The organism is Halopseudomonas pelagia CL-AP6 (assembly GCF_000410875.1).
GTDB classification, from domain to species: domain Bacteria; phylum Pseudomonadota; class Gammaproteobacteria; order Pseudomonadales; family Pseudomonadaceae; genus Halopseudomonas; species Halopseudomonas pelagia.
Window position 1 is genome coordinate 230,687 of record NZ_AROI01000006.1, and the last position, 57,671, is coordinate 288,357.

The window sequence follows — 57,671 nt, forward strand, 5'->3', positions numbered from 1 at the left end:
CCATACGCAGGCCGCCGCGGGCTTTTTCCATCAGGTAGGGTGCATTGGACATGCTTTCCATGCCGCCAGCCACCATGATCTGGTTGGTACCGGCCTTGAGCAGATCATGGGCCAGCATCACGGCCTTCATCCCTGAGCCGCAGAGCTTGTTAATGGTAGTGCAGCCAGTGGAAGCGGGCAGGCCGGCGTTCAGACTGGCCTGGCGCGCCGGGCCCTGCTTCAGGCCGGCAGGCAGTACACAGCCCATGATCACTTCCTGCACATCTTCTGCGGCAATGCCGGCGCGCTTGACCGCTTCGGCAATTGCCAGGGCGCCCAGCTCAACAGCGGGAACGCTGGATAGGCTGCCTTGAAATCCGCCCATGGGGGTGCGAGCTCCGCTAACGATAACAATGCTGTTGTCGGGCATGTTCTACTCCTGAAAGTGACTGATGCTGGGTTGATGGTCATATAGCGACATTTTTTATGATTATACGCTTAAAAAGCCGCTGCATCCCGAGCGTGATCCAGTTCATACTTTGGAGTGATAGGTCGCCCGTCCTCTGCTTGGCTATAGTACTGCGCAGCGACAGGCCTTGATGCCTGCGACCAAGACCATACAAGCCCAACAAACAGGTCATACTTATGCTCAATACCCGCGTGATCAAACCGACTGCAGGTGCTCATTCGACGCCGCTGCTGATCAAAAATATCCTACTGTCTGGCCAGCGCTACGAGCGCAGTCAGGAAATTGTCTACCGCGACATCAGCCGCTATGACTATGCCACTTTCAATCAGCGCATCTGCCGTCTGGCCAATGCCCTGACCGCCGCTGGCGTCAAGGCCGGTGATACCGTGGCGGTGATGGACTGGGACAGCCACCGCTATCTGGAATGCATGTTTGCCATTCCGATGCTGGGTGCTGTGTTGCACACCATCAATATCCGCCTGGCCCCCGATCAAATCCTCTACACCATGAACCACGCCGAAGATATTTTCGTGCTGGTGAATGCCGAGTTCTTACCGATCTACAAGGCGATTGAGGGCGATCTGACCACGGTCACCAACACCATCCTGTTGACCGACGGCACAGAAAAAACCGCTGATCTGCCTGGCCTGGTTGGTGAATACGAAGATTTGCTCGCCGCAGCAGAGCCCACCTATGAGTTCGCCGATTTCGACGAGAACTCGGTGGCTACCACCTTCTACACTACTGGTACCACCGGTAACCCCAAGGGCGTGTATTTCAGCCACCGCCAACTGGTGCTGCACACTATGACCCAGGCCGCGCTGATGGGTGGGCTGGACAGCATCCGCCTGTTTGGCAACCGCGACGTGTATATGCCGATCACGCCGATGTTTCACGTACATGCTTGGGGTATTCCTTATACGGCGACGCTGCTCGGCGCCAAGCAGGTTTACCCGGGCCGTTATGAGCCGGAAATGCTCTGCAAGTTGATCAAGGATGAGAAAGTCACCTTCTCCCATTGTGTGCCGACCATCCTGCAAATGGTGCTCAACGCCGAGGGCGCGCAGAACCATGACTTCGGCGGCATGAAGATCATCATTGGCGGCAGCGCACTGAATCGCAGTCTGTACGACGCAGCCAAGGCCAAGGGCATGAAGTTGTCTGCGGCGTACGGCATGTCCGAGACCTGCCCACTGATTTCCAGTGGTTACATCAATCTGGAGGTGGCGCAGGGCAGTGAAGACGAACAGGCCACCTACAGCATCAAGGCCGGTGTACCGGTGCCGTTGGCCGAAGCGCGCTTGATGGATACTGAAGGCAACTTCCTTGATCATGACGGCAAGACCCAGGGCGAGCTGGTATTGCGCTCACCCTGGCTGACTCAAGGTTATTACAAGGAACCGGAGAAGAGCGATGAATTGTGGGCTCATGGCTGGATGCACACCGGTGACGTGGCTTCGATCGACGAAATGGGCTTTATCGATATTCGAGATCGGATCAAGGACGTGATCAAGACGGGTGGCGAGTGGATTTCGTCGCTGGAACTGGAAGATCTGATCAGCAAATGTGCTGCGGTGAAGGAAGTAGCCGTAGTCGGGGTGCCTGATCCGCAGTGGGACGAGCGCCCGTTTGCGCTGATCGTGCCGCACGCTGGCAAAGAGATGGATGCGCGCATTTTGCGTGATCACCTCAAGCCATTTGCCGATGAAGGGCACATTAACAAGTGGGCTATCCCCACTCAGATCGCTTGTGTTACCGAAATACCCAAAACCAGTGTCGGCAAGCTGGACAAGAAGCTTATTCGCGGTGAGATTGCTCAATGGCAAGAGGCTGAAGCGCCCTTTCTATCTACGTTGTAAGCCTGTTTAAACGGATAATTGGCGCGCTAGAGCGTAGCGCCAATCTATTGCTGGTAACAGCAGTCAGATGGCCTGAATGGCCATCTGGCTGATTGTCCGCCTCAGCTTCCTTCTCTGTTTTTGCCATTCAATAGCCAATCCCGCCGAGACAAAATCATACTTTGGACGGATCACCTGCAGAGGGTGCTTGGCTATAGTGCGCTGCAGTCGTTCCGCGTGCCCGCTGTTTACGCATATTGGGAATGGCCACCCTTCACTGAGCCGGCGTTCGACTATCCGGCTCCAGCAAGTAGAGCAGGATTATGAAACTGAACTTTGTATCTTCCGCCTTAATGGTTTCGGCCATGGCTTTCAGCGTATCTGCCATGTCTGCCACCGCAGAACAGGTCGCTGAGCTGGGCAAGAGCTTGACCCCGATCGGTGCCGAAAAAGCCGGTAATGCCGCGGGCACTATTCCCGAGTGGACAGGTGGCCTGGCCACCGACGCTGCCGCTGTTGACGGCAAAGGCTTCAGCGCCGATCCCTATGCTGATGACAAGCCATTGTTTGTTATCACTGCAGCCAATTACGAAGAGCATCAGGACAATCTGGCCCCCGGTCAGATCGCTATGTTCAAGCGGTACCCCGAGACGTTCCGCATGCCGGTATACGAGAGCCGCCGCAGCGTCGGAATGCCGGACGCCATTTACGATGCGGTCAAGCGTAATGCCAGCAACTCCAAACTGGTGCAGGGCGGTAACGGTGTAACAGGCTATGACATGTCCATTGCCTTCCCGATCCCGACCAATGGCCTGGAAGTGATTTGGAACCATATCACCCGTTATCGCGGTGACGCCATGCAGCGCATCGTGACCCAGGCCACGCCGCAAACCAACGGTAACTTCACCATCGTTCGTTTCGTTGAAGAATATGTGCTGCCCCAGGGGCTGACTGATTACAACGCCGACAGCATGGGTAACATTCTTTATTACTTCAAACAGCAAGTCACCGATCCAGGCCGTTTGGCCGGTAACGTACTGCTGGTGCACGAGACCGTTGATCAGGTTGCCACTCCGCGTATGGCCTGGGTTTATAACGCCGGTCAGCGCCGCGTGCGTCGTGCTCCGCAGGTGTCCTATGACGGCCCAGGCACAGCTGCTGATGGTATGCGTACGTCGGACAATCTGGATATGTACAACGGTGCGCCCGACCGCTACGACTGGGAACTGGTTGGCAAGAAAGAGCAGTACATTGCCTACAACAGCTATCGCATGGGCTCGCCCGATGTGAAATACGCCGACATGATCCAGGCCGGCCACCTCAATCCCGATCTGGCTCGCTATGAGCTGCATCGCACCTGGGAAGTGATCGCCACTGTGAAAGAAGGCGAGCGCCACATCTACGCCAAGCGTCACTTATTTATCGATGAAGACTCCTGGCAGGCTGGCCACATCGACCATTACGATGGTCGTGGCGAGCTCTGGCGGGTAGCTGAAGCGCATGCACTGCATCGCTTCAAGGCGCAGGTTCCAGGCTTTGCTGCCGAGACTCTGTATGACCTGATGGCTGGCCGCTATCTGGCTATGGGTATGAACAACGAGGAGTCGAGCGACTATAACTACGAGCACAAAGCCAGCTCCACGGATTTCACCCCAGCAGCCCTGCGTCAGTCTGGCGTTCGCTAGGACTGCAGTTGGGCTAAGGCCGATTAACTCCCTCCAGCCCCGTGCTGGAGGGGGGTTTGTTACAAATCGACAAGACACCCTGAGAGCATGCCGATACACTTGTCGGCATGGTCACCTGCATCGCTCCCTTCCCCGGCAAGCTCTTTCGTCCGCCGCTACCGTCGGACCATCTGTCGCGCCCTGCACTTGTAGCCCTTCTGCAGCAATCCGCCCAACGCAGGCTGATTCTCGTGTGTGCACCCGCTGGTTTTGGCAAAACGACCCTGGCTATTGAGTATTGCGAACAACTGGCCGCGCCTTGGCGCTCCATCTGGTTGTCATTGGATGCTCAGGATGGCGAGCAGGGACAGTTGCTACGCGGTTTGATCCAGGGATTGCGCACGCTCTATCCACTGTTGGGGGCCAGGGAGCTTCAGTTGCTGAGTCAGCAGCAGAGCCATCAACCTTTAGGCATCGAACAGCTGGCAACCTCGCTTCTGGAAGATCTACGCCGTGTGCATGACAGTGCAGCGCCAGTGTTACTGGTGCTGGATGATTATCATCTGATATGTGGGCCGCAGAGTGATAGGTTGTGCGCGCTGCTGCTTGAGCAACTGCCGCAGGGTTTCCAGTTATTGATCACCGGCAGACGTCGGCCGGATTGGCATCTGGCGCGGCTGCGGCTGGGCAATCAACTGCTGGAGATCGGCGAAAAGCACTTGCGCCTGAGCCGCGAGGCAGCCTCAGCGTTTCTCGAAAATGCGGGTTTGGCACAGGCAGAACCACAATGGTTGCGGCATATTCTGCAGCGCAACGAGGGTTGGATTGCCGGCTTGCGGTTACTGGCGATGACCGCCCAACAGGGTGCTGGCGCGCAGGCACGCCTGGATCACCCGCGCGATGGGGCGGATATACAGCCAGAGCAACTGATCGGTGAATATCTGCTGGAAGAAGTCATTCTTCATCAACCGCCAGCAGTGCAGCAGTTTTTGCACCAGATAGCCTGGTTTGACCGCTTTACTGTCGAGCTATGCGACCACGTGCGTCAAGCGCAGGATAGCCAGCAGATCATCCAGTATCTGGCGCAACATCAAGTGTTCCTGGTGCCGTTGGACCGCGAGGGCAAGTGGTACCGCTTCCATCATCTGTTTTCCGATGTACTACGCGAGCACGGTGCTAGCGAGCCTGCGCGTGAGCGTTTGCACATGCATCTGCGTGCCTGTGACTGGTTCCGCCAGCAGGGCCGGATTGCTGATGCAGTAGAGCAGGCGCTGGCTGCCGAGCGTCCGGATGAAGCGGCTAGCCTGGTACAGCATCTGTCACTGGATCGGCTGTTGGCCGAACAGCATGTGGGTACCTTGCTACGCTGGAAGGCCGAGCTGCCGGGGGTATTGCAGGGCAGTTCCGCGCGGCTAGTCATGGTGCACGCCTGGACCCTGGCATTGGCCTGCCAATTGGACGAGGCTCAGGCGATGCTGCAACGTTTGCAGTACTTCCTGCCCCAGCCGGACTCCTACCAGCAGCGCTGTCTGATCGGCCAGGCGCTGGCACTCAAGGCCTATCTGGCGCGTGCTGCGGGACGCTTGGAAGAAGCCATGCTGTGTGGTCACCAGGCCTTGGCGTGTCTGGATGACCGCGAAGCCGGCAGCCGGGTGATGGCTATGCTGACGCTGGCCGATTGCGAGTTGTGCGGGCAGCGGATTGAAGTTGCTAGGCAATGGGCGCGTTCGGCGCTTGAGTTGGCGCAGCGAGTCGCGGACCCGTTGCTGGAAGCGCAGGCGGTATTGATGCGTGCGCGCCTGATGCAGGCCCGAGGTCAAGTGGCCAGAGCACTGCAAGCGGTCGCCGGCCAACGGCGCCTGTTGGCGGGCATGGTGTATCCCCAGGGCCTGCCGGTGCGCGCGAGGCTGACCATTTATCACGGTTATCTGCTCGGCCAACTGGGCGAAAATGACGACGCCATGGAGCTACTGCGCCAGGGCATCGAGGAAGCACGTGACTGCCGCGATGTACACGTGCTGCCTGGCTATTGCTTGCTGGCCGGGATGCAGGCGCAGCGTCGCGGCGGTGATGGGTTCGCGTTTGAGACATTGACCGAAGCCGAGCGGCTGATGCATCAGTGGGACATCCCGCCGGTGTACTACCTGGGTTGGGGCACTGCCTTGAAGAGTGATTTATGGATCACCTCAGGCAGGCACGACCTCGCCGAGCATTGGCTGCCGCGCCTGCGCCAGACCTATTGCCTGGAGAATCGCGCGGCACCGCCAGTGTTTTTCCATGCGCTGCCTGCCTTGATCGAGCGCGTATATGCCCGGCTGCTCTGGTCGCGTGGCGAACACGTGGCTGCCGAAAGCATATTGCGTGCGCTGTTAAGCCAGTTGCAACATGGTGGGCAGCATTTGCAGGCATTGTCGGTCATGACGCTGTTGGTGCGCATGTTGTACCGCCTGCAACGGCCAATGGAGGCGGAAAAGGTTCTGTTGGCGGCGCTCGCGTTGGCGGTGCAAGACGATATTGCCGGCCCGTTCCAGCCGCTGCTGCATCAGGCGCCTCCTGCTCTGGTGGAGTCGTTGGCGCGAGCACCGGCATCGCGTCTGCGTGACCGCTTGCTCGGCATGCTGCCTACCATCGGCCGGCCGGATGGCCAAACCATTGCCGCCACGCTTCAGGATCCATTGAGTACCCGCGAACTCGATGTTCTGCGCTGTATCGCCCAGGGTTACTCCAATCAGCAGATCAGCGAGGCGCTGTTCATCTCGCTGCACACGGTCAAAAGCCACGCGCGGCGCATCAACAACAAGCTGGGGGTGGCGCGCCGTACCCAGGCCGTGGCTCAGGCCAAGGTGCTGGGCCTGCTTCAGTAGCGTCCAGCCATGATTGCGCAACAGCGCCGCAAGCGTTATAAAGCAGCGCCTGATTGTGATTGAAGGCGTCAAGACTAGTCATGCTGGCCACTTATACCACTTCCGAATCCGTTACTCCCCGTCCCGCTAGTCGCCGCGAGTGGTGGGGCCTGGCGGTGCTGATTCTACCGACCCTGTTGCTGGCGCTGGACATGACCGTGCTGCATCTTGCCGCACCGCACCTGAGCGCCGATCTGCAGCCGACCAGCTCACAGCTGTTATGGATTCTGGATATCTACGGCTTCATGATCGCTGGCTTTCTGATCACCATGGGTACGCTGGGCGACCGTATTGGCCGGCGCAAGCTGTTGCTGCTGGGAGCGGCGGCGTTCGGCGTGGCTTCAGTGCTGGCGGCCTTTTCCACCTCGGCCAATATGCTGATTGTTACCCGCGCACTACTGGGTATCTCCGGCGCAACACTGATGCCCTCGACCCTGTCATTGATCCGCGAGCTATTCGAAGTGCCGTCGGAACGCACCTTCGCCATTACCCTGTGGATGACCGGCTTTCTGGTCGGCAGTGCCATTGGGCCGCTGGTGGGTGGCGCTTTGCTGGAGTTCTTCTGGTGGGGGTCGGTGTTTCTGCTCGGCGTACCGGTGATGCTGCTGTTGCTGATCGCCGGCCCGTTGTTGTTGCCCGAATGCAAGGATAGAAAGGCAGGACGCCTGGATATCACCAGTGCAGTGCTCTGTGTGGCGACCTTTCTGTCTCTGGTGTATGGCATCAAGGAGCTGGCGCGCGGCGGCATTAGCCTGGTGGTCTGCGTAGCTGTTGGCGCGGGGGTGTTGATTGGCTGGCTGTTTATCCGCCGCCAGCGTGCGCTGGCCCAGCCCATGTTCGATCTGAAACTATTTACCAATCGCGGTTTCAGTATCTCTGTGGTGGCGATGATGCTGACCATTCTAGCGCTGTCCGGCTCCTGGTTGATGGTGTTCCAGTACCTGCAGGGCGTGTTGGGCTTGTCAGCGTTGTGGGCAGGTGTGCTGATGGTACCTTCAGCCGCTATCCAGGTAATCGTCTCTTTACTGGTGCCGCGAATGGCGCGGCGGATCAGACCATCGCATCTGGTTAGCGGTGGGTTGCTGCTCGCCGTATGTGGATTTGTATGCTTGATGCTGGTTAACGGCATGGGCACTGTCTGGCTGTTGGTAACCGGCACCGTAGTAATGGGCGTAGGCATCATGCCGATGATGATCCTTGGCACTGATCTGGTGGTCAGCTCGGCCCCCGCCGAGAAAGCGGGCGCCGCTTCTGCGACTTCCGAAACGGCAGTTGAGTTGGGGATGGCCATGGGTATTGCGGTTATTGGCAGCATAGGTACCGCCGTGTACCGGCGGCAGATGGCCGACAGTATTCCCGCTAACGTGCCGCTGGAACAGGCCGAGATCGCGATCGATACCATCGGTGGTGCATTGGGTGTAATTGCCCGGCTGCCGGCTGGTCCCGCAGCGGATCTGTTGCTCGCTGTACAGCAAGCTTTCAGCGCTGCCCTGCACACCAATGCCATCATCGGCGCCTTGATCATGCTGGCGACCGCACTGCTGACGGCGCGTTTTCTCCGTCATCTGCCGGTGCTGAGCGCTCGGCATTAAGCCGAGCGCAGCAATTGAGGTATTCTTGAAAATCCTTTGAACTGATTAGTGCGCCAGACCTGCGGAGACCGAGCCTATGCCCAGCCTGAATCGTCAGATACTGATTGCCGCCTGCCTGGGCGTGCTGATGGGCTGGGGCCTGGGTCTGTTGCCCGCCGAGCAAGGCCTGCGCAGCGGCGTGCTCTACGCCAGTACGCTGGTCGGCAGTATCTTTATCGGCATGTTGAAGATGATTCTGGTGCCATTGATCTTCACCTCCATCGTGGTTGGTGTGGCCAATCTGCAGGCGCACCATCAGATCAACCGGGTGTGGATCACCACACTGGTGTATTTCGTCATTACCCTGTCGCTGGCGATGCTGGTCGCACTGCTGGCGGCAAATATCTTCAAGCCTGGCGCCGACCTGCCCATTGCGCTATTCGCCGATGCCATGGCTTCATTTGAAGCCCGGCAACTGAGCATGCCGGAATTCTTCCTGCATTTTTTCGCCAACCTGTTTCAGAACCCCTTTGCTGCCTTCGCCAACGGCAGCATTCTCGCCATCGTCGTGTTCGCGTTGTTTATCGGCATTGCGCTGGTGGCCGGGGGCGAACGCTATCAGGGCATACTGCGCTTGATGCAGGAGTTTCTCGAGCTGCTATTGCAGGTGATCAGTTGGATCATGCGCCTGGCGCCGCTGGGGATTCTAGCGCTGCTGATCCGCCTGGTGGCCGAACAGGATGTTTCGCTGCTGGTGACTATGCTCGGTTTTATCGTGTTGGTATTCGCGACCACGCTGTTCCACGGCATTGTCATCCTCCCGGGTATTCTGTTTCTGGTTACCGGCAAGTCGCCGCTGTGGTTTTGGCGCGGCTCGCGCGAAGCGCTGATCACGGCTTTCGCCACCAGCTCCAGTGCCGCCACGCTACCTATTACCCTGCGCTGCGCCGAGCACAATCTGAAAGTACGCCGCAGCATTGCCGGCTTTGTGTTACCGCTGGGCGCGACCATGAATATGGACGGCACCGCGCTCTATGAAGCCGCGGCAGCACTGTTTGTCGCCAACCTGGTCGGCATCGAGCTGAGCTTCGCCCAGCAGATGGTGGTGTTCTTTACCGCCATGATTGCCTCCACCGGTGCTCCCGGCATCCCCAGCGCCGGCATGGTCACCATGGTCATGGTGCTGCAGGCCGTCGGCCTGCCCGCCGAAGCTATAGCCATACTATTGCCTATCGACCGGCTGCTGGATACCGTGCGCACTGCGGTCAACGTTGAAGGGGATATGGTCGGCAGTCTGGTGGTAGACAAGCTGGTGCATCGTGGTGAAGACAGCTGAAAACAGGAGCTTAACGAATATGAACAATGCCACCACGTTGGTCCGCGAAACCTTCCCTGTCGGCCCGCTACAGTGCAACTGCACCATCATCGGCGACCCGCTGAGCAAGAAAGCGTTGGTGATTGATCCGGGCGGGGATCACCAGTTTATTCTTCAGCGTCTGGACGCGTTGGGGTTGAAAGTGGTCAGTATCATCCATACCCACGCGCATCTTGATCATTTTCTGGCCTCGGGCGAGATGAAAAAGGCGACCGGGGCGACGCTGCACCTGCATAAGCAAGACCAATTCCTCTGGGACAACCTGGAGATGCAGTGCAAATTATTCCGCGTGCCCTATGTGCCGGTACCGGCGCCGGATCATTGGCTCAGCGATGATGAGGAATTGGCCTGCGGTTGTGGGGTGGCATTGCATACGCCGGGGCATACACCGGGCTCGATGAGCTTCTGGTTTCCCAAGGACAAGCTACTGATTGCCGGCGATACATTGTTTCGTGGTGGCATCGGGCGTACTGATCTGTGGGGCGGGGATTATCGACAAATCGAGAAATCCATCCGGGAGCGGCTTTACCGCCTGGACGAGGAAGCACTGGTGGTGACCGGGCACGGCGCTAATACGCTGCTGGGTGATGAAATGCGCAGCAACCCGTTCATCCGCGCTTGAGGGCGGAAATAAATGCTCGCTTTGTGGTCTGTATATCTGCGGGCCATATGATTGGCGTGCTAATCTCTGGACACGAGTAATTAAAAAACAAAGGATTCATTCATGAAATTCAACGCCACAAAAACCCATGGTTTGATTGTTGCCGGCTTCTGTTCTGCTTTGCTGGTCGGGTGTACCACCAATCCTTATACCGGTGAGCGTGAAACAGGCAAGTCAGCCATTTATGGTCTAGGCGGCGCTGCGGCGGGTGCCGTTGTCGGTGCCGCGACGTCCAGCAAAAGTGATCGGACCAAAGGCGCGCTGATTGGTGCCACCGTTGGCGGCGCTGCAGGTGCGGGCTATGGCTATTACGTTGATCAACAGGAAGCACGCTTGCGTCAGGAGCTCTCCGGCACTGGCGTCCAGGTGATCCGTAACGGTGATAACCTGCAATTGGTCATGCCGGGCAATATTACCTTCGCCAGCAACTCTTCCGATGTGTCCAGCAGCTTCTATCCGACGCTGAATTCGTTGGTCAAGGTATTCAAGGAGTATGACAAGAACGGTATCGATATCATCGGCCATACCGACAGCACTGGCGGTATGGATCTGAACATGCGTCTGTCACAGGAGCGGGCCGGTAGTGTGGCTTCGTACCTGACGGGCCAAGGTGTCGCAGGATCGCGTATCAGCAGCCGTGGCGCTGGTCCGAACCAGCCTATCGCCAGCAATGATACCCAGGCCGGTCGTGCTCAGAACCGCCGCGTGGAAATCAACCTGCGTCCGCTGTAAGCAAGCTATAAGTAATAGGGTTTACCGCAGGGCTCCCTGCGGTAAACCGGCTTGCCGACTAGTGCCCCGGCGGATAGTCGTGGTGCAGTTGGTCCAGCAGCAGATCCTTTTCTTTCCACAGAGTGTTCACCCAACGCTGAAAGTCGGCGCGAAATACTGCGTCCTGATGATAGTCGCCACTCAGTAGTTCGATAGGTATCGGCTTTATCTGGCAACGCACCACGACCTTTCTGATGCGCCCACTGAGCAGATCCCAAAACGTCGGGCTGCCATCCGGGTAATGGATGGTGATGTCGACCAGGGAGCGTAACTGCTCGCCCATGGCATCGAGAACGAAAGCAATGCCGCCGGATTTGGGTTTGAGCAGGTGGCGGTAGGGCGACTGCTGTTCAGCGTGCTTGGTCGGGGTCAGCCGAGTGCCTTCGAGAAAATTAAATACCGCAACCGGTGTGGTCTTGAATTTCTCGCAGGCTTTGCGTGTGGTTTCAACATCCTGCCCGGCTTTCTCCGGGTGACGAGCCAGGTAGGCTTTGCTGTAGCGCTTCATAAAAGGAAAATCCAGCGCCCACCAGCAAATGCCGATGATGGGAACCCAGATCAGTTCCTGTTTCAGGAAGAACTTGAGCATCGGCATGCGCCGGTTGAGGTTGTGCTGCAGCACCAGAATATCAACCCAGGTCTGGTGGTTACTGGTGACCAGGTACCAGCCATCGTAATCCAGGCGTTCGCGGCCCTGGATATCCCACTCAATGTTGCCCGTCAGGGCCATCCAGCCGCTGTTGCAGGCCATCCAGAACTCGGCAATGCGGATGATCTGCCGAGTGCAAAACACCTGCAAGCCTTTGAGGGGCAGCAGTTTAATCAGCGATAGAGGGAAGAGCACACTGAAACACAGCAGCGTGTTGAGGATCAGCAGCAGTGCCGCGAGGGCACCGCGCAGGCTATGGGGCAGAAAACTCAGCATTCGAATAGCTCATTTAAAGGGCCAGTCTTAACCGGCCAGATTAGGGTGCTGGCTCGGGTCTAGTCATTCATGTCGGCCTGAATGGCCGTCAGCGCGATGGTGTAGACGATGTCATCCACCAGGGCGCCGCGTGACAGGTCATTCACCGGTTTGCGCAAGCCCTGCAACATGGGCCCGACACTGACCACATTGGCGCTGCGCTGCACCGCCTTGTAGGTCGTGTTGCCAGTATTGAGGTCGGGGAACACGAATACAGTGGCCTTGCCGGCCACCGGGCTGTCTGGCGCTTTTTGCGCGCCGACGCTGGCGATGGCGGCAGCATCATACTGAAGGGGGCCGTCAATCAACAATGCTGGCTCGCGCTTTTTGGCTATCTGCGTTGCTTCGCGGACCTTTTCCACATCCAGGCCGGTACCGGATTCGCCAGTTGAGTAACTGATCATCGCTACTCGCGCGGGTATGCCGAACGCTTCGGCGGACCGCGCGCTCTGGATGGCAATTTCGGCCAGTTCTTCGGCGTTCGGATCGGGATTGACCGCGCAGTCCCCGTACACAAGAACCTGATCTGGCAGCAGCATAAAGAAGATCGATGAGACCAGGCTGTAGCCGGGCGCGGTCTTGATCAACTGGAAGGCCGGGCGAATGGTGTTGGCGGTGGTATGAATTGCGCCTGACACCAGGCCATCGACCTCATCCAGCGCCAGCATCATGGTGCCCAGTACTACATTGTCTTCCAGTTGTTGCAGCGCCATAGGCGCATTCAGGCCCTTGCCTTTGCGCTGTTCGATCATTGGCTGTACGTACTGCTCGCGGACGCTATCCGGGTCAATGATCTGCAAGCCTTCAGGTAATGTGATGTGCTGGGCGCGGGCGACGGCTTCCACTGATTCGCGTTTGGCCAGCAGAATGCACTGGGCAATACCGCGGCGTTGGCAGATCGCCGCAGCCTGTACGGTGCGCGGCTCGTCTCCTTCCGGTAGCACGATACGTTTGGCGGCTTGCTGGGCACGACGCATCAGCTGATAGCGGAAGGCGGGCGGCGACATGCGTACCTCGCGCGGCGTGCCGCAGCGGCGCTGCAGCCAGGCATGATCAATATGCGACGCGGCGTACTCGGTGACCAATTCTGCGCGCTCGTGATCGTCTACCGGGATTTCGCGGTTCATCCGGTCCAGGCGGGTGGCGGTATCGAAGGTATTGGTATGGGTACCCAGCAGTGGTAGCCCGCCATCCAATGCCGGTTGGCACAGCTGCACCACCCGGGGGTCGGGGTCGAAGTCGCTGGTCAGCAGTAGCCCGGCCAAGGGCGTGCCGGCAAGTGCCGCTAGGCTGGCGGCGATGATCACGTCATCACGATCACCGGGGGTGACGATTAGCGTGCCAGGTTTAAGACGGTCAACAATGTTGGGTACGGTGCGCGCGCAGAGAGCGATGTCGAGCACGCGGCGGTGCTGCATGTCGCCTGGGTGTAATATTCGGGCATCCAGCAACGCTGCAACATCTGCGGTGCGTGGCGCATTTAGTTCCGCCTGCCAGGGGATGCAGCCAATCAGGCGAAAGTCTTCAGTGTTGAGAACCGCCGATTCCTGCTTCAAGGCTAGGGCGTATTCCTTCAGGGTGCGTTTGAGTGCATCACGATCGGCCGGAGGGTCTTCGCGCATCTCTAGATTGCGCACCTTGTTGACAATCACGCCCAGCACCTTAGGGTGTCTTGGGCCACCGAAGCCCTGCGCGTGAATCTCGATACGATCGGCCAGACTGGCCATATCTTGATTGTCCGGAGCGGTGACCAGAATCACATCGGCATCCAGGCTGCGGGCCAGATGCTGATTGATACGGGCGGCGTAACTGGCTTGCCGGGTCGGGACCATGCCTTCGACAATCACCACGTCAGCGTCCACTGCAGCCTGCTGATATAGGCTGACTATATCCTCTAGCACTTCATCCAGTTGACCATTGGCCAGTCGGTGCTCAACTTCCGGTAACGTCAGCGGCGTCGGCGGTGTCAGGTCCAGCGTGCGGCTGATCAGCTCGCTGGAGCGTTCCGGGCCGGTATCGCCGAGGTGCGGCTGGGCAATCGGCTTGAGAAAGTGTACGCGCAGCCCAGTACGTTGCAGCGCGCGGATCAACCCCAGACTGATGGAGGTCAGACCAACGCCGAATCCGGTTGGGGCGATGAAAAAGGTATGCATGTAAACGTCCTGTCAGGAGGGAGGGTGTCAACGTGGCAGCAAAGCCAGGCTTTCGTCCGCTATTTGGCGCTCTTCATCGGTGGGGATCAGCATGATCGCCGTTGAGTCCGCAGCGTTGATCATACAGGCCTGGCCGCGAGGTGCCGACGTGTTGCGATCAGTGTCGAGTTTGAGCCCAAGTATCGCCATATGTTCCACCGTGAGCGCACGAATCAGGCTCGAATTTTCGCCAATGCCGCCAGTAAAGATAACACCGTCCAAGCGCGGAAGCGCGGCGGCCAGGCCCATTAGCGAACGGGCCAGGCGATAGCAGAACACCGCGATTGCCAATGTGGCACCAGGGTGACCCTCGGCGCGCGCCTGTTCCAATTGGCGCATGTCGTTGGACAGTCCTGAGAGGCCCAGCAGACCGCTTTCCCGGTTGAGCATGGTATCAATGCGGGGTAGATCCCAGTTCAAGGTTCTGGCCAGATGCCCATGCAAGTTGGGATCGACGTCGCCACTGCGCGTACCCATGACCAGGCCTTCAAGTGGCGTCAGCCCCATGCTGGTGTCCTGGCTGCGCCCATCAAGCACCGCGCAGCTCGAACAGCCGTTCCCCAGGTGCGCGCTGAGCCAGGCGCCTTGGCCGGTTTGCAGCCCGGCAAGCTGGCTGGCCTGGTTGGTCACGTACTGGTGGCTGGTGCCATGAAAGCCGTAACGGCGAATGCGCTGCTCGGTGTACAGCGCCTCCGGCAGAGCGTAGCGATAGGCATGGGCGGGCATGCTCTGGTGGAAAGCCGTATCGAAAATGGCCATATGCGGCACCTCTTCGAAGACGCGCATGGCCGCTTCGATACCGGTCAGATTGGCAGGGTTATGCAGGGGGGCGAGCGGGGCGTTGGTACGGATGGCGTCAAGCACTGCCAGATCAATGACCTGGGCCCCGGTAAAATGTTCACCCCCATGTACCACGCGATGACCCACAGCGCTGAGTGGTTGGCCGCTGTAATCGTCGATCAACGGTAACAGGGCGGTCAGCGCAGTGGCATGCTCGCCGTCGGCGAGCGGCACGCAGTGTTGGGTGCCGGCAACTTGCCAGGATAATGTCGCCTGGTCGCTGCCCAGGCGATCAGCCAAACCGCTCAACAGGGCCGTCGCCTGTGACTCGCACCGTAGTGCAAACTTGATTGATGAACTACCGCAGTTGATTACCAGAACCAGTCGGTCCGACATTCTCTATCACCTTGTTCCAGCCGGCTTGGGCGCCTGTTCAGGCACCAGTTGCGCCATCTTCATGGGTGGCCGCGTATCGGTCAACCCGTGCGTTATTAAGTCAACTGGCGTAAACTGGCTCGCTTCACGCAAAAAGACAGGTATCAGATTATGCAGATTGCTGCCAACAAAGCCGTATCGATTGAATACACCTTGACCAATGATGCAGGCGAAGTATTGGACTCTTCCGATGGTGGTGGTCCGTTGGTTTACCTGCACGGCGCGGGTAATATCATCCCCGGTCTCGAGCAAGCGCTCGATGGCAAGCAGGTGGGCGATGAGCTGAAAGTAACGGTAGAGCCAGAACACGCCTACGGTGAATTCAGCGCCGAACTAGTGGCAGTATTGGGCCGCAACATGTTCGAAGGTGTTGAGGAACTGGAAGTGGGTATGCAATTCCACGCTTCCGGCCCGGATGGCGGTATGCAGATTGTCACCATCTCCGCGGTGGAAGGTGACGAAGTCACCGTCGATGGCAACCATCCTCTGGCTGGCCAGCGCCTGACGTTTGAAGTCAAAGTTGCTGACGTACGTGATGCGAGTGAAGACGAGCTGGCTCATGGTCATATCCATGGTGAAGGCGGCGTAGAGCACTAAGGCGTTTCGCTAGCTTCAAGCGTCAAGCAAAAAAAACCGGGATATTCCCGGTTTTTTTATGTCTGATTATCGCTGCGCGCTTCAATTATCCCCCGTTATCAATAAAATCAATAAAACTGAAAAGGTCTATAAATAATATATGACCGGTCGTATAGTCCTGTGTATGAACGCTATTCAAGATAAACGCGCACGCATTCTCGCCGCTGGCACTGAAGTGATGCTGCTCAAGGGCTACAACGGTACTGGGGTGCAGGAGATTACCCAGAGTGCCGGTGTGCCCAAGGGTTCCTTCTATCATTACTTCGAGAGCAAGGAAGATTTTGCTATCCAGGCGCTGCATTACTATTACACGCCACGCCTGGAACGTTTTGCGGCGGCGCTGCAGGCGCAGGACAGCTCCCCCCGCGAGCGATTGCTATGCTTTTATCGTGATTTGGTGGGCTATTTCGCCAATCAGGCCGAGCCAACACACCAGTGTTTTATTGGTAGCCTTTGTCACGAGAAGGCTGGTGATAGCCAGCCAATCGGTTATGCCGCCAGCGCTATCCTCAATCGTTCCAGCCAACTGCTGGCTGAGTGTCTGGCGCAGGCAAGGGACGCCGGTGAGTTGGCTCCAGATCAGGATCCCCAAGCACTGGGTGCCTTTATTGGTGCCGCGTGGGAGGGTGCTTTGCTGCGTATGAAAGTTGATCGTCAGATTGCGCCATTACGGGTGTTTATTGGTCAGCTGGAAAGACTTTTGCGCCCTTGAGTTGAATTGAACAAACGGACTTAGTAAACGAATTTAGTACGCCAAGACGACCGGTCAACCAGGAGGTCGTCGCAACACTTTAATACGGAGTAATCTGATGTCTGCTGATACCAGCCCCCTGTTCGCCTCCTTTGAGCTTGGCCCATTGAGCCTGAATAACCGTATCGTCATGGCGCCCATGACGCGTAACTTTTCGCCCAAGGGTGTACCCACCGAGCAGGTGGTTGAGTATTACCGTCGTCGCGCCGAATCCGGCGTTGGCTTGATCATTACCGAAGGCACCACGGTGGGCCACAAAGCCGCCAACGGCTACCCTGACGTACCTGCTTTCCATGGTGAAGAGGCTCTGGCCGGTTGGAAGAAAGTAGTCGATGCAGTGCATGCGGTCGGTGGCAAAATTGCCCCGCAGCTATGGCACGTAGGTAACGTGCGCCGCTTGGGTACGCCGCCGGATGGCGATGTGCCAGGTTACGGCCCGATGGAAAAGATCAAGAATGGTAAAGAGTTGGTCCATGGCATGACCCACGAAGATATTCAGGATGTGGTCAAGGCCTTTGCCCAAGCGGCCAAGGATGCCAAGGCTATTGGTTTTGACGCCATCGAGCTGCACGGCGCGCATGGCTATCTAATCGATCAGTTCTTCTGGGATGGTACCAATCAGCGCACCGATGAATACGGCGGCAGCATGGATAATCGTGCGCGTTTTGCGGTTGAGATCATCAGCGCGGTACGGGATGCGGTCGGTCCTGACTATCCAGTGATTTTCCGTTTTTCCCAGTGGAAGCAGCAGGATTACAGCGCCCGCTTGGCACCGACCCCCGATCTACTCGAAGCTTTCTTGAAGCCCCTTGCTGACGCAGGCGTGGATATTTTCCATTGCTCACAGCGGCGCTTCTGGGAGCCCGAATTCGACGGTTCACCACTCAACCTGGCAGGTTGGACGCGCAACATTACCGGCAAACCCTGCATTACTGTGGGTAGTGTTGGTCTGGACGGTGAATTTCTGGAGTTTATGGTCAAAACCGACAAGGTTGCCGAAACCGCGAATATCGACGGGCTGCTTGAACGTCTGGGTCAGGGCGAGTTCGATCTGGTTGCTGTAGGCCGCGCGTTGATTGTTGACCCGCAGTGGGCAAACAAGGTGCGCGAAGGCCGTTTCGGTGACATTCTGCCATTCAGCCGTGAAGCGCTGAAAACCTTAGCCTGATTTACCTGACTGGTTTGCCCGGGCTATTTCCTTGTAGCACGGGCAAACCGGTTTTTTGCCCTTCTGCGGCCTTCAGCAAATACCCTTCAAAACGCTGTATCACTGCGTCCCAGCCTAGCTGGCAGGCATGATGCCGTGCATGTAGGCGTATGCTGCGGCGCCCCTCTGCATCACTGATCAACCAGTCCAAATTGTCGATAAACAGGCTTTCATAACCCTCCGTCGCCAGGCACCCGCTGAACCGGTCGCGGATGTGCTGATGCGCAGCGGCCAGATCAAATGCGCAAACCGCCAATCCAGACGCCATGGCTTCAGTCACGACGTTGCCGAAGGTCTCGGTCACGCTGGGAAACAGGAAGATATCTGCGCTGGCATAAGCCTGGGATAAGGCTTGGCCGGTCAATGCACCGGTAAAGGTGGCGTCCGGTAGCTGACGCTGCAGTTCCTGTCGTGAGGGGCCGTCACCGACAATGATCAGGTGCAGCTGTGCCGAGCCGGGCGTGTGGTGTCGCTGCAACTGCTGCCAGGCTTGCACCAGTAGCGACAAATTTTTCTCCGCCGCCAGCCGCCCTACGTGCAATAGCACCAGGTCGTTTTCGGCGGCGCGCCAGTGTTCGCGCAGAGCTGAGTCGCGGTGTGCTGGATGAAAACGTTCGCAGTCGACCCCGCGGCCCAATTGCGCAAGGTTGCGCATGCCGGCGCGCAGCAGGGCACGCTGCTGCCCAGGGCCGGCAGTCAAAGTGAGCTGGGTGTGATTATGAAACCAGCGCAGGTACGCCATCATTGGTCGGTGGAACAGGCCAAGACCGTAGTGATCGCTGTATTGCTGGAAATTGGTATGGAAGCCGCTGATGACCGGTATACCCATGCGTCGTGCTAGCTTCAAGGCTGACCAGCCCAGTGGGCCCTCGGTAGCCAGGTAGATGGCATCGGGTCTTTCCCTGCGCCACAGGCGGCGCAGGTTATTGGTGGCGGGCAGACCCCACTGCAGCTCGGGGTAGCCGGGGATGGGGATGCCGCGCACCCGCAGCTCGCTAAAGGCCCCCAGCGCCGACGCGCCGATCGCTTCGCCAGGCTGGGCTGGGCGAACCAGCTGCAGCACATGGTGGCGTGCCAGCAAGCCCTCGACGAGCTGCCCTAGCGTATTGGCTACGCCGTTAATCTGAGGTGCAAAGGTTTCGGTAACCAGCGCAAAGCGCCGGGGTGCAGCCATTTGTTTGATCATGTAGCCATTGTCATGGGGCATCAATGATGCCTGTATGACAATAGCATGACGGATTTATGGCAACGCGCGGCGTCGCTCGCGAATCCATAGCAATGTTGAACCTGCTACCGCCGCAGGCATCACCAGCAGATTGATCAGTGGAATGAGCATGCCAACATACACCGGTAGTCCGAAGCCTAGCGATAGTGCGCGCCTGCCACGCATCCAGCGCAGCATATCGAGAAAGCTGACCTGGTCGTTGTCGGCCTGGTAGTCAATGTACTGCACCGCCATCATCCACACGCTAAACAGCAGCAATAGTGGTGAGGCGACCAGGTTGAGCACTGGAATGAGGGTCAGAATCAGCAGGCCTGCGAGGCGGGGCAAGTAATAACTTATTTTACGTAGTTCACGGCCTAGGCTGCGGGGTACGACTAGCAGAATATCCCTATAGCGGGTCGGTGGGCTGACAATGCCGCGCTCCTGTTCGGCAATCTTTTCCGCCAGAAAGCCATAGAAGGGTGAGGCAATCAGATTGGCTACCATGCTGAAACCAAAGAACAGTACCACCAGCACCATCAACGCGAACAGCGGCCACAATAGCCATTCTACAAACCCCAGCCAGTCAGGCAGGCTGCCCATCAACCTAGCCATCAAAATGTTAAACTGGCGCACACCCCAGCTGATCAGCGCGGCAAAAACGCCCAGGTTGAGTATCAGCGGTATGACCAGAAAGCGCCTGAGCCCCGGCTGACGTATTTTTTGCCAGCCCTCTTTTAAGTAGTCAGGGCCGCGCATGGGGGTGAAGGTCTCTGCCATCGATAGCGTCCTTATTAAATAGAATCTCATGTCAATTCGGGCCTGACATTGCCCGCGCGGTATTGACCCTGTAGACGCACTATAGGGGTAAACTATCCGGCTGATACAGTGATTGGGATTTTCAAAGCGCCAGCGCTGCCCTAACATGCAGGCAGTCAAAATCCAGTGCTCGACCAGAGCTCTTGGGCAGGCGGACGCTAGTGATTCTAACGCGGCCGTCTTCAAGGTGGCTCTGACTTCTTACTTTGCGCGGCTGGTTAGCAGTGTCATCTGGCTGGCGGGTCGTTAGTTTAATCGTTTGCACCGCCAGCGCGGTGTTCTGGAGGCAGTATGTCTGAAGTACGTCACACCCGGCTGATCATTCTGGGTTCTGGTCCGGCTGGCTACAGCGCCGCCGTTTACGCTGCGCGTGCCAACCTGAAACCGGTGCTGATCACCGGTATGCAGATGGGCGGTCAGTTGACCACTACGACCGAGGTGGATAACTGGCCCGGCGACGTTGAAGGCCTACAAGGTCCGGCGTTGATGGAGCGTATGCGTCAGCACGCCGAGCGCTTCGAAACGGAAATCATCTTCGACCATATCAACAAGGTCGATCTGACCAAGCGGCCTTTCAGCCTCTGGGGTGATCAGGGTGAATACCAGTGCGATGCGCTGATCATCGCCACCGGCGCTTCGGCGCAATACCTGGGTTTGCCTTCGGAAGAAGCGTTTATGGGTAAAGGCGTGTCGGCGTGCGCGACCTGTGATGGGTTCTTTTACCGCAATCAGGATGTCGCGGTGATCGGTGGCGGCAACACGGCGGTTGAAGAGGCGCTTTATCTGGCCAATATTGCCAAGAAAGTCACCTTGGTGCACCGCCGCGATACCTTCCGGGCAGAAAAGATTCTGATCGACAAGCTGATGGCGCGGGTTGCCGAGGGCAAGATCGAGCTCAAACTGAATGCAACGCTGGATGAAGTGCTTGGCGATGCTACGGGCGTCACGGGTATGCGTATCGCGCTGAATGCCGGAGGTACAGAAGACATTGCCCTGGCAGGTGTGTTTATCGCCATAGGTCACAAACCCAACACCGATCTGTTCACCGGGCAGCTGGACATGAAGGACGGTTACCTGAAAGTCCACAGCGGCACCGAGGGCAATGCTACGGCCACGAATGTGCCGGGTGTGTTCGCCGCAGGCGATGTAGCTGATCACATCTACCGTCAGGCGATTACTTCTGCGGGTGCGGGCTGCATGGCGGCGCTGGACGCCGAGCGTTATCTCGACGAACAGTAAGGCAGTTTGCTATCTACGGGCTACGGCAGGGTTATTTCGCTGCCATCGTTGAAACGGCGATCACTATTGTCTTTACTAAGGTCATCAGCATGGCCGGTTAAGGGCTAAGCTGAGGTGGGGTAGGCCGACAGCGGCTTTGCAAACCAGGTCCTTGAGGCCTGATTATTCTCAAGGAGTTCTTATGAAGATTCGCTCTGTGTTTCTCGTCGCCGGTCTGCTTGGCTTTTCTGCCGTAGCCTCCGCTTCGAGCTTTGTCGGCACCACGAATGCGCTGGGTTCCTCCCTGGCCAACACGGCTCAGGCGCTGGGTGACAGCACTGCGTCCACCTTCGGGTCAGATAAGGTTGTGCTTCAGGCCCGTGAGGATGCTGCCAGTTTCGTTGGTAGCAACGGTGACGTGCGCGGCGTCAATCTTGAAGCGGCCCTGAGCCATATTCGCCAGCAAATGCCAGCGCTGCAAGCCAGTGACATGCAACTGGCCGAGGCTATTCTGGCCTTGTGATAAGGCCAGCAGAGCCTGGGTCTGTTCAGGGCTTCACCTCCATTGTGTCTTGAAGTGCGCCTCGCCCTGCGGCGGGGCGTAATGGTATTGGCTGCCACGTTCAGCGTTGGCGTGCTGCTGTTTGCTCCTTTGGCGCATGCTGCGCTGAGCTTGAATCTGAATGAGCGTGGCCTGAACGCCGAGCAGCGCCAAGCCAGCCAGCAGTTGCTTGATGCAGCGGTCGATGCGCTACCGCCGCTGCTGGTGACCGAGTTGGACCGCAGTATCGGTGTGCGTTGGTCGTCTCGTCTGCCGCATAGCGTGATGGGTCGGGCGCGATTTGACGGCCACATACTGCTCAATCAGCGTTGGCTGGATGCGCTGGTTCAGGGTGATGATCAGGCCCTGCCGGGCGGCCGCCAGCACGGTACCCTGCAGCGGGAATTGCAGGCAACACTGATTCACGAGTTGGCGCATTTTTATGATCGCGGCCAGTTCTGGCCCGATGAAGAGCGTGGGCTAGCGCGCTTTTGTGGCCAGCAGCACAGTAGTCTCGGCCCGGTTGGTTTGCCTGCGGCGTGCCAGGGCCAGTCCCAGCGGCACTTTACCCTCAGTGACGACCCCAGGTTGCTTGAACTCGCCGGCTGGCCCGCACGCATCGGCGGGCGGGGCGTGGCGGAGCCGGAGAATAATCACTACCTGCGCAGTCCAGATGCTTACGAGCTGAGCAATCCGCGCGAATTCGTCGCGGTCAATCTTGAATACTTTCTGCTCGATCCCGAATACCGCTGCCGGCGCCCGGCTCTTCATGATTATTTCGCCACACATTTTGGCTGGGCGCCTACCCATTCGGCCGATTGTGCTCCTGGCTTGTCCTTTGTTAATGGAGGCCTGGACCCGGACCGGCCGGCATTGGGCTGGCTCGACCCCGAGCGTATCTACCAGGTGCATTATCTCCTGGCCGAGCCGGACGGCGCCTTTGTCAGCCGTTGGGGTCACAGCATGCTGCGGGTGGTCATTTGTGCACCGGACCGGCCGCTGGGGCCTGAGTGCCTGATGGATCTGGAGCATCACCTGGTGTTGTCTTTCCGGGCGTTTGTCGATGACGTACAGCTATCCAGTTGGGATGGACTGACCGGTGCTTATCCGTCGCGATTGTTTATGCTGCCGTTGAATCAGGTGGTCGATGAATACACCAAGATTGAGTTAAGGCCGCTGCAATCGCTGCCCCTGCGCTTGACGCGTGAGCAGCAGATCAGCCTGGTTCAGCGTGCCGCGGAGATGCACTGGGGCTACGACGGCACCTACTATTTTGTTAGCAACAATTGTGCGGTCGAGACGCTGAAGCTGTTGCGCAGCGGTACCGACCGTCCGGATATTCGCCGTATGCAAACCGTTACACCTACCGGGCTGCTGGCACTGCTCAGGCATGCCGGTCTGGTGGATCAATCGGTGATGCACGATCAGGCTGAAGCGCTGCGCCAGGGGTATTATTTCGACTCCTATCGTGAACGCTATCAATTGATGTTTCGTAATGCGCGCGAGTATCTTGATCTGCCGCAGCGGCAGGTCGAGGACTGGCTGGCGCTAGCGCCGCAGGAGCGGCAATCCTGGTTCAGCCGTGCGGACTATCGCACTGCCGCGGCCCTACTGCTGCTGGAGCAGGCGGCGTTGAGGCGCCAGGTGTTGTTGATGCAGCACGAGTTGAAGGACCGCTATGTTTCTGGCCGCCGGCCGGATGATACGGCCTTGAATGACACCGGGGATCTAATGAGTCAGCTGTTGCGCGAGAGCGGCTTTCTCAGTCGGCCAGCTGAATTGCTGGAGGGCGGCTACGGACTGCCGCAGCGTCAAGAAAGGCAGCAGTTGCGGCAAGTCAGTAACGAGCGGCAGCAGGGATTGCAGGGGCTGTCGGCGTTGCTGGATGAGCGCGCGCTTGAGCTGGTCAGCGTGACGCAGCGTCGCGCAGTTGAAGATGGCCAGCACAATATCGTTGAGTTGGGCAGACTTTTACGCCAGTTGCACCGGGAGTCTGGCGGGCTGGTATTGCCCTAGATCTGGATTGGCTCGGCGGTCTGATCGTCAAAAAAAGCGCACAAAAAAACCAGCACTCGGCCGGTTCTTGTTTTTTTGCTGTTGTGACCCATCTGCATGCTGCAGATGGTGCCTCGAGGGAGAATCGAACTCCCACTCTGTCACCAGAAACGGATTTTGAATCCGCCGCGTCTACCAATTCCGCCATCGAGGCCTGTGCTTTCCAACAGACGGCGCGGAGTATACGAATCCCAAGGGCGCCTGGTCAATGCCGCTGAGTGAATAAGACTGCTTTCTTTGGCCCAGCGTGTGCATTTCCGCTACTATATGCCACCTTTTTTACCTTCCGGAACCACCACCCGCATGCGTGTCAGTGATTTCCAGTTTGAGTTGCCTGATCGGCTAATCGCCCGTCATCCTCTTGCCGAGCGTCGAGCCAGCCGTCTGTTGTGCCTGGATGGGCAGAGTGGTGAGCTGGAGCATCGGCATTTTGCCGATTTGCTCGACTATCTGCGCCCCGGTGATCTGATGGTGTTTAACAACACCCGGGTCATTCCTGCGCGTTTGTTTGGCCGCAAGGAAACTGGCGGCCAATTGGAAGTCCTGGTTGAGCGGGTGCTGGATAATCGGCGAGTGCTGGCGCATGTGCGCTCGAGCAAATCGCCCAAGCCAGGCAGCCGCATTATGATTGAGGGTGGCGCAGTGGCGGTGATGTTCGCGCGACATGGTGCGCTGTTCGAACTTAGCTTTGACGAAGATGTGTTGCCGTTGCTCGAGCAGGTGGGCCATATGCCGCTGCCGCCCTATATCGATCGCGCGGACGAGGCGGCAGACCGTGAGCGTTATCAGACCGTCTATGCCGCCCGGGCGGGGGCCGTCGCAGCACCCACGGCGGGTCTGCATTTTGACCAGGCTCTGTTGCAGACGATTTCTGATATGGGCGTGCACAGTGCTCACGTGACGCTGCATGTGGGCGCTGGCACTTTTCAGCCGGTTCGGGTCGAGCGTATCGAAGATCATCAGATGCACAGTGAGTGGTTGGAGGTCGATCAAGACGTGGTCGATGCGGTGCGCGCTTGCAAGGCGCGCGGTGGAAGGGTGATAGCGGTGGGCACGACCAGTGTGCGCTCGCTGGAGACGGCGGCGCGCTCAGGTGTAATCGAGCCTTTTGCTGGCGATACCGACATCTTCATTTATCCTGGCAGGCCTTTTCACGTGGTCGATGCGCTGGTGACCAATTTCCATCTGCCGGAGTCCACGCTGTTGATGTTGGTGTCGGCTTTTGCCGGCTACGCGTCGACGATGGCGGCCTACCGCGCCGCGGTCGATAACGAATACCGCTTTTTCAGTTACGGTGATGCCATGTTCATCACCCGCAATCCGGTTGCGACCGGGCCCGAGGATGTTGCATGAGTCATATGAGTTTCGAGTTGCTGGCCACTGACGGTAAAGCTCGCCGGGGACGCCTGACGTTCCCGCGCGGTGTGGTGGAAACGCCCGCGTTTATGCCGGTAGGTACCTATGGGACGGTCAAGGGCATGTTGCCGCGCGATGTTGAAGCCATCGGCGCTCAGATCGTTCTGGGTAACACCTTTCATCTGTGGTTGCGTCCTGGGACAGAGGTGATCAAAGCGCACGGCGACCTGCATGACTTTATGCAATGGCAAGGGCCGATTCTGACCGACTCAGGCGGATTTCAGGTATTCAGCCTGGGCGCGATGCGCAAGATCAAGGAGGAGGGCGTGTATTTCTCCTCGCCGGTGGACGGTGCCAAGGTGTTTATGGGGCCGGAGGAATCCATGCAGGTGCAGCGCGACCTGGGTTCGGATATCGTCATGATCTTCGATGAATGCACGCCCTATCCGGCGGACGAGGATACCGCGCGGCGCTCGATGGAATTGTCGTTACGCTGGGCGCAGCGCTCCAAGGATGCGCACGCGGATAATCCTTCTGCGTTATTCGGTATCGTTCAGGGTGGTATGCATAAAGATTTGCGCCAGCGCTCACTCGATGGCTTGAACGAGATTGGCTTTGATGGCCTGGCCATTGGTGGTCTTTCGGTGGGCGAGCCGAAGGAAGAGATGATCAAGGTGCTCGACTATATGCCCGGGCTTATGCCCGTGGACAAGCCGCGCTACCTGATGGGTGTGGGCAAGCCGCAGGATCTGGTTGAGGGCGTTCGCCGTGGCGTCGACATGTTCGATTGCGTGATGCCGACGCGCAATGCGCGCAACGGCTACCTGTTCGTCGACAGCGGAGTTATCAAGATCCGCAATGCGGTGCACAGGCACGACACCAGCAGCCTGGATCCGACCTGCGATTGCTACACCTGCCTGAACTTTTCCCGCGCCTATCTGCATCACTTGGACAAATGCGACGAGATGCTGGGCAGCATGCTCAATACCATCCATAACCTGCGGCACTATCAGCGGCTCATGGCTGGTTTGCGCGGTGCCATTCAAACAGGTACATTGAGCGCCTTTGTGGATGACTTCTATGCTCGCATCGGCCTCCCTGTGCCTGAGCTGGGGGATTGAAACGCGCCCGGAACGCCCCATTAACCTGTCTTAGCTGTTTCTATAAATAGGAGTTACACATGAGTTTTTTCATCCCTGCCGCCGTGGCACAAACCGCTGAAGGTGCCTCACCTATGGGTGGTGGTTTTGAATGGATCTTTCTGGTCGGCTTTCTGGTTATTTTTTACCTGATGATCTGGCGCCCCCAGTCCAAACGGGCCAAGGAGCACAAGAACCTGATCGGCGGCCTGACGGTCGGCGACGAAGTGGTGACCGGCGGCGGTATTCTGGGCAAGGTCAAGAAAGTCACCGATGAATTCATCGTGCTGGAAGTGGGCGACGGTCAGGAACTCAAGTTCCAGAAAGGCTCTGTTGTTGCTGCGCTGCCCAAAGGCACGTTGAAAGCCATCTGATCCCTCTTTATCACCTCACTCGGGCGCCTGTTGGCGCCCGGGTTGTTATTGGTCGCTGATATGCTCAACCGCTATCCCCTCTGGAAATACATGCTGATTCTGGCCGTGCTGGTACTCGGCCTGATCTATGCCATGCCGAACCTGTACCCGGATGATCCGGCGATTCAGATCTCTGGTGCCAGCTCCACCCAAACCATCGGCCAAGCAGATCTCGACCGCATCGAAGGTGCTCTGACCGAGGCAGGTATTGCTACCAAGGGTACTGATGTCGCAAGTCAGGGTCGCTCGGGCCTGGTGCGCCTGGTCCATCGCGCTGATCAGTTGGCTGCTCAGGACGTGGTGCGCCGCGAGTTGGGTCAGGAGTTTGTGGTGGCGCAGAACCTTGCACCGACCACACCTGATTGGCTGGTCAATATTGGCGCGGGCCCAATGAAGTTGGGTCTGGACTTGTCCGGGGGGGTGCACTTCCTGCTGGAAGTGGATATGGACAAGGCTATTGAAGCGCGGGTGAATGTGTATGAAAGTGAGCTGCGCAATCTCTTGCGTGGCGAGCGAATCCGCTACCGCAGCATGCCGAACCAGGGCAATGTGCTGCAGTTCGGCTTTACCGATGCGGATCAGTTGGATGCTGCGCAGCGGCTAATTGCCCGTCAATATAGCCAGTTTCAAATGAGCACTACCAGCCGTGAAGAGTTGCAGGTACTGCGTTTGACCTTGACAGACGCAGAGCTGGCCGAGATTCGCCAGTACGCGGTCAGTCAGAACCTGACCACCGTGCGTAATCGGGTTAACGAGCTGGGTGTGGCCGAGCCGTTGGTGCAGCGTCAAGGCGCCAATCGGATAGTAGTCGAGCTGCCTGGGGTGCAGGACACGGCCGAGGCCAAGCGTATTCTCGGCAAAACCGCCAACCTGGAATTTCGCCTCGCTGCCGAGCCTAATGCGGCGCGCGCTACGGTCGAGTCTTTCGAGTTCCGTGGTGGTGCTCGCCCGCCGGCTGACGTCGAGCGCAGTATCATACTGACGGGCGACCAAGTAACCGACGCCCAATCAAACTTTGACGAAAACGGCCGGCCACAGGTGAATATTCGCCTGGATGGCAACGGCGGCGAATTGATGACCCGTGCGACGCGTAACAACATCGGTCGTGGCATGGCCGTGATCTTTATCGAGCAGCGTCAGATTACCCGCCAAGTGATGCAGGACGTTGACGGCCAGATGCAGGAAGTCGAGGTGCCGGCTTTTGTCGAAGAAAAGGCCATCATCAGTCTGGCTACCATTCAGAGCACGCTGGGTAATCAATTTCGGATCACCGGTCTGGATTCTCCCGGCGAGGCTTCCGAGCTGGCGCTGCTGTTACGCGCCGGTGGTTTGGCGGCGCCCATGTACTTTGTTGAAGAACGCACCATTGGCCCGAGCCTGGGCGCAGAGAACATTGCCAAGGGCGTAACGGCGACGCAGGTTGGGTTTGCACTGGTACTGATCTTCATGGTGCTGGTGTACAAGGGCTTTGGCGTATTCGCCGGGATCGCCTTGACCTTCAACCTGATACTGCTGCTGGCCTTGATGTCCCTGTTGGGTGCTACGCTGACGCTGCCGGGTATTGCCGGCATCGTGCTGACGCTGGGTATGGCGGTGGACGCCAACGTGCTGATTTTCTCGCGCATGAAAGAGGAGGTTGCGGCGGGCATGTCTGCGCAGCGGGCGATCCACGAGGGCTACGACAAGGCGTTCTCGGCGATTATCGACGGTAGTTTGACCACGCTGCTGGTCGGCGTAATCCTGTTTGCCATGGGCTCAGGCCCGATCAAGGGCTTTGCAGTGACGCTCTCGCTGGGCATTCTCACTTCAATGTTTAGCGCCATCATGGTCACCCGAGCAATGGTCAACCTGACCATCGGCGGGCGTGACATCAAGAAGCTGTGGCTGTGAGGAGCGCATCATGATCATCAACAAAACCATCAAATTCATGGCGCTACGCAAGTTTTTCTTTGCCGTCGCCATCGTGCTTATGGTTGGCTCGATTGCCAGTCTAGCGATCAAGCAACTGAATCTGGGTCTGGATTTCACCGGCGGTGCGCTGATTGAGCTTAATTATGACAGCCCGGCCGACCTCGAAGGTATTCGTGGCGTCCTTCGCGCTGAGGGCTGGGACGATGCTATCGTGCAGAATTTCGGTGCCTCTACGGACGTACTGATCCGTCTGCCGAGCGATGACCCCGATCTGGGTAGCCAGATCGCACGGCTGATTCAGAACGAGGATGGCAGTGAGGTGACCATCAAGCGGATCGAGTTTATCGGCCCGCAGGTGGGTGAGGAGTTGCGTGACCAGGGCGGCCTCGGCATGTTGTTGGCCATGGGTGGTATCCTGCTGTACGTCTCGCTGCGCTTCCAGATGAAATTCGCTGTTGGCGCTATAGTCGCTATCGTCCATGACGTGATCTTCACTCTGGGGTTTTTTGCGTTCTTTGGGCTGTCGTTCGACCTGACTGTGTTGGCGGCGGTGCTGGCGGTCATTGGTTACTCGCTGAACGACACCATCGTGGTGTTCGACCGGGTGCGAGAAAATCTACGCATCATGCGTAAGGCTGACCTGGAAGAGATTATCAACGTCTCGACAACTCAGACGCTGGCCAGAACCTTGGCAACCTCGTTCTCGACCATATTGGTGTTGCTCGCCCTGTTTTACTTTGGCGGCGAGAACATTCACGGCTTTGCTACTGCGCTGCTGATCGGTGTCTGCGTGGGGACTTACTCCTCGATCTATGTTTCCAACGGTCTGTTGATGACCCTGAAGTTGACGCGAGAAGATCTCATCCCTACCCAGGTAGAGGAGGCGCTGGACGAGCGTCCTTAAGGGCGCTGGTAACAGGCGGCGAGCCGCTCGCACTTTGCGTCTAGCGCAACCCTGAAGCCCATAGCCTCGCCGCTGTGGGCTTTTTTGTTATGCATAAAAAGGCCCGCACTGATTCCAGTGCGGGCCTTTGAGGTTCTGCTATTTCAGCAGGCTTGCCGCTGTGCAGTGCTTAGCGCTTCATCGCGGGGCTCAGGTGCGGCTGGATAGCCGTGAGTACCGCCTTGAAGCACTTGGGATTGCCTGCGACCAATTGCCCTTTGTCGAGAAACTGGTGGCCGCCGGTGAAATCGCTGACCAGGCCGCCCGCTTCCTGGATCAGCAGGCTGCCGGCCGCCATGTCCCACTCCGCCAGGCCGAACTCCCAGAACGCATCGTAACGGCCAGCTGCCACATAGGCTAAGTCGAGACTGGCTGCACCGCAGCGACGGATGCCCGCGGTCTGGCCGACCAGGCTCTTGAACATGCCCATATAGTTGTCCAGCGATTCGACCTGATCAGCGCGAAAGGGAAAGCCGGTGCCCAGTAGGGCGCCATCCAGTGTTTTGCGCGAACTGACGCGCAGGCGCTTACCGTTCAGTGCGGCGCCACGACCGCGGCTGGCGGTGAATTCTTCCTGGCGCACCGGATCTAGTACTACCGCGTGCTCGATCTTGCCCTTGATACGGCAGGCAATGCTTACAGCGTAGTGAGGTACACCGCGGATGAAGTTAGTAGTGCCATCCAGCGGATCGATGATCCAGACAATGTCTGCGCCGGCGCCCTGGCCAGGCTGAAAGCCCGATTCCTCGGCATGAATGCCGTGATCAGGGAAGGCCTTGCGCAGATGAGCGATGATGGTTTGCTCTGCAGCCCGATCGACCTCGGTCACATAATCGTTGGCTTCCTTTTCGTTGACGGTCAGAACGTCAAGCCGCTCCACGGAGCGATAGATCAGTTCTCCAGCGCTGCGTGCGGCGCGCAGGGCAATGTTCAACATGGGCTGCATACGGGTGTCTCTGATTGGGGGGTGGTGAAAAGCCGGAAATTGTAGCAGATAAGCGGGCGAACATGAATGCATCATGGTCTTTGCCTTTAGGCTTTTGTAAGATGTTGGGTTCCTTGCCTTGCGGCAGCGCTGTTTTGGGAGTCTTCTGTGCTCGACAATGTACGTGTGGTTCTGGTCAATACCAGTCATCCCGGTAATATCGGTGGCGCAGCGCGGGCCATGAAGAATATGGGTATCAGTCAATTGGTACTGGTCGATCCCCGGCGCTTTCCCGACCAGCAGGCGAGCGCCAGGGCAGCGGGCGCTGACGATGTGCTGCAGAATGCTCGGGTGGTAGCCACATTAGAGGAAGCGTTAGCCGATTGTGTGCTGGTGCTGGGCACCAGTGCGCGGGACCGGCGTATACCCTGGCCGGTGGTTGACCCACGCGAAGCTGCAGATAAGGTGCTCGACCAGCTCGGCGAGCTGCCTGACTGCCAGGTGGCGCTGGTGTTTGGCCGTGAAGATGCCGGCCTGACCAGTGATGAGCTGCAACGCTGCCAGTTTCACGTGCACATCCCCTCTAATCCGGATTTCAGTTCGCTGAACCTCGGTGCGGCGGTGCAGGTGCTCAGCTATGAGCTGCGCATGCAGAGTTTGCTGCGTCAGGGCCAGCCGACCAGCCTGCAAAAGGTCGAAGCAACGTCCAGCCAGAACGAGATGCCTACCACTGGCGATGAGATGGAGCAGTATTTCGTGCATTTGCAGCAGGTGCTGGTTGAAATTGACTTCCTCGACCCTCAACAACCAAGACACTTGATGCCGCGGTTGCGCCGCCTGTATGGGCGCATGGGCATCAACCGCATGGAAATGAACATCCTGCGCGGTATCCTCACCCAAACCCAGAAAGCCATCGGTGTGAAATCAACCGGTGAGCGGAGACGTTAAGCATGATCAAGCGCATGAAGGAAGATATCGCCAGCGTATTTCACCGCGATCCCGCCGCGCGCTCCACGCTCGAGGTGCTGTTCTGCTACCCGGGCCTGCATGCCATCTGGCTGCATCGCCTGGCGCATGTGCTCTGGCAGCGCAATGCGCGGCTGTTGGCGCGCATGGTATCGAACTTTGCCCGCTGGGCTACCGGCATCGAGATTCATCCGGGTGCCAAACTGGGTCGGCGGTTTTTCATCGATCACGGCATGGGTGTGGTGATCGGTGAAACCGCAGAAATAGGTGACGATGTGACGCTTTATCAGGGCGTAACGCTGGGCGGCACCAGTTGGGACAAGGGCAAGCGTCATCCGACGCTGGAAGACGGGGTGGTAGTCGGAGCCGGTGCCAAGGTGTTGGGCCCCTTTGTCGTCGGCGCCGGAGCCAAGATCGGCTCCAACGCGGTGGTGACCAAGGCGGTGCCTGCCGGGGCTACGGCGGTAGGTATTCCAGGCCGGATCATCCTCAAGGAAGCTGATCGCTCCGCTGACGACCAGTGCGCCAAGCGCCAGGCCATGGCTGAGAAGCTCGGCTTTGATGCCTATGGCGTCACGCGTGATATGCCGGACCCGGTCGCGCGGGCGATCGGGCAGATGCTCGATCATTTACATGCGGTGGATGGTCGGCTGGAAGGTATGTGCGATGCGTTGAAAGGCCTTGGTAGCGATTACTGCGCCAAGGATCTGCCCACGCTGGACGCGGACGATTTCGAGTTGCTCCAGGCTGATGCGCCGAGTCGGCAGAAGCCGGCCACGCCGGTCGATGCTGATCGCAGTTCGGAGCAGTGAGGGCAATGCCATGATGTTACCTATCTATCTGGATTACGCTGCCACCACGCCGGTGGACCCCCGCGTGGCGGAAAAGATGATGGCCTGTCTCACGCTGGATGGTAATTTTGCCAACCCGGCCTCCCGCTCGCATGTCTATGGCTGGCGAGCGGAAGAAGCCGTGGAGCGGGCGCGCAGGCAGGTTGCGGACCTGGTGGGTGCCGACCCGCGGGAGATTGTCTGGACTTCTGGCGCGACCGAGTCGGACAACCTGGCGATCAAGGGTGTGGCTCACGCGCGGTCGCAGCGCGGCCGGCATATCATCACCTCGCAGATCGAGCACAAGGCGGTGCTCGACAGTTGTCATCAGTTGGAACGTGAAGGCTTTGAGGTCACCTATCTGAAGCCGGGTCTGGATGGCTTGATAACTCCTGAGCTATTGCGCGCCGCGCTGCGTGAAGACACTATTTTGGTGTCATTGATGCACGTTAACAACGAGATAGGCACCATCAACGATATTGCCGCGCTGGGCGCTGTGGCCCAGTCCGCAGACGTCTTGATGCATGTGGATGCCGCCCAGTCTACCGGCAAGTTGCCTATCGACTTGCGCCACTTACCGGTCGATCTCATGTCGTTCTGTGCCCACAAGACCTATGGGCCCAAGGGCATCGGCGCGCTTTATGTACGGCGCGATCCGCAGCTCAAACTGGAGGCGCTGATCCACGGTGGCGGGCATGAACGCGGCATGCGCTCCGGTACACTGGCTACCCACCAGATTGTCGGCATGGGTGAGGCCTTTGCCTTGGCCGGGCAGGAGCAAGCTGGGGAGACTCAGCGTATCAGTGCGTTACACGCGCGCTTGCTGGCTGGGTTGGAATTGCTGCCGAATGTGACCGTCAATGGCAGCGTGCAACAGCGGGTACCGCATAATCTGAACCTGGCGTTCGCCGGTGTGGATGGCGAATTGCTGTTGCTGGCGCTCAAGGATCTGGCGCTGTCGTCTGGCTCGGCGTGCAACTCCGCCTCGGTGGAGCCGTCGTTCGTGCTCCGTGCCATAGGTATACCTGATGCGCTGGCCCATGCGTCCTTGCGCGTTTCGCTAGGCCGGTTCACCACCGAAGAAGAGATCGACAGGGCGTCGGAGATGCTCTGTCAGGTCGTCACGCGGTTGCGTCAGGCGGCCTGAATCCGGCGCAATTCACAGTAAACGCTGGTTTTCCGCAGGCTGTTATGTATTTGCAACTAACCTGCGTATAATCCGCAGGTTAACAATTCCTTTTTAAACCCTGAATCCACCCCCCTGAATTTTCTGGAGAGTTTTTATGGCTGTAGAACGTACCCTGTCTATCATCAAGCCCGATGCTGTTGCCAAAAACGTTGTTGGTCAGATCATTGGCCGTTTCGAAAACGCTGGCCTTCGCGTTATCGCCGCTAAAATGGTTCAGCTGTCCCAGTCCGATGCTGAAGGCTTTTACGCTGAGCACAGCGCGCGTCCTTTCTTCAAGGATCTGGTTGGCTTCATGATCTCTGGCCCAGTAGTGGTCCAGGTGCTGGAAGGCGAAGGCGCTGTATTGAAAAATCGTGAACTGATGGGTGCCACCAATCCCAAGGAAGCCGAGGCTGGTACCATTCGTGCCGATTTCGCTGAATCCATCGACGCCAACGCAGTCCATGGTTCAGACTCCACTACTTCCGCTGCTCGCGAAGTAGCTTATTTCTTCGCTGAAACCGAGCTGTGCCCCCGCGCCTGATCTGTTTCCCGACACCAACCAAGTGATGTGACCGCCATGACCGATGCAACCGGCAAGATCAATCTGCTGGGACTAACACAGCCGAAAATGGAAGCCTTCTTCGAGAGTCTCGGGGAAAAGCGCTTCCGCGCCGGGCAGGTCATGAAATGGATTCATCACTTTGGTGTTGACCGCTTTGAAGATATGACCAATGTCGGCAAGGTGTTGCGCGAAAAGCTCGACGCCTGTGCCGAGATTCGGCCACCGGAGGTGGTCAGTGAAGATATTTCCACAGACGGCACCCGCAAATGGGTGATACGTGTTGCCTCAGGCAGTTGCGTAGAAACGGTTTATATTCCGCAGAATGGCCGGGGCACGCTATGCGTTTCGTCCCAAGCTGGCTGTGCGCTGGATTGCAGCTTTTGCTCTACCGGCAAACAAGGTTTCAATAGCGATCTGACGGTGGCCGAAATAATTGGCCAGGTCTGGATCGCCAACAAGTCCTTCGGGACAATTCCGGGCAAATCCGACCGCGCTATTACCAACGTGGTCATGATGGGCATGGGCGAGCCGCTGCTCAATTTCGACAATGTAGTCGATTCCATGCTGCTGATGATGGATGACCTGGGTTATGGCATATCCAAGCGCAAGGTGACCTTGTCCACCTCTGGTGTGGTGCCGATGATCGATAAACTCGGCGAAATCACCGATGTGGCGCTGGCCCTGTCGCTGCATGCGCCGAACAATGCGCTGCGCAATCAGTTGGTGCCAATCAACAAGAAGTATCCGCTTGAGGTCCTGCTGCCAGCGTGCAATCGCTATATCGCCCGGCTGGGTGACAAGCGCGTGTTGACGATTGAATACACCATGCTCAAAGACATCAACGATCAGCCTGAGCACGCTGAAGAAATGATCGAGTTACTGCGCGAAACGCCGTGCAAGATCAACTTGATACCCTTCAATCCTTTCCCTCATTCGGGTTACGAGCGGCCGAGCAATAACAGTATTCGTCGTTTTCAGGACCTACTGCACAAGGCTGGTTATCAAGTGACGGTACGTACCACTCGTGGTGAAGATATCGATGCCGCCTGCGGTCAACTGGTCGGTCAAGTGATGGATCGCACCCGCCGCAGTGAACGTTATATCGCTCTCAGAGAGCTGAACGCAGATGAGCCGGTCCCGGTACAGTCTCAGGTTTCCGAACGATAAACATCCAACCGAGGATCGATTGTGATGACAATACCTAAGCTTGCAGTGGTACTTTTGCTCGGCGTGGCCCTGAGTGGTTGTGTCACTACATCGGATCAACCGCAACGGGCCAAAGTACCGAATGCGGCGCGCGATGCTTATATTCAGCTAGGTCTGGGTTATCTGCAGGAAGGCGAGACTGAGAGCGCTAAAGCGCCTCTGAGTGAAGCATTGAAGATCGACCCGCGCTCCGCCTCGGCTAATATTGCGTTGGCCATGGTATTCCAGCGCGAGGGCGAATATGACTCGGCGGACAAGCATTTCCGGGCGGCGCAGGCCAGCGACCCAACCAATCCGCGGATCCTCAACAACTACGGGGTGTTTCTACTCAATCAGGAACGCTATCCAGAGGCGCTGAGTACTTTTCAGCAGGCGGCACAAGACAATCTTTACGCGGAGCGTTCCCGGGTATTTGAAAACCTCGGGCTGACCTACGCGCGTATGGGTAGAGCGGAAGACGCCAAGGCTAGCTTTGAGCGCGCATTACGCCTGAACAGTCGACAGCCATTGGCGTTACTGGAAATGGCCAAGCTCGAATTCGCTGCGCAGAATTATGTGCCGGCATGGGGTTATTACCGCAGCTTTACTGAGTACTCAGGCCAGGATGCTGAGAGTCTGTGGTTGGGCGTACAGTTGGCCCGCCGCTTTGAAGATCATAACCGTGCGGCAAGTTATGCTTTGCAGTTACGTCGACTTTATCCGGCTAGCGCGCAAGCCAAGGCCCTTGAGGTTTCAGAATAGATATGAGTACACAACAGCGTGACACGCTAGAGGAAGCGCTCCCCGAGCTGCACAAGCAAAATCCAGGTGCCACTCTGCGTATGGAGCGTGAGAAACAGGGGCTAACCACGGCCGCTGCCGCTGGCACCCTGCGCCTCCCGGAAAAGATTCTGGTGCATTTGGAGGCCGGCCGCTTCGATCAATTGCCCGGCGAAACCTTCGCCCGTGGTTATGTACGTAGCTATGCAAGCATGCTTGGGCTGGATCCCACCCGGCTGGTGCTGGAGTACGACAATTACGTTGGGGTAGTAGTGCGTGAACGCAGCGTTAGCGGTATCGATAAACTGACCCCGCCTGGCAAGGCCGGGCACCTGCTGGTCACCTGGTCATCGGTAATTATTGCTCTGGTGATTCTCGCTTCGGTGTTGGTTTGGTGGTACGACAGCCGCCCGGTCCAGGGTGCGGCAGAGGAAGCGAGTACGGCCGATCAGTTGATTGACGAAGTTGAAGTGGATGCGCTCGCGCTGCCCGGTAACATGGCCGAGGATATGCAGCGCCAGGCCGAAGCCGCAGCTGAAAGCGAGCAGCCAGCGTTGATCATGGGTGAGCCGAGTCTGACCGCTGACTCGTCTGTGCCGGCCAGCTCCGCTTCGGAGGTTGAGTCAGCTACGGCGCCGTTAGTGCAGCCCGCAGCCGAACCGACGCTGCAATCGGTGACCTCGGCGTCAGCAGCAGGAGGCTTGCAAATGCGTTTCAGCGGCAACTGCTGGTTACAGGTCACGGCTGTCGGCGGTCAGGTGTTGCATAGCAGCCTTATGCAGCAGGGGCAGGCGTTGAGTCTTGACCACGCCGGCCCGGTGGACCTGGTTATCGGCGCGATCGAATCGGTGGCGCAAATCGAATACCGTGGTCAGCCGGTGGATATGCAGTCTTACAGTCAGTCGGGTGTAGTCCGTCTGCGCCTGGGTCAGTAAGGAGTAAGCAGCATGCATCATGAATCACCTATCAAGCGTCGTGTTTCCCGGCAGATTCGTGTGGGCTCGGTACTGGTGGGCGGCGACGCGCCTATCTCGGTGCAGAGCATGACCAACACCGAGACCTGCGATGTGGCCGCGACGGTGGCGCAGATCAATCAGCTGCAGGCGGTGGGTGCGGATATCGTGCGGGTCTCGGTACCCAGCATGGAAGCGGCCGATGCTTTCGGTGAGATTCGTAAGCGGGTGACGTTGCCGCTGGTGGCTGATATCCATTTTGATTACAAGATAGCCCTGCGGGTCGCTGAGCTGGGTGTAGATTGCCTGCGCATCAACCCTGGCAATATTGGCCGCGAAGACCGGGTGCGCGCGGTGGTAGACGCTGCCCGCCACCACGGCATCCCGATTCGGATTGGTGTGAATGCCGGCTCGTTGGAGAAGGATCTGCAGAAGAAGTACGGCGAGCCTACGCCCCAGGCACTGGTAGACTCGGCTCTGCGGCATGTGGATTTTCTGGATAAACTGGATTTTCAGGACTTCAAGGTCAGCGTCAAGGCTTCCGACGTGTTTATGGCCGTGGGTGCCTATCGTCTGCTGGCCGCACAGATTGAACAACCATTGCACCTGGGCATCACTGAAGCTGGCGCATTGCGCTCGGGCACAGTGAAGTCGGCGGTGGGGCTGGGGCTGCTGTTAGCCGAGGGCATTGGCGATACCATCCGTATTTCCCTGGCGGCAGACCCGGTTGAAGAAATCAAGGTCGGCTTCGACCTGCTGAAGTCGTTGCACCTGCGTTCACGTGGCATCAATTTCATCGCCTGCCCGAGTTGTTCGCGGCAGAACTTTGATGTGATCAAGACTATGAACGAATTGGAAGCACGCCTGGAAGATGTCGTCGTGCCACTTGATGTGGCCGTTATTGGCTGTGTGGTCAATGGCCCGGGCGAAGCCAAAGAAGCCGATATCGGCCTGACCGGCGGCTCGCCGAACAATTTACTCTATGTCGGTGGCGTACCGGACCAGAAAGTGGACAATGCACACCTGGTCGATACCCTCGAAAAAATGATTCGTGACAAGATTGCTGCCAAGCAGGCGCTGGAAGCCAATACCATTGCCCGTGGCTGATAAAGGAAAGATGCTTTGAAGACCTTGCAAGCCGTGCGCGGCATGAATGATGTTTTGCCCGCCGATACAGCGCTTTGGCAGTATTTTGAGCGCAGCGTGGCGCAACTGCTGGGCAGCTATGGCTACCAGCAGATTCGTCTACCGATCGTCGAGTCTACCGAGCTGTTCAAGCGCACTATTGGTGAAGTGACGGATATCGTCGAGAAGGAGATGTATACCTTCGATGATCGCAATGGCGACTCTCTGACCCTGCGCCCCGAAGGGACGGCAGGTTGCGTGCGAGCGATGCTGGAGCATGGCTTGCTAGGGAGCGGCGCTAGCCAGAAAGTGTGGTACAACGGCCCCATGTTTCGCCATGAGCGGCCGCAGAAAGGCCGCTATCGTCAGTTCAATCAAATTGGCGTGGAAACCTTCAATCTGACCGGGCCAGATATTGATGCCGAGCTGATATTGCTCAGTTGGCGGCTTTGGAAACAGCTGGGTTTGCAGGATGTCGTCACCTTACAGTTGAACAGCCTGGGCAGCAGTAGCGACCGCGCGCGTTACCGCGAGGACTTGGTCGGCTATCTGCGCGAACGGTTTGAGCAACTGGATGAGGACAGTCAGCGGCGCCTCGAAAGCAATCCTCTGCGCGTATTAGATAGTAAAAACCCGGGTACGCAGGCGTTGCTGGGGGATGCGCCTAAGCTGGCCGATTATCTGAATGATGAAGCCCGTGAGCACTTTTCCGGTCTGTGCGCATTGTTGGACGCTGCGGGGCTGCCCTATGAGATCAATCCTCGTCTAGTACGGGGGCTGGACTACTACGGTCTGACAGTGTTCGAATGGGTGACAGATCAATTGGGTTCCCAGGGCACGGTGTGCGCGGGTGGGCGCTATGATGGTCTGGTTGAACAGCTGGGCGGCAAGTCGGCGCCGGCCGTTGGCTTCGCAATGGGTATCGAGCGCTTGTTGTTATTGATTCAGACGCTGGACAAGGCCCCCGCTGAACTGGCCCGGCAGGTTGATGTCTACCTCGTGGCTGTGGGTAACGAGGCCGCTAAAGCAAGTTTCCGTTTGGCAGAACAACTACGCGATGCGCTGCCTGATATCAGGTTGGTGGTGCACTGCGGGGGTGGTAGCTTCAAAAGTCAGTTCAAGAAGGCTGACAAGTCAGGTGCCTTGCTGGCGTTGATTCTGGGCGAGGATGAAGTGGCCGTTCAGCGGGTGGGTATCAAGCCTCTGCGCGTTGAAGGCGAGCAAGAAAATGTAGCTTGGCAAGATGTGCCGGCACGTCTAAAACAATTGTTGTAAGCGGCCTGGTGCCGTTTTTGCGCAGGTGAGGAGACAAGGGTGAGTTACCAGACAGAAGAAGAACAGGTCGAGAAAATCAGGGAGCTCTGGAACCGCCATGGTATCCCGCTGCTCACGGGGGTTGTCATCGCGTTGGCCGGGGTTTTCGGCTGGCAGGGCTGGACCAATTACCAGGACAACAAGGCGGCCAATGCATCGGCGCTTTACCAGAATATGCTGGAAACCGTTCTGGCGGGTGACAGCGAAGAGGCCCGGACCCGTGGCGCCGAGTTGGCAGAGCAGATTCGTAGTGAATATGCCGGCACCCGTTATGCCCAGTTCGCCGGGCTAATGCAGGCCAGGTTGGCCGTTGAAGCCGGTGACATGAGCAGTGCGGAGGCCGTACTGCGCGACGTCACCGAGCAAGCTGGCGATGAGACCCTGCAGGAAGTGGCTCGTCAGCGACTGGCACGCGTGCTGGCCGATCAAGAGCGCGCTGAAGAAGGCCTTGAGCTGTTCTCCAGTGACGTTGATGGTGCTTTGCTGGCCGGTCGTGAAGAAGTCCGTGGCGATCTGCTGTTAGGCCTGGGTCGTGTTGATGAGGCGCGCCAGGCTTACCTGGCGGCGATGGAGGCGATTGATGATCCACGTGATCGCCCACAATTACAGTTGAAGCTGGATGATCTGGCGGAGGAAGTCTAGTGAACCTGAAGTTCCGATATCTTGCCATGGCTCTGGCCACCGCATTGGTGGTTGGCTGCGGTAGTTCCGGCAAGAAAGAATTGCCCCCCGCCGAGCTGGAAAAATTCACCGCCGAACAGAAATTCGAGCGCAGTTGGAAGCGCAATATCGGCGTAGGTCAAGGTAAGCTGTTTACGCAGCTTAGCCCGGCGCTTGATGGTTTGACGCTGTATGCCGCCGACGTGAAAGGGCGCATTGTTGCCATGGATCGCGATACCGGCGAAGTCAATTGGCAGGTCAAGCTCGATGAGCGGCTGTCCGGCGCCGTCGGTGCTGGTGGCGGCCGAGTGATGGTCGGTACGCTGGACGGTGAAGTGATCGTGCTGGCTGAGGACGACGGCAGTGAGCTCTGGCGTGCCCAGGTGTCCAGTGAAGTGCTGGCGCCGCCACAGACCAATGGCGACGTGGTGGTGGTGCAGACTCAGGACGACAAGCTCACTGCGCTGGATATCAGTACTGGCGAGCAACGCTGGATTTATGAATCCAGCCTGCCGGTGCTTACCGTTCGCGGTCACAGTACGCCAGTGGTCAGCCTGCGTAGCGTCTATGCCGGGTTAGCCAGCGGCCGGGTGGTGGCATTGGCCGCTGACAGCGGGTTGCCGCTGTGGGAGCAGCGCGTGGCTCAACCCCAGGGTCGTTCTGAACTGGAGCGGATGGTCGATATCGATGGTGATTTGCTGCTGCAGGATGACACTCTTTATGTGGTCAGCTTTCAGGGCGTTATGGCCGCATTGAATGCGGAGACCGGTGCCCCGCTCTGGCAGTATCCGGCATCCAGTCATGTGGGCCTCGGTGAAGGTTTTGGCAGCTTGTACGTCAGTCACGCCGACGGCACGGTAGAAGCGGTTGACCGCAACCGTGCGCAACCGCTGTGGACCAACGAGGACCTGCTGCGCCGCAACCTGACAGCGCCGGTTGCCTTCAGTAGCTTCGTTGCCGTGGCCGATTTTGAAGGTTATGTGCATTTGCTGGCTCAGACCGATGGCAGGTTGGTTGCGCGGATTCGGGTCGACAGCAAAGGCGTGCGTGCTGCGCCTATTGCCATTGGCGATACGCTTTATGTCTACGGTAACAGCGGCGACTTGGTAGCTCTGAAGCTGCAATAAAGCAAAACCGCTATACTGTTCCGGCCGCTGCCCGACTTCTCTGGCGCAGCGGCCTTTTTGTTTATTGCGCGGTGATCCGTGCGCGGAGTGATCATGGTTCCTGTTATCGCCTTGGTGGGGCGGCCGAATGTCGGCAAATCCACCCTTTTTAATCGTCTGACCAAAAGTCGTGACGCGATCGTGGCCGATGTGGCCGGGCTGACTCGTGACCGGCAGTATGGTGAGGCGAGATGGCAGGGCAAGCCCTATATCCTGGTCGACACCGGCGGTATTACCGGCGAAGAAAAGGGTCTGGACATGGAGATGGCCGGGCAGTCGCTGCAGGCCATAGAAGAAGCCGATGCGGTGCTTTTTCTGGTGGATTCGCAGGTCGGCAGAACGGCGGGCGATGAGCTGATCGCCGAGCACTTGCGCAAGCGCAACAAGCATACCTATCTGATCGCGAACAAGATTGACGGCTCTGATCCGGATTCGATCCTGGGTGAGTTCTCCGCGTTGGGTCTGGGTGCGCCTATCGGTATCGCGGCATCCCATGGCCGCAATATCAACCCGATGCTTGAGCAGGTAATGGGCGAGCATGGCATCGCCAGTCTGATGGCCGAGCGTGCGGTAGAGGGCGAGAACGCCGAAGGCCGGCGTATCGTCGAAGCCATCGGCACCAAGATCGCCGTCATCGGCCGACCGAACGTGGGTAAGTCGACGCTGGTCAATCGCATGCTGGGTGAAGACCGGGTCATCGTATTCGATCAGGCTGGCACCACGCGTGACAGTATCTATATTCCCTACGAGCGTCATGAGAAGCCCTATACGCTGATCGATACCGCCGGTGTTCGTCGTCGTGGCAAGGTATTTGAGGCGGTCGAGAAATTTTCGGTGGTTAAGACCCTGCAAGCGATTCAGGATGCCAACGTAGTGATTTTCGTGGTCGATGCTCGCGATGGGATTGTCGATCAGGACCTGCATCTGCTGGGCTTTGCACTGGAGGCAGGGCGCGCGTTGGTGATTGCGGTCAATAAATGGGACGGCATGGACGAGCGTGAGAAGGACTACGTCAAGATCGAGCTCAAGCGTCGCCTGTTTTTCGCTGAATTCGCCGATCTGCATTTCATTTCCGCATTGCACGGCAGTGGCGTAGGTCTGTTGTACAAGTCGGTGGACAAGGCGTTTGCCAGCGCCATGACCAAAGTGCCGACCAACCGCATGACGCAGATCCTTGAGGATGCTGTCAGCGAGCACCAGCCGCCGATGGTCAATGGCCGGCGTATCAAGATGCGCTATGCGCACCTGGGTGGCTCCAATCCGCCGATCATCATCGTGCATGGCAATCAGTTGGAAAAGGTTCCCGGTTCCTATACGCGCTACCTGGAAAATACTTTCCGCAAGGTGCTCAAGTTGTCAGGCACGCCGATTCGCGTTGAGTATAAGTCGGGTGAGAATCCCTACGAGGATCGCAAGAACACCTTGACTGATCGGCAGGTGAACAAAAAACGCCGGTTGATGAGTCATCACAAGACCGCTGAAAAGAAGCGGCGCGATAAGCGCTGATAGTTGAGGGCTTACGAAAAAGGCTGCCGTGCAATGCACTGCAGCCTTTTTCTTTGCAGCAGATATTAACAGCTCCGGCCGCACCTAGCCGGCCGCACCTAGCCTACCGCACCTAAGCGGCTTGTAACTCCGCCTGGCGCAGCGCTCTGTTCAACGCGCTGAACAGCGCCCGGAAGCTGGCAGTGGTCAGGTTTTCATCGATGCCAATGCCGTGCAGCGGGCGGCCGTTGTCCAGGCGGATCTCGATATAGGCCGCTGCCTTGGCGTTGCTGCCAGAGCCAATGGCGTGCTCGTGATAATCCATGATCTCCACTTTGACCGGTAAGCCCGCCACCAAGGCCTCCAGCGGACCCTTTCCAAGCCCGCGCCAGTGTTGGGTTTCGCCGCCGCTGAGTATTTCGACATCCACCGCACTGGTACCGTTCTCCTCCTGCAGGCGATGGCGCACCAGAGCGTAGGGACTGCTGGCCTGCAGATACTCTTGGTCGAGCAGGTCATGAATCTGCCGTGCGCTCATTTCCAGGCCCAGCCGGTCCGTTTCGCCCTGCACCACCTGGCTGAATTCGATCTGCATGCGTCTTGGCAGGCTGATGCCGTATTCCTGCTCCAGCAGGTAGGCGATGCCACCCTTGCCGGACTGGCTGTTGACGCGAATCACCGCTTCGTAGCTGCGGCCGATATCGGCAGGATCGATCGGCAAGTAAGGGACTTCCCAGAGTGCATCGCTCTTCTGCTGGGTAAAGCCTTTGCGAATCGCGTCCTGGTGCGAGCCGGAGAATGCGGTGTGGACCAGATCACCCACATAGGGATGACGTGGGTGCACTGGCAACTGATTGCATTCCTCCACGACCTTGCGCACGGCGTCGATATCGGAAAAGTCCAGCTGCGGATGGATGCCCTGGGTGTACAGGTTCAAGGCCAGGGTCACCAGATCGACGTTACCGGTACGCTCGCCGTTGCCGAACAGGCAGCCTTCAACGCGATCAGCCCCGGCCAGTAATCCAAGCTCGGTCGCCGCCACGCCGGTGCCCCGATCGTTGTGGGTATGCAGACTTATCAGCACGCTGTCACGGCGGCTTATATGGCGACCAAACCATTCGATCTGATCAGCATAGTGATTAGGTGTGGCCACTTCTACCGTAGCGGGCAGGTTGAGGATGACCTTGTGCTCTGGCGTTGGCTGCCACACATCCAGTACTGCGTCACAGACTTCGACGGCGAAATCCAGTTCGGTGGAGGTGAAAATCTCCGGTGAATACTGAAAGGTCCACTGCGTGTCCGGCTGCTGCTCGGCGTGCTCTTTGATCAGCTTGGCGGCATTCACGGCAATCTCTACCACGCCTTTCTTGTCCTGGTTAAAGACGATACGGCGAAAGCTGGGGGCGGTGGCGTTATAAACGTGAACGATGGCCTTTTTGGCGCCGCGTACTGACTCGAAGGTCCGGGCAATCAGGTCGGCCCGTGCCTGAGTCAGGACCTGGATAGTCACATCATCGGGGATATGGCCTTTTTCGATCAGCGTACGCACGAAGTCGAAGTCGGTCTGCGACGCGGACGGGAAGGCTACTTCGATCTGTTTGACGCCGATGTTGACCAGCGTCTGGAAAAAGCGCAGTTTGCGTGCCGGGTCCATGGGCTCAATCAATGACTGATTGCCATCGCGCAGGTCGGAGCTGCACCACACCGGGACTTCGGTGATGGTCTTCGACGGCCAAGTGCGGTCGGGGATGTCGACCGGTTGGAAGGCTCTGTATTTGCTTGAGGGGTCTTTGAGCATGCTCATGGGGTATGTCCTGTTCTATTCGGCGCCTCGTGAGCGCAGTTGTGCTTTAAATAGGGTGTTGTTGCAGTAAAGTTAGTTGTTTGGGTTTTTTATTGCAATGCCGATTATAAAATCGCCACAAAATCCTGTTTACATGCGAATGGTGCAATTTATGTGCACTAATTTAGTAGGGTTTGGTGGTTTTTTGCGCCGATCGACCGCTGCTAATGTGGTGCGCTCGGGGATTGTCGCTGTCAGCCTGGCAGGGTTCCGAAAGACGCCGTGAATCCGTCCCTGGAGGCTTGGAGATAACATCCCTGTTATCTCCACTTTCTCCACCCTGCCAGGCTGAGTGCTATTTCGGGCCGCTTTAATGCATGTAGGCGCCGATAAAAATGGCGGGATCGACTCTGGCGTTGTTCAGGCTTACGTTCCAGTGCAGATGGGGCCCGGTGGCACGGCCGGTGGCGCCGACCTTGCCGAGTACTTCACCTCTGTCCAGTTCATCGCCCACCTTCACGCCGATCGATGACAGATGGCAGAACATGCTGATCAGGCCTTGGCCGTGGTCGACAAATACGGTTTGACCGTTGAAGAAGTAATCCCCCGTCAGGATCACTTTGCCTGCGGCGGGTGATTTAATCGGCGTGCCGCTGGGGGCGGCAAAATCCAGTCCGGAGTGCGGGTTGCGCTCTTCTCCGTTGAAAATGCGCCGCAGACCAAAGGCGCTGGATAACCGACCCTCGACCGGACGATCCAGCATCAGGTTGCTGGGCTGCCGTGGACTGAAGGTTTTGTAGGCGGCAATCTGCTCGTTCAGCTCGCGTTGAATGCGCTTGAGGTGTGCGGGGTCGGGCGTGACGTGTTGCTGGTTCTTGAGTGTGATGCGCTGGGCCGGGTACTCGCGGCTGCCCACGCTAAAGGCCAGCTTCTGGCCGTTATCCAGTTCCAGCTGTTCAGTCCCCGGCTTTACGGTCAGCGGAATGCCGGCTATCGCGATCCAGCGTTGGTTGTCTTCGCGTATGACCAGCACCGACTGGTCTTGATAACGCACCCGGGGCGCGCTGTCCTGTTCCGGCAACACGACTACGGCTACGCCGCCAGGTACTGGTTTGTTCAGCAGGCGGGTAATAAAGCCTTCGGCATGAACGGGCAGGCTCAGGCAGGCCATTAACAACAGGGCAATAAAGGCTTTCATTTAAGCGTCAATCCAGAAGTGGGAGGGTATGGGGTTGGTCCAGGTCGCTCTCGACCCTTAGTGCCAAACGGCCGTCGGCCAGGCGCGCTTCAACCCGCTGCCCGGGTTTGACGTCGGCGTGGCTGCGCAGTGCGCGACCCTGTTGATCGAGCAGAATGCTGTAACCGCGGCCCAGCGTTGCCAATGGGCTGACCAGGTGCAGGGTCTGGGCCAGATTGTCGAGCCGTTGCCGCCGCTGCTGCATGCCTTGGGCGATAGCCCTGGGCAGGCGCTGGTCAAACTGGTCCAGCCGCTGGCGCAGCAGAGCAAGGTGCCTACCCGGGTGCTGGGCCTGTAGCCGGGCGAGGAGGCGCTCGTGGCGCTGCCCCAATAGCGTCAGTTGCTGGCGTAGCGCGCGCTTGAGCCGCAGTTCGAAATCATCGAGTCGTTGTGCCTGCTGGGCTAGCCGCTCACCCGGATGGCGCAGGCGTCGGCGCAGGCTGTCCAAGCGCAGATGTTCACGTGCTAGGCGCTCACGCATGCGTTGTTGCAGTTGCCGGTGCACGCGCTCGACCTGCAGCAGCATCGCCTGCTGATCCGGGCTCAGGAGTTCGGCGGCGGCGGAGGGTGTGGGGGCGCGCACATCGGCGACAAAATCGCTGATGGAAATATCCGTTTCGTGCCCCACTGCGCTAATGGTCGGGGTTTGGCAGGCGGCCAGCGCCCGGGCGACCATCTCTTCATTGAAAGGCCACAAATCCTCCAGCGAGCCACCGCCGCGGGCAAGTATCAGTGCATCGAAGCCAGCCCGGTCAGCTAACTGCAACGCCTTGACGATCAGCGGCGCGGCTTCTCGCCCTTGCACGGGCGTAGGTACGATGATCAGTTCGATAAAGGGTGCGCGGCGGCCGAACACGCTGATAATGTCGCGCACGGCCGCGCCGCTCGGCGAGGTGATCACACCAATGCGCTTGGGATGTATCGGTAGCGGGCGTTTGCGTTCGGTGGCGAACAGGCCTTCGTCGGTGAGTTTGGCTTTCAGCGCGTCGAAAGCCTGGCGCAGCGCGCCATCACCGGCGCTTTCCATGCTGTCGACGATCAACTGGTAGTCGCCACGGCCTTCATACAGGCTGACGCGCCCGCGTACTCGGACTTGCAGGCCGTCACGCATGTCCATGCGCACGCGGCTGGCGTGTTGGCGGAAGAACGCGCAGCGGATCTGCGCTTTGCTGTCCTTCAGGCTGAAATATAGGTGCCCGGAGGAGGGTTTGGCCAGGTTGGAGAGCTCGCCTTCGACCCAAATCTGCGGGAATACATCTTCCAGGAGGCTGCGGGCGCGGGCATTGAGCTGGCTGACGCTAAGCACGTCGCGTTCGGCGGTCAATCGTTTAAACAGGGTCTCATCAGTCATGTGCCCATCTTAGCCTGCCTGGCAGTTTCAGAGAATAATTCCGTTGCAGAGCTGATAGCGATTGAGGCTGATGCCGGTGATAGGTATAATGCCTTGCTTCCATTTTCCCGCTCGGGAGCCCTGCTATGCTACGTGTAAGCCAAGAAGCCCTTACCTTTGATGATGTTCTGCTGGTGCCCGGATATTCTGAGGTCATGCCCAAGGACGTCAGTCTCAAGTCCCGGCTCACCCGGCGCATCGAACTCAATATCCCCCTGTTGTCCGCTGCAATGGACACCGTTACCGAAGCCCGTCTGGCGATTGCCATGGCGCAGGAAGGTGGCATGGGGATCATTCACAAGAATATGACCGTCGAGCAGCAGGCTGCCGAAGTTCGCAAGGTGAAAAAGTTTGAAGCCGGTGTGGTCAAAGATCCGATTACCATTGATGCCGACGCAACTGTGGGCGAACTGGTCGAGCTGACCCGCGTTAACAATATTTCCGGCGTGCCGGTTCTCTCTGCAGGCGAACTGGTCGGCATCGTGACCGCCCGCGATATCCGTTTTGAAATCCGTATGAATGCCAAGGTGCGCGAGGTCATGACCGGCAAAGAGAAGCTGGTTACGGTCAAGGAGGGCGTAAGTGCGGGCGCGGTGCGCGAGTTGTTACACCGCCATCGCATCGAGAAAGTGCTGATCGTTGATGACAACTTCGGCCTCAAGGGCATGATGACCGTCAAAGACATCGAAAAGTCCCGCGCCTACCCGAATGCCACCAAGGATGATCAGGGCCGTCTGCTGGTCGGCGCGGCGGTGGGTACTGGTGCGGATACAGCCGAGCGGATTGCCGCGCTTGCAGCAGCCGGTGTTGACGTGGTGGTAGTGGATACTGCGCACGGTCATTCACGTGGTGTGATCGAGCGGGTTCGCTGGGTCAAGGAAAACTATCCAGAGATTCAGGTCGTTGGCGGCAACATTGCTACGGCCGAAGCGGCTTTGGCGCTGGCCGAAGCCGGCGCGGATGCAGTCAAGGTAGGTATCGGTCCGGGCTCTATCTGCACCACGCGTATCGTTGCGGGTGTTGGTGTGCCGCAAATATCGGCAATTGCTGACGTGGCAACGGCGCTCAAGGGTATGAATGTGCCGGTGATTGCCGATGGCGGCATACGCTTCTCCGGTGATCTGGCCAAGGCCATTGCTGCTGGCGCTTCGGTGGTGATGATGGGCTCGATGTTCGCTGGCACCGAAGAGGCGCCGGGTGAGGTCGAGCTGTTCCAGGGCCGTTCCTACAAAGCTTATCGCGGTATGGGCTCGATGGGTGCCATGGCGCAGAGCCAGGGTTCATCGGATCGCTACTTCCAGGATTCCAGTGCAGGTGCCGAGAAGCTGGTGCCCGAGGGCATCGAAGGCCGGGTGCCTTACAAGGGGTCGCTGGCAGCCATCATCCATCAGTTGATGGGCGGCCTGCGGGCATCTATGGGCTATACCGGCAGCAGTGATATTCAGGAAATGCGCACCAAGCCGCAGTTCGTGCGTATCACCAGTGCGGGTATGAGCGAATCCCACGTCCATGACGTGCAGATCACCAAAGAATCGCCGAACTACCGCGTCGGTTGATTCAAGAATGCATCAGGCGCTGGCAGCCTGAGACTGAAGCTGGACGCACCTGCGCCAGCTTCTAGCTTTTCGCTGCCAGCTTACAGCTTCAAGCTCTGTCCGAAGGAAAGCTCCTATGCTCCATCAAGACATCCACGCCCACCGCATCCTGATTCTGGATTTCGGCTCGCAGTACACTCAATTGATCGCCCGCCGTGTGCGTGAAATTGGGGTTTATTGTGAGATTCGCGCCTGGGATATGGACGAGGCCGAGATCAGCGCCTTTGCCCCCAAGGGCATCATCCTCGCCGGTGGTCCTGAATCGGTGCCGCAGGCAGGTTCGCCGCGTGCTCCGAGTATCGTCTATGAACTGGGTGTGCCGGTGCTGGGCATCTGCTACGGCATGCAAACCATGGCCGAGCAGTTGGGCGGCAAGGTGCAGGGTTCGGAAAAGCATGAGTTCGGTTACGCGCGAGTGGACATTGTTGGCAAAAGCAGCTTCCTGTCCGGTATTGAAGATCATATCGACGATGATGGTCTGCTGAGCCTGGATGTATGGATGAGCCACGGCGACAAGGTCATCGATCTGCCCGAGGGTTTTCATCTTCTGGCCAGCACACCCAGCTGTGCGATTGCCGCGATGGGCGATGAAAGCCGCCACTTCTATGGTGTGCAGTTCCACCCGGAAGTCACTCACACCCGCCAGGGCCAACGCATTCTGTCGCGTTTCATTCTGGATCTGTGCGGTTGTGAAGCACTGTGGACGGCGTCGAACATCGTTGAAGACGCGGTGGCCAACGTGCGTGCCCAGGTCGGTGAGGCCAACGTATTGCTTGGCCTGTCTGGCGGCGTGGACTCTTCAGTGGTCGCAGCATTGCTGCATCAGGCGATTGGCGAGCAACTGACCTGTGTGTTTGTCGATAACGGCCTGCTGCGTCTGCATGAAGGCGAGCAGGTAATGGCCATGTTCGCCGAGAACATGGGCGTGAAAGTAATTCGCGTCAACGCCGAAGACAAGTTTCTCTCGCGGCTGCTGGGTGTGACTGACCCGGAAGAAAAGCGCAAGATTATCGGCCGTACCTTTATCGAAGTCTTCGATGAAGAAGCGACCAAACTCAAGGGCGTGAAATACCTGGCCCAGGGCACCATCTATCCGGATGTGATTGAGTCGGCAGGCTCGAAGAACGGCAAGGCGCATGTAATCAAATCGCACCACAATGTCGGCGGCTTACCAGACGACATGGCCTTCGAGCTGGTCGAGCCGTTGCGTGAATTATTCAAGGACGAGGTGCGCAAGATTGGTCTGGAGCTGGGTCTGCCCTATGACATGGTTTACCGTCATCCTTTCCCTGGTCCGGGTTTGGGTGTGCGCATTCTGGCGGAGGTCCGTAAGGACTATGCCGATATTCTGCGCCGCGCGGATTACATTTTTATCGAAGAGCTGCACAAGGCTGATCTGTACCAGAAAGTCAGCCAGGCCTTTGCCGTGTTCCTGCCGGTCAAGTCCGTAGGGGTAGTGGGCGATGGCCGCCGCTATGAGTGGGTTATCGCGCTGCGTGCGGTGGAAACTATCGACTTTATGACCGCACGCTGGGCGCATCTGCCTTACGAATTCCTAGAGATAGTGTCCAACCGCATCATTAACGAAATCCTTGGTGTGTCGCGGGTAACCTACGACATCTCCAGCAAGCCGCCAGCGACCATTGAGTGGGAGTGAGGTGGGCTGCTGAGCAATAAAAAACCGCCTGCATGGCGGTTTTTTATTGCTCGCAACCTTATTTTACTTCGTAGCCTTGCAGACTCTCGGTGCTCCAGCGAATCAGTTGTTCTGCCAGTTCGTCTGCGGCCAATTTGAAACCGCTGACGACGCCTGCAATCTGCGGGTTGTCGAGGGGTTGTTCAACCAGAAAATGCTGCGCGGCGATCACACTGCGTGAATTTGGGTTGATCAGTCGCGCGTCCAATTCAATAACGGCCCTGGGTGATGAGCCATTGTAGCGCACCTGAAATTGGCGCAGATCGCTGCCCAAATGCACGTCAGAGCGCAGCGCATGCTCGTCGGTTGTGATCCCGGTCGCGGATACCTGTTGGGTAAAGGCTTTAGCGAGGTGTTCGCGCAGCAGAGCCGGCACCGGGTCGGTCCAGCGTGCCCCTTTGTAGGTGCTGACCTGGTCGCCATCGGGGTTGACCAGCATGCGTGGGCTGCTTAGTGCAAAGCCAGCTTGCGGGGTATTGATGCGCAATGAGGGTAATGACTGGGCTGCAGGTGACGCTTGCATTTGCGGGGCCGGTAATTGGTAAACCGATAGGGGCTCCGACTCAGGCAATACCGAGCATGCCGCCAGTGACATCGCGGCAACCGCGGCCATGGCGGTACGCGTCAGGAAATGGCGCTTGTTCACGGTTCAAACTCCTCGATACTGTCGCGGCCCAGCAGGAAGCGGGTCGGGTTGTCTTCCAAGCGGCGGGTGATGCTGCGTAGCGAGCCTAGGCTACCGCGCAGTTCGTTGATGGCTGGTTCTAGCTGACCCAAACCCTGCATGCCGGTGGCGAAGGCCTCACTATTGTCCGTCAGCATGCCCTCCAGGACGGCGCTGGTGCGGGCGATGGAAGCCAAAGCCTGTTCTGCCCCATCCAGCGTGCGGCTGCCCTGATCGTTGAGCAGGCTGTCGGCATTGGCCATCAGCTGCGTGGTTTGTTCCAGGGTCTGGCCGGCCTGGCGGCTGACGGTGGTCAGCTCGTTGATCAGCACGTCCAGATTGTCGCCCTGCTCAGCGATGCTGGTAGTGGCTTTCTCGATGGACTCCATAGTGCGGGTGAAACTGCCGACATTCTCGTCGGAGAGAATGCTCCGTGCGCTGGACATAAGCTGATTGATATTGGTCATCAGATCCTCGCCATCGGCCAGTAGTGCCGATATGGGCGAAGGCGATGCGACAATGATCGGGTCTTGATTGCCTTTGCCGATCAGCAACGGGCTGGAGGGTTCGCCATGACTGAGCTCGATGACTGAGGTTCCGGTGATGCCGGTGAATGATAGTCGGGCACGGGTGTCTTCCTTGATCGGGATGTTGGCTTCGACGCGAATGCGCGCCAGTACCCGGCGGGGGTCTTTTGGGTCGAGGCTCAGCGTGCTGATATCGCCGATCTTGATGCCGCTGTATTGCACTGCACTGCCGCGGGACAGGCCGGTGACGGCCTGGTTGAAGACCACGGTATAGTTCTTGTATTCCGTGCTGGTGCTGGTGTTGCTTAACCAGATGGCAAAGAATATGGCCGCCCCTGCGGCAATCAGGGTGAACAGGCCAATCAAAACGTGATGGGCTCGGGTTTCCATTAGCGACTGGACTCCAACGGGTGTTGACGGTTGACGGCTTGAGCCGCGGCGCGGCCGCGGGGGCCATGAAAGTAATCCTGGATCCACGGGTTATCGGTGGCTGCCACATTCTCCAGCGTGTCCGCTACCAGGACCCGACGATCCGATAATACGGCGATTCGGTCGCAGATGGCATACAGGGTATCCAGATCGTGGGTGACCAGGAACACGGTGAGGCCCATGGCATCGCGCAGCATTTTGATCAGGTCGTCGAACGCGGCCGCCCCGATGGGGTCAAGGCCCGCCGTGGGTTCGTCCAGAAACAGAATGTCCGGGTCAAGCGCCAGTGCCCGGGCCAGAGCGGCCCGTTTGACCATGCCGCCCGACAGTTCGGACGGATATTTGGCCCCGGCCAAGGCCGGTAGCCCGGCCAGGGCTAACTTCATTTTGGCTAAATGCTCCGCGTCTTCACGGCTGAGTCCCGAGTGTTCTATCAAGGGTAGTGCGATGTTCTCGGCGACGGTCAGTGAGGAAAACAGCGCGCCCCGCTGGAAAAGCACCCCGAAACGTCGCTCGTACTGCGAGCGCGCTTCATTGCTGAGTGCCTGCAGATCCTTGCCAAATACACGAACACTGCCGGCGTCCGGGCGATGCAGGCCGACAATGGAGCGCAGCAGTACCGATTTGCCGGTACCTGAGCCGCCAACCACGCCAAGAATTTCGCCTTGGTAAATATCCAAGTCAAGGTTCTCATGGATCGTTTGCGTGCCGAAGCGGTTCAGCAGGCCATTGACCTGAACCAGCGGTGCGGATGTGTCAGCCACTGTATTCACCAGCCCATCTCCATATAAAACATCGCGGCCATGGCATCCACCAGAATGACAACGAATATCGACTGCACCACGCTCGAGGTGGTGTGCTCACCGACCGACTCGGCGCTGCCGCTGACCTTCAGCCCTTCCAGGCAGCCGATAATCGCAATCAGCAGGGCAAAAATTGGCGCCTTGGCGATGCCGAGGAAGAAATGCCGGGCTTCGACATTCTGCTGCAGCATACTGAGAAACATGGTGGGTGATATATCCAGCGCCAGGGCACAGACCAGGGCGCCGCCGAACAGGCCTGACAGCATCGCTACGAGTGTCAGAATCGGCAGAGCGATGAGCATGGCCAATACTCTGGGGAGCACCAGAATGTCCATTGGATTCAGGCCCAGGGCGCGTATGGCATCAATTTCTTCATTGGCTTTCATGGAGCCAATCTGTGCGGTGAAGGCGCTAGCGGTCCTGCCGGCCATCAAAATAGCCGTCAGCAGTACGGCAAACTCGCGCAGGAACGAAAAAGCCACCAGATCGACGGTATAGATGCTCGCGCCAAAGCTGTCCAATACGGTGGCACCGAGAAAGGCGATGACGGCTCCGACCATAAACGTCAGCAGTGCGACAATGGGCACCGCGTTCAGGGCGGTCTGCTCTATTTGTGCGACCACGGCGGTGACGCGCCACCTGCGCGGGCGTAGCAGGTTGGCTGCCAGGCTGGCCAGGGTCAGGCCGGTAAAGCCGAGCAGCTCAACCAGATGCCCCCAAAATACCGCTGTTGCCTTGCCGGTGCGCTCCAGCAGCTCGACCAGCAGGGAGCCACTGCGTGGTCGGTGTGCCTCTTTCTCATCGAGACTCTGCGCTATTCGTCGCAGCAGTATTCGACGCTCCTCGGGTAGCTGTCCTGGCTGGTCGGTCAACTGCTCCAGTTGCGCCCGGCCCAGCAGCTCTGCAAGTAATTGGGCGCCGGCGGTATCCAGCTTGTCCAGGCGCTCCATATCGACTTGAGTGATGGCTGTGGCATGCCGCTGGGCCGCTGCGGTCAGACGCCGTAACTGGCTGTAATGCTCAAGCAACCAATCCCCGGAGATGACTAGCAGTCCGGGGTTGTCTTTGCTGAAAGAGAAGAAGGGGTTTTGGTCGGTGACCGGCATGCTGGATGGTGTCCGGACAAGTTGCCCGCGACGCCGTCGCGGGCGGGGCTGAATCAGGGCTTGCGCTTGATACCGTAGCTTTCCGACAACGTGCCTGGCATATCCTGCATCTTGGGCGCGTAATCACGCGGTGGCTCCAGGCTGTCGAATACCGGTTCCGACGTGCTGCGCGTACTCACGGACGGGCCGACCTGATCTTCCAGTGCCGCCAAAAGACGCTGTCGAGTTATGTCGTCCGGTGACAGGTCCATGGCGCCCTGGGTCAGGTGCTCTTGAATATCCTTGTAGCTACGATTCAGGCGCGATACCAGGTTGGCGGTGGTTTTAAAATGACTCGACACCTCCTGCTGATATTCTTCGAAACGCAGTTGCAGGCTCTCAAGTTGGGCCTGAGTACCAGTCGTGCTGCCGCCGCTCACGCGTCGGGCCAGCTGAGTGAGAATAATGCCGATGACGATGCCCAGTGCCAGGGCAATCGCGGCTGCAATCCAGAGGTTTTCGCTTGCTTGCACCTTGGGTCCCTCAATGATGTCTGATTGGTCGAATACTTTGATATAGACGATACGCTTTAGCTCTAACGGTAACGGCATTTCAATCCCAAGGCTAGTGCCCTGCATGCTGCTTTGGTCAAATTGCCTGGGAGCCTGCCTACCGATGCGCTGTATCTGCTACCCTTTTGCGACGGCAGTTACAGGTTGCGACGACAGTTAAAGGTTAGCAGTCACGGGAGAAGCGTTAATGAGCAGCAGTACGGAAGAGCGTCTGATGATTGAGGGGCCGGCAGGAGTATTGGAGCTGCTGGTGACCCGAGTAAATAATCCGCGCGCCCTGGCAGTGGTTTGTCATCCAAATCCGGCGCAGGGCGGAACGATGACTAATAAGGTGGTGCATACGCTGATGCGTGCAGCGCGAGACCAGCATGCCTGTGTAGTACGCTTCAATTTTCGTGGCGTGGGCAAAAGTGCGGGGCAGCAAACGGGTGGTCTGGGCGAGATTGATGACTGCCTGGCGGTGGTTGAATGGGCGCAGAATGAGTTCGACCTGCCCCTGTGGTTGATGGGCTTCTCTTTCGGTGGCTATGTGGCCGCTGCCGCAGCAGGTCTAATGACTACCGCGCCCGCGCGCCTGCTGTTGGTGGCTCCTTCCGTAGAGCGCCATCCCTTTGCCGAGCTGATGCCGCTGGCGTGCCCTGCAGTGGTGATGATGGGCGAGGCGGACGACGTGGTGGCGCCCTCGGCCGTATTCGGTTTGCTTGAGGGGCAGCCGGGAGTTGAGGTAAAGCGCTTTGCCGAGACCGGGCATTTCTTTCACGGCCGGCTCGTGGAGCTGAAAGAGTCCGTGGAAAACCTCCTTAACTTAGGTTGATTGCCAACCATCATGGTGGGCGGTAGAGTACCGCCCCCATTGACTTAGCCTAGGGTCACCCGCCTATGACACCCCTTGCACGCTATAAGGCTGATCTTCAGCGTCCAGATTTTGTCCGCGATCCCGCGCAGGAGCAGGCGGTGCGCCATCTCCAGCGCCTTTTTGATGAGTTGGTGGCGGCCGAATCGAGCAAGTCCAGCCTGTTCGGAAAACTGTTGGGAAGAAAGGCCGAACCGGTCAAGGGTTTGTATTTCTGGGGTGGGGTAGGGCGGGGCAAGACCTATTTGGTGGACACCTTCTTTGACGCGTTGCCGTTCGAGCGCAAGATGCGCACGCACTTTCACCGCTTTATGCAGCGCGTGCATCATGAGCTGAAGGGGCTCAAAGGGGAAAAGAACCCGTTGACACTGATCGCCAGCCAGTTTGCCGAAGAGGCGCGGGTTATCTGTTTCGACGAGTTCTTTGTCTCGGATATCACCGATGCGATGATTCTGGGTACCTTGATGGAAGAGCTGTTCAAAAATGGTGTGACGCTGGTGGCCACATCCAACATTGTGCCCGACGGCCTGTATAAGAATGGCCTGCAGCGCGCTCGCTTCCTACCCGCGATTGCGCTGTTGAATAGCCACACCGAGGTGGTCAACGTAGACAACGGTGTGGACTATCGACTGCGGGCGCTGGAGCAGGCGGAGCTGTATTACTGGCCGCTGGACGAAGGTGCCAATGCCAGCCTGCAGCAGAGCTACGAGAGCCTGGTGCCGGATCTGGAAGAGTCGGTAGAGGGTGAAGTGCTGACTGTCGAAAATCGATCGGTTCGTTCCATTCGAGTCTGTGAGGACGTCGGCTGGTTCGAATTTCGCGAGCTGTGTGATGGCCCGCGTAGCCAGAATGATTACATCGAGCTGGCAAAAGTATTCCACGCAGTACTGCTGGCCAATGTCGAGCAAATGGACGCGTCCAAGGACGATATGGCCAGACGTTTTGTCAATATGGTTGACGAGTTCTATGACCGCAACGTCAAGCTGATCTTGTCCGCCGAGGTCGAATTAAAAGATCTGTATACCGGTGGGCGTCTGAGTTTCGAGTTTCAGCGTACGCTCAGTCGCTTGCTGGAGATGCAGTCGCACGAGTTCCTTGCCCGTGCGCACAAGCCCTGAGGTCGTTCCGTATGTCCGGATCTCAGTGGCTGGATTGTTGAAACTGGCGGCGATACTGATTCGGTGACAGGTCGGTATGCTGGCGAAAGAGCCGGGCAAAAAAGCTCGCGTCGTCATAGCCCACATCGTAGCTGATGGTTTTTATGCTGCGCCTTGTCGTGCTCAAGAGGTTCTTTGCCGTCTCAATGCGCAGCCGCTGCAAATAATGCAGCGGCTTGTCACCGGTGGCGGATTGGAAGCGTCGCATGAAATTGCGGATGCTCATGCCATGCTGGCTGGCGACGTCCTCAAAGCGGAATTTGTCGGAAAAATGTTCCTCTAGCCAGTGCTGGATCTGCAATATTGCTACGTCCTGGTGCAGCTTTTGCCCACCAAAACCGATGATGCCAGGGGTATAGCTGCGCTGCACTTCATATAGGGTGTCGCGTGCCACCGCTTGCGCTACTTGGCTGCCACACAGCCGCTCAATCAGGTGAATGGCCAGGTCGCAGCCAGAGGTGACGCCGGCCGCGCAGTAGATATTGTCGGCATCGGTGATGTGTTTGTCCTTGCACAAAATCACATCGGGAAAGCGCTCGCTAAACTCTTCAAAAAAGCGCCAATAGGTGGTGGCTTCGCGGCCATTCAATAATCCGGCGGCGGCAATCCAGAACACCCCAGTAGCCTCTGCGCTGATCAACGTACCCCTGGCATGTTCTGCTTGTAACCAGGGAACCACATCGGGATAACGCTCAAGCATCTGATCGAAATCGCCCCAAAATGCCGGCAACATGATCAATTGCGGACGCAGAGCGCTGAGGGTGGCGTCTGTGGCAATGCGGTCCTGGCTGAAGCTGGTGACTGGCAGGGTGTCGTGGGCGACGATGGAAGTACGGAACCCTGGTGTCAGGCCGTGGCCTCGGCGTCTGCCGTCGCGCAGGCTGGCCATGTGGAAAAAATCCTTGGCCTGCATAAGGGTGGAGGCGATGACGCCGTCAGTGGCGAGTATGGCCACCTGGCGCA

50 protein-coding genes and 1 tRNA gene (2 of these 51 running past the window's edge) are annotated in these 57,671 nt (G+C 58.1%); 34 read left to right on the forward strand and 17 right to left on the reverse strand.

The annotated features are described in order from the left end of the window. Nucleotides 1–409, reverse strand: the beginning of a protein-coding gene (locus K787_RS0105515) for an acetyl-CoA C-acyltransferase (protein WP_022961795.1). It extends 773 nt beyond the left edge of the window; 409 of the gene's 1,182 nt are visible here — the first part of the coding sequence; the start codon lies at nucleotides 407–409; the stop codon falls past the left edge of the window. 215 nt (nucleotides 410–624) lie between these two features. Between K787_RS0105515 and K787_RS0105525 the strand changes: the two genes are divergently transcribed. The 7 genes from K787_RS0105525 (at nucleotide 625) to K787_RS0105555 (ending at nucleotide 11,192) form a co-directional block, all read left to right on the forward strand. Continuing rightward, entirely contained in the window at nucleotides 625–2,307 is a 1,683-nt protein-coding gene (locus K787_RS0105525) for a fatty acid--CoA ligase (RefSeq protein ID WP_022961797.1), read from the forward strand. A 344-nt stretch (nucleotides 2,308–2,651) separates the two neighbouring features. After that, nucleotides 2,652–3,971: a DUF1329 domain-containing protein gene (locus K787_RS0105530; protein ID WP_370736719.1), complete on the forward strand. Its 1,320-nt coding sequence runs from the start codon at nucleotides 2,652–2,654 to the stop codon at nucleotides 3,969–3,971. 230 nt (nucleotides 3,972–4,201) lie between these two features. Then, nucleotides 4,202–6,814: a winged helix-turn-helix domain-containing protein gene (locus K787_RS0105535; RefSeq protein WP_161785936.1), complete on the forward strand. Its 2,613-nt coding sequence runs from the start codon at nucleotides 4,202–4,204 to the stop codon at nucleotides 6,812–6,814. 80 nt (nucleotides 6,815–6,894) lie between these two features. Beyond that, nucleotides 6,895–8,445, forward strand: a complete 1,551-nt coding sequence (locus tag K787_RS0105540; protein WP_022961800.1) for an MFS transporter — start codon at nucleotides 6,895–6,897, stop codon at nucleotides 8,443–8,445. Between the two features lie 76 nt (nucleotides 8,446–8,521). Then, nucleotides 8,522–9,760: a dicarboxylate/amino acid:cation symporter gene (locus K787_RS0105545; RefSeq protein WP_022961801.1), complete on the forward strand. Its 1,239-nt coding sequence runs from the start codon at nucleotides 8,522–8,524 to the stop codon at nucleotides 9,758–9,760. Between the two features lie 19 nt (nucleotides 9,761–9,779). Continuing rightward, nucleotides 9,780–10,421 (forward strand): MBL fold metallo-hydrolase, encoded by a 642-nt coding sequence (locus tag K787_RS0105550; protein WP_022961802.1) that lies wholly within the window; start codon nucleotides 9,780–9,782, stop codon nucleotides 10,419–10,421. A gap of 102 nt (nucleotides 10,422–10,523) precedes the next feature. After that, nucleotides 10,524–11,192, forward strand: a complete 669-nt coding sequence (locus K787_RS0105555) for a YiaD family glycine zipper/OmpA-like lipoprotein (RefSeq protein WP_022961803.1) — start codon at nucleotides 10,524–10,526, stop codon at nucleotides 11,190–11,192. Between the two features lie 58 nt (nucleotides 11,193–11,250). Here K787_RS0105555 and yihG read toward each other — a convergent pair whose 3' ends face one another. From yihG to K787_RS0105570, 3 genes are read right to left on the reverse strand one after another with little or no spacing between them, the layout of a single operon-like run. After that, nucleotides 11,251–12,156: a 1-acylglycerol-3-phosphate O-acyltransferase, YihG family gene (gene yihG / locus K787_RS0105560; RefSeq protein ID WP_022961804.1), complete on the reverse strand. Its 906-nt coding sequence runs from the start codon at nucleotides 12,154–12,156 to the stop codon at nucleotides 11,251–11,253. A gap of 59 nt (nucleotides 12,157–12,215) precedes the next feature. Continuing rightward, entirely contained in the window at nucleotides 12,216–14,348 is a 2,133-nt protein-coding gene (pta, locus tag K787_RS0105565; RefSeq protein ID WP_022961805.1) for a phosphate acetyltransferase, read from the reverse strand. Between the two features lie 27 nt (nucleotides 14,349–14,375). Continuing rightward, nucleotides 14,376–15,563, reverse strand: coding sequence for an acetate/propionate family kinase (locus K787_RS0105570; protein WP_022961806.1), 1,188 nt, complete (start codon nucleotides 15,561–15,563; stop codon nucleotides 14,376–14,378). 150 nt (nucleotides 15,564–15,713) lie between these two features. Here K787_RS0105570 and K787_RS0105575 point away from each other — a divergent pair, with 150 nt between their 5' ends. From K787_RS0105575 to K787_RS0105585, 3 genes are all read left to right on the forward strand, one after another. After that, the gene (locus K787_RS0105575; RefSeq protein WP_022961807.1) at nucleotides 15,714–16,199 is read left to right on the forward strand and encodes an FKBP-type peptidyl-prolyl cis-trans isomerase; all 486 of its coding nucleotides are present in this window, start codon (nucleotides 15,714–15,716) and stop codon (nucleotides 16,197–16,199) included. 163 nt (nucleotides 16,200–16,362) lie between these two features. After that, on the forward strand, nucleotides 16,363–16,950 hold the full coding sequence (locus tag K787_RS0105580; protein WP_022961808.1) for a TetR/AcrR family transcriptional regulator: 588 nt from the start codon (nucleotides 16,363–16,365) through the stop codon (nucleotides 16,948–16,950). 97 nt (nucleotides 16,951–17,047) lie between these two features. Next, complete coding sequence (locus tag K787_RS0105585; RefSeq protein WP_022961809.1) at nucleotides 17,048–18,157, forward strand: NADH:flavin oxidoreductase; 1,110 nt, start codon at nucleotides 17,048–17,050, stop codon at nucleotides 18,155–18,157. A gap of 1 nt (nucleotide 18,158) precedes the next feature. On the opposite strand, the gene K787_RS0105590 is transcribed toward K787_RS0105585, so the two are convergent. Both K787_RS0105590 and cysZ read right to left on the reverse strand, forming a co-directional pair. Beyond that, nucleotides 18,159–19,370, reverse strand: coding sequence for a glycosyltransferase family 4 protein (locus K787_RS0105590; protein ID WP_028614634.1), 1,212 nt, complete (start codon nucleotides 19,368–19,370; stop codon nucleotides 18,159–18,161). A 66-nt stretch (nucleotides 19,371–19,436) separates the two neighbouring features. Beyond that, the gene (gene cysZ, locus K787_RS0105595; RefSeq protein WP_022961811.1) at nucleotides 19,437–20,180 is read right to left on the reverse strand and encodes a sulfate transporter CysZ; all 744 of its coding nucleotides are present in this window, start codon (nucleotides 20,178–20,180) and stop codon (nucleotides 19,437–19,439) included. A gap of 330 nt (nucleotides 20,181–20,510) precedes the next feature. Between cysZ and trxB the strand changes: the two genes are divergently transcribed. The 3 genes from trxB (at nucleotide 20,511) to K787_RS0105610 (ending at nucleotide 23,994) form a co-directional block, all read left to right on the forward strand. Next, nucleotides 20,511–21,458 (forward strand): thioredoxin-disulfide reductase, encoded by a 948-nt coding sequence (gene trxB / locus K787_RS0105600; RefSeq protein ID WP_022961812.1) that lies wholly within the window; start codon nucleotides 20,511–20,513, stop codon nucleotides 21,456–21,458. 181 nt (nucleotides 21,459–21,639) lie between these two features. Then, nucleotides 21,640–21,960: a DUF2388 domain-containing protein gene (locus K787_RS0105605; protein ID WP_022961813.1), complete on the forward strand. Its 321-nt coding sequence runs from the start codon at nucleotides 21,640–21,642 to the stop codon at nucleotides 21,958–21,960. Between the two features lie 81 nt (nucleotides 21,961–22,041). Continuing rightward, complete coding sequence (locus tag K787_RS0105610; protein WP_022961814.1) at nucleotides 22,042–23,994, forward strand: DUF7844 domain-containing protein; 1,953 nt, start codon at nucleotides 22,042–22,044, stop codon at nucleotides 23,992–23,994. A gap of 106 nt (nucleotides 23,995–24,100) precedes the next feature. On the opposite strand, the gene K787_RS0105620 is transcribed toward K787_RS0105610, so the two are convergent. After that, a tRNA-Leu gene (locus K787_RS0105620) sits at nucleotides 24,101–24,187 on the reverse strand. A 149-nt stretch (nucleotides 24,188–24,336) separates the two neighbouring features. Between K787_RS0105620 and queA the strand changes: the two genes are divergently transcribed. Genes queA through secF form a run of 5 tightly spaced genes read left to right on the forward strand, consistent with a single transcriptional unit; the run spans nucleotide 24,337 to nucleotide 29,756 of the window. Beyond that, entirely contained in the window at nucleotides 24,337–25,386 is a 1,050-nt protein-coding gene (queA, locus tag K787_RS0105625) for a tRNA preQ1(34) S-adenosylmethionine ribosyltransferase-isomerase QueA (RefSeq protein ID WP_022961816.1), read from the forward strand. 5 nt (nucleotides 25,387–25,391) lie between these two features. Next, entirely contained in the window at nucleotides 25,392–26,510 is a 1,119-nt protein-coding gene (tgt, locus tag K787_RS0105630; RefSeq protein WP_028614637.1) for a tRNA guanosine(34) transglycosylase Tgt, read from the forward strand. A gap of 59 nt (nucleotides 26,511–26,569) precedes the next feature. Continuing rightward, a complete protein-coding gene (yajC, locus tag K787_RS0105635) occupies nucleotides 26,570–26,902 on the forward strand; it encodes a preprotein translocase subunit YajC (RefSeq protein ID WP_022961818.1) in 333 nt (110 codons plus the stop codon). A gap of 60 nt (nucleotides 26,903–26,962) precedes the next feature. Beyond that, nucleotides 26,963–28,831, forward strand: a complete 1,869-nt coding sequence (gene secD / locus K787_RS0105640) for a protein translocase subunit SecD (RefSeq protein ID WP_028614638.1) — start codon at nucleotides 26,963–26,965, stop codon at nucleotides 28,829–28,831. A gap of 10 nt (nucleotides 28,832–28,841) precedes the next feature. After that, nucleotides 28,842–29,756: a protein translocase subunit SecF gene (gene secF, locus K787_RS0105645; RefSeq protein ID WP_022961820.1), complete on the forward strand. Its 915-nt coding sequence runs from the start codon at nucleotides 28,842–28,844 to the stop codon at nucleotides 29,754–29,756. 169 nt (nucleotides 29,757–29,925) lie between these two features. On the opposite strand, the gene suhB is transcribed toward secF, so the two are convergent. Then, nucleotides 29,926–30,741 carry a type III secretion system regulator SuhB gene (gene suhB, locus K787_RS0105650; protein ID WP_022961821.1) on the reverse strand — a complete coding sequence of 272 codons (816 nt, stop codon included), beginning with the start codon at nucleotides 30,739–30,741 and terminating at the stop codon, nucleotides 29,926–29,928. A gap of 147 nt (nucleotides 30,742–30,888) precedes the next feature. Between suhB and K787_RS0105655 the strand changes: the two genes are divergently transcribed. The 12 genes from K787_RS0105655 (at nucleotide 30,889) to der (ending at nucleotide 42,938) form a co-directional block, all read left to right on the forward strand. Beyond that, on the forward strand, nucleotides 30,889–31,668 hold the full coding sequence (locus K787_RS0105655; RefSeq protein WP_022961822.1) for an RNA methyltransferase: 780 nt from the start codon (nucleotides 30,889–30,891) through the stop codon (nucleotides 31,666–31,668). 2 nt (nucleotides 31,669–31,670) lie between these two features. Beyond that, nucleotides 31,671–32,498, forward strand: coding sequence for a serine O-acetyltransferase (gene cysE / locus K787_RS22305; protein ID WP_022961823.1), 828 nt, complete (start codon nucleotides 31,671–31,673; stop codon nucleotides 32,496–32,498). A gap of 10 nt (nucleotides 32,499–32,508) precedes the next feature. Then, the gene (locus K787_RS0105665; protein ID WP_028614640.1) at nucleotides 32,509–33,663 is read left to right on the forward strand and encodes an IscS subfamily cysteine desulfurase; all 1,155 of its coding nucleotides are present in this window, start codon (nucleotides 32,509–32,511) and stop codon (nucleotides 33,661–33,663) included. Nucleotides 33,664–33,799: 136 nt separating this feature from the next. Continuing rightward, a complete protein-coding gene (ndk, locus tag K787_RS0105670) occupies nucleotides 33,800–34,228 on the forward strand; it encodes a nucleoside-diphosphate kinase (RefSeq protein ID WP_022961824.1) in 429 nt (142 codons plus the stop codon). A gap of 36 nt (nucleotides 34,229–34,264) precedes the next feature. Next, entirely contained in the window at nucleotides 34,265–35,416 is a 1,152-nt protein-coding gene (rlmN, locus tag K787_RS22310; protein WP_022961825.1) for a dual-specificity RNA methyltransferase RlmN, read from the forward strand. Between the two features lie 24 nt (nucleotides 35,417–35,440). After that, on the forward strand, nucleotides 35,441–36,196 hold the full coding sequence (pilW, locus tag K787_RS0105680; RefSeq protein ID WP_022961826.1) for a type IV pilus biogenesis/stability protein PilW: 756 nt from the start codon (nucleotides 35,441–35,443) through the stop codon (nucleotides 36,194–36,196). A gap of 2 nt (nucleotides 36,197–36,198) precedes the next feature. Further along, on the forward strand, nucleotides 36,199–37,149 hold the full coding sequence (locus K787_RS0105685; RefSeq protein WP_022961827.1) for a RodZ domain-containing protein: 951 nt from the start codon (nucleotides 36,199–36,201) through the stop codon (nucleotides 37,147–37,149). 12 nt (nucleotides 37,150–37,161) lie between these two features. Beyond that, nucleotides 37,162–38,274, forward strand: coding sequence for a flavodoxin-dependent (E)-4-hydroxy-3-methylbut-2-enyl-diphosphate synthase (ispG, locus tag K787_RS0105690; protein WP_022961828.1), 1,113 nt, complete (start codon nucleotides 37,162–37,164; stop codon nucleotides 38,272–38,274). 15 nt (nucleotides 38,275–38,289) lie between these two features. Then, on the forward strand, nucleotides 38,290–39,567 hold the full coding sequence (hisS, locus tag K787_RS0105695; RefSeq protein ID WP_022961829.1) for a histidine--tRNA ligase: 1,278 nt from the start codon (nucleotides 38,290–38,292) through the stop codon (nucleotides 39,565–39,567). Nucleotides 39,568–39,606: 39 nt separating this feature from the next. After that, the gene (locus tag K787_RS0105700) at nucleotides 39,607–40,248 is read left to right on the forward strand and encodes a YfgM family protein (RefSeq protein WP_022961830.1); all 642 of its coding nucleotides are present in this window, start codon (nucleotides 39,607–39,609) and stop codon (nucleotides 40,246–40,248) included. A gap of 26 nt (nucleotides 40,249–40,274) precedes the next feature. After that, nucleotides 40,275–41,393 carry an outer membrane protein assembly factor BamB gene (bamB, locus tag K787_RS0105705; RefSeq protein WP_040640836.1) on the forward strand — a complete coding sequence of 373 codons (1,119 nt, stop codon included), beginning with the start codon at nucleotides 40,275–40,277 and terminating at the stop codon, nucleotides 41,391–41,393. 93 nt (nucleotides 41,394–41,486) lie between these two features. After that, nucleotides 41,487–42,938 (forward strand): ribosome biogenesis GTPase Der, encoded by a 1,452-nt coding sequence (gene der / locus K787_RS0105710; RefSeq protein WP_022961832.1) that lies wholly within the window; start codon nucleotides 41,487–41,489, stop codon nucleotides 42,936–42,938. Nucleotides 42,939–43,050: 112 nt separating this feature from the next. Here der and leuA read toward each other — a convergent pair whose 3' ends face one another. The 3 genes from leuA to xseA all read right to left on the reverse strand — a co-directional run bounded on the left by leuA (nucleotide 43,051) and on the right by xseA (nucleotide 47,288). Next, nucleotides 43,051–44,721, reverse strand: a complete 1,671-nt coding sequence (leuA, locus tag K787_RS0105715; RefSeq protein ID WP_022961833.1) for a 2-isopropylmalate synthase — start codon at nucleotides 44,719–44,721, stop codon at nucleotides 43,051–43,053. Nucleotides 44,722–45,070: 349 nt separating this feature from the next. Continuing rightward, complete coding sequence (locus K787_RS0105720; RefSeq protein ID WP_022961834.1) at nucleotides 45,071–45,898, reverse strand: peptidoglycan DD-metalloendopeptidase family protein; 828 nt, start codon at nucleotides 45,896–45,898, stop codon at nucleotides 45,071–45,073. A 7-nt stretch (nucleotides 45,899–45,905) separates the two neighbouring features. Further along, entirely contained in the window at nucleotides 45,906–47,288 is a 1,383-nt protein-coding gene (xseA, locus tag K787_RS0105725; RefSeq protein ID WP_022961835.1) for an exodeoxyribonuclease VII large subunit, read from the reverse strand. A 125-nt stretch (nucleotides 47,289–47,413) separates the two neighbouring features. On the opposite strand from xseA, the gene guaB reads away from it, so the two are divergent. Both guaB and guaA read left to right on the forward strand, forming a co-directional pair. Beyond that, nucleotides 47,414–48,883 carry an IMP dehydrogenase gene (gene guaB / locus K787_RS0105730; RefSeq protein WP_022961836.1) on the forward strand — a complete coding sequence of 490 codons (1,470 nt, stop codon included), beginning with the start codon at nucleotides 47,414–47,416 and terminating at the stop codon, nucleotides 48,881–48,883. Between the two features lie 115 nt (nucleotides 48,884–48,998). Continuing rightward, nucleotides 48,999–50,579, forward strand: a complete 1,581-nt coding sequence (guaA, locus tag K787_RS0105735; protein WP_022961837.1) for a glutamine-hydrolyzing GMP synthase — start codon at nucleotides 48,999–49,001, stop codon at nucleotides 50,577–50,579. Between the two features lie 58 nt (nucleotides 50,580–50,637). On the opposite strand, the gene K787_RS0105740 is transcribed toward guaA, so the two are convergent. Genes K787_RS0105740 through K787_RS0105760 form a run of 5 tightly spaced genes read right to left on the reverse strand, consistent with a single transcriptional unit; the run spans nucleotide 50,638 to nucleotide 54,737 of the window. Continuing rightward, a complete protein-coding gene (locus K787_RS0105740; RefSeq protein WP_022961838.1) occupies nucleotides 50,638–51,264 on the reverse strand; it encodes an ABC-type transport auxiliary lipoprotein family protein in 627 nt (208 codons plus the stop codon). Then, a complete protein-coding gene (locus K787_RS0105745; RefSeq protein ID WP_022961839.1) occupies nucleotides 51,261–52,199 on the reverse strand; it encodes an MlaD family protein in 939 nt (312 codons plus the stop codon). The genes K787_RS0105740 and K787_RS0105745 overlap by 4 nt, the downstream gene beginning before the upstream one ends. Further along, nucleotides 52,199–53,002 (reverse strand): ABC transporter ATP-binding protein, encoded by an 804-nt coding sequence (locus tag K787_RS0105750; protein WP_028614643.1) that lies wholly within the window; start codon nucleotides 53,000–53,002, stop codon nucleotides 52,199–52,201. Before K787_RS0105750 ends, K787_RS0105745 begins: the two co-directional genes overlap by 1 nt. A 5-nt stretch (nucleotides 53,003–53,007) precedes the next feature. Next, nucleotides 53,008–54,147, reverse strand: coding sequence for an MlaE family ABC transporter permease (locus K787_RS22315; RefSeq protein ID WP_022961841.1), 1,140 nt, complete (start codon nucleotides 54,145–54,147; stop codon nucleotides 53,008–53,010). Nucleotides 54,148–54,200: 53 nt separating this feature from the next. After that, a complete protein-coding gene (locus tag K787_RS0105760) occupies nucleotides 54,201–54,737 on the reverse strand; it encodes a Z-ring associated ZapG family protein (protein ID WP_152486787.1) in 537 nt (178 codons plus the stop codon). Nucleotides 54,738–54,885: 148 nt separating this feature from the next. Here K787_RS0105760 and K787_RS0105765 point away from each other — a divergent pair, with 148 nt between their 5' ends. After that, entirely contained in the window at nucleotides 54,886–55,512 is a 627-nt protein-coding gene (locus K787_RS0105765) for an alpha/beta hydrolase (protein WP_022961843.1), read from the forward strand. Nucleotides 55,513–55,577: 65 nt separating this feature from the next. Beyond that, a complete protein-coding gene (gene zapE / locus K787_RS0105770) occupies nucleotides 55,578–56,669 on the forward strand; it encodes a cell division protein ZapE (RefSeq protein WP_028614645.1) in 1,092 nt (363 codons plus the stop codon). Between the two features lie 22 nt (nucleotides 56,670–56,691). Here zapE and K787_RS0105775 read toward each other — a convergent pair whose 3' ends face one another. Then, nucleotides 56,692–57,671 carry the 3' portion of a GlxA family transcriptional regulator gene (locus tag K787_RS0105775; protein WP_022961846.1) on the reverse strand. Its footprint extends 34 nt past the window's final position, so the window shows 980 of its 1,014 coding nt (coding positions 35–1,014); its start codon lies beyond the right edge, outside the window; its stop codon occupies nucleotides 56,692–56,694.

Coding starts and splice junctions, on each gene's coding strand:
- pilW (WP_022961826.1), top strand. CDS start 35,441: ATGACAATACCTAAGCTTGCAGTGGTACTTTTGCTCGGCGTGGCCCTG.
- ndk (WP_022961824.1), top strand. CDS start 33,800: ATGGCTGTAGAACGTACCCTGTCTATCATCAAGCCCGATGCTGTTGCC.
- K787_RS0105575 (WP_022961807.1), top strand. CDS start 15,714: ATGCAGATTGCTGCCAACAAAGCCGTATCGATTGAATACACCTTGACC.
- secF (WP_022961820.1), top strand. CDS start 28,842: ATGATCATCAACAAAACCATCAAATTCATGGCGCTACGCAAGTTTTTC.
- yihG (WP_022961804.1), bottom strand. CDS start 12,156: ATGCTGAGTTTTCTGCCCCATAGCCTGCGCGGTGCCCTCGCGGCACTG.
- K787_RS0105685 (WP_022961827.1), top strand. CDS start 36,199: ATGAGTACACAACAGCGTGACACGCTAGAGGAAGCGCTCCCCGAGCTG.
- K787_RS0105610 (WP_022961814.1), top strand. CDS start 22,042: ATGGTATTGGCTGCCACGTTCAGCGTTGGCGTGCTGCTGTTTGCTCCT.
- cysE (WP_022961823.1), top strand. CDS start 31,671: ATGATCAAGCGCATGAAGGAAGATATCGCCAGCGTATTTCACCGCGAT.
- guaA (WP_022961837.1), top strand. CDS start 48,999: ATGCTCCATCAAGACATCCACGCCCACCGCATCCTGATTCTGGATTTC.
- K787_RS0105720 (WP_022961834.1), bottom strand. CDS start 45,898: ATGAAAGCCTTTATTGCCCTGTTGTTAATGGCCTGCCTGAGCCTGCCC.
- K787_RS0105765 (WP_022961843.1), top strand. CDS start 54,886: ATGAGCAGCAGTACGGAAGAGCGTCTGATGATTGAGGGGCCGGCAGGA.
- bamB (WP_040640836.1), top strand. CDS start 40,275: ATGGCTCTGGCCACCGCATTGGTGGTTGGCTGCGGTAGTTCCGGCAAG.
- K787_RS0105540 (WP_022961800.1), top strand. CDS start 6,895: ATGCTGGCCACTTATACCACTTCCGAATCCGTTACTCCCCGTCCCGCT.
- K787_RS0105550 (WP_022961802.1), top strand. CDS start 9,780: ATGAACAATGCCACCACGTTGGTCCGCGAAACCTTCCCTGTCGGCCCG.
- rlmN (WP_022961825.1), top strand. CDS start 34,265: ATGACCGATGCAACCGGCAAGATCAATCTGCTGGGACTAACACAGCCG.
- queA (WP_022961816.1), top strand. CDS start 24,337: ATGCGTGTCAGTGATTTCCAGTTTGAGTTGCCTGATCGGCTAATCGCC.
- K787_RS0105585 (WP_022961809.1), top strand. CDS start 17,048: ATGTCTGCTGATACCAGCCCCCTGTTCGCCTCCTTTGAGCTTGGCCCA.
- secD (WP_028614638.1), top strand. CDS start 26,963: ATGCTCAACCGCTATCCCCTCTGGAAATACATGCTGATTCTGGCCGTG.
- cysZ (WP_022961811.1), bottom strand. CDS start 20,180: ATGGCAGAGACCTTCACCCCCATGCGCGGCCCTGACTACTTAAAAGAG.
- guaB (WP_022961836.1), top strand. CDS start 47,414: ATGCTACGTGTAAGCCAAGAAGCCCTTACCTTTGATGATGTTCTGCTG.
- K787_RS0105580 (WP_022961808.1), top strand. CDS start 16,363: ATGAACGCTATTCAAGATAAACGCGCACGCATTCTCGCCGCTGGCACT.
- K787_RS0105525 (WP_022961797.1), top strand. CDS start 625: ATGCTCAATACCCGCGTGATCAAACCGACTGCAGGTGCTCATTCGACG.
- xseA (WP_022961835.1), bottom strand. CDS start 47,288: ATGACTGATGAGACCCTGTTTAAACGATTGACCGCCGAACGCGACGTG.
- zapE (WP_028614645.1), top strand. CDS start 55,578: ATGACACCCCTTGCACGCTATAAGGCTGATCTTCAGCGTCCAGATTTT.
- pta (WP_022961805.1), bottom strand. CDS start 14,348: ATGCATACCTTTTTCATCGCCCCAACCGGATTCGGCGTTGGTCTGACC.
- K787_RS0105530 (WP_370736719.1), top strand. CDS start 2,652: ATGGCTTTCAGCGTATCTGCCATGTCTGCCACCGCAGAACAGGTCGCT.
- K787_RS0105760 (WP_152486787.1), bottom strand. CDS start 54,737: ATGCCGTTACCGTTAGAGCTAAAGCGTATCGTCTATATCAAAGTATTC.
- K787_RS0105665 (WP_028614640.1), top strand. CDS start 32,509: ATGATGTTACCTATCTATCTGGATTACGCTGCCACCACGCCGGTGGAC.
- K787_RS0105605 (WP_022961813.1), top strand. CDS start 21,640: ATGAAGATTCGCTCTGTGTTTCTCGTCGCCGGTCTGCTTGGCTTTTCT.
- leuA (WP_022961833.1), bottom strand. CDS start 44,721: ATGAGCATGCTCAAAGACCCCTCAAGCAAATACAGAGCCTTCCAACCG.
- K787_RS0105745 (WP_022961839.1), bottom strand. CDS start 52,199: ATGGAAACCCGAGCCCATCACGTTTTGATTGGCCTGTTCACCCTGATT.
- trxB (WP_022961812.1), top strand. CDS start 20,511: ATGTCTGAAGTACGTCACACCCGGCTGATCATTCTGGGTTCTGGTCCG.
- K787_RS22315 (WP_022961841.1), bottom strand. CDS start 54,147: ATGCCGGTCACCGACCAAAACCCCTTCTTCTCTTTCAGCAAAGACAAC.
- der (WP_022961832.1), top strand. CDS start 41,487: ATGGTTCCTGTTATCGCCTTGGTGGGGCGGCCGAATGTCGGCAAATCC.
- K787_RS0105545 (WP_022961801.1), top strand. CDS start 8,522: ATGCCCAGCCTGAATCGTCAGATACTGATTGCCGCCTGCCTGGGCGTG.
- K787_RS0105570 (WP_022961806.1), bottom strand. CDS start 15,563: ATGTCGGACCGACTGGTTCTGGTAATCAACTGCGGTAGTTCATCAATC.
- yajC (WP_022961818.1), top strand. CDS start 26,570: ATGAGTTTTTTCATCCCTGCCGCCGTGGCACAAACCGCTGAAGGTGCC.
- K787_RS0105590 (WP_028614634.1), bottom strand. CDS start 19,370: ATGGCTGCACCCCGGCGCTTTGCGCTGGTTACCGAAACCTTTGCACCT.
- suhB (WP_022961821.1), bottom strand. CDS start 30,741: ATGCAGCCCATGTTGAACATTGCCCTGCGCGCCGCACGCAGCGCTGGA.
- K787_RS0105555 (WP_022961803.1), top strand. CDS start 10,524: ATGAAATTCAACGCCACAAAAACCCATGGTTTGATTGTTGCCGGCTTC.
- tgt (WP_028614637.1), top strand. CDS start 25,392: ATGAGTTTCGAGTTGCTGGCCACTGACGGTAAAGCTCGCCGGGGACGC.
- ispG (WP_022961828.1), top strand. CDS start 37,162: ATGCATCATGAATCACCTATCAAGCGTCGTGTTTCCCGGCAGATTCGT.